This window comes from uncultured Enorma sp. (assembly GCA_905210055.1).
GTDB lineage: Bacteria > Actinomycetota > Coriobacteriia > Coriobacteriales > Coriobacteriaceae > Enorma.
The window spans coordinates 1-57671 of the sequence record CAJLVH010000001.1; the positions used below are offsets into that span (position 1 = coordinate 1).

Sequence of the window (57671 nt, forward strand, 5' to 3'; positions counted from 1 at the left end):
GGCAGCGGCTCCGGAACCCGCGGCAGAACCCTCGGTGGTGGTGCCACCGGAGCAGCCGGCGAGCGCAGCGACCAGCGCGGTCGCGCCCGTACCTGCCACAAACGAACGACGAGTAATGTTGCTCATAATGCGTTCCTTCCTTCCATAATCTGGCCGCATTACCTTGACTCGCCTGCCTTCCTCACAGACGAGGCGAAGTCCTAAATGATGAACTGATCCATGTAGCGCTTGGAAAGCTCAACAGCTTTGACAAGGCTCTCGCGCGTGCCGTCCTCGAAGAAGCGATCCTCGACCTCGAGGCAGCAATCGCCGTTGTAGCCGATCATCGAGAGCTGTGAGATGAAGTCGCTCCAATCCACATCGCCCCAGCCCGGGATCTTCGGATCCATGATGTCGAGCGGGTAGGCCATGGTGCCGCGCCACGCAAGCTCCTCGGGCTTGAACTTGATGTCCTTGAGGTGCACATGGTAGATGCGGTCGGCGAACTCGCGAACCGCCGAGGCGCAGTCGATCATCTGCCACACGAAGTGGCTCGGGTCGATGGCGATACCCAGGTTCTTACTCGGCAGCACCTCGAAGACGCGCTCCCAGTTGGCGGGCGAGGTCATGATGTTCTGGCCACCCGGCCAGTTCGAGGCATCGAAGAGCATCGGGCAGTTCTCGATGCACACGCGAATGCCCTCTTGTTCGGCCACATCAAGAATGGGTCCCCACACGCCGGGCAGAATCTCGAGATTCTCCTCGAGGGTCTTGTCCGTCACGCGGCCGATGAACGTCGTGACCTTCGGCACGCCGAGCTTCGCAGCAGCGCGGATGGTCGTGATGAGGTGATCGTTGAAGGTCTTCCGACGCTCGGGGTCGGGGTCGAGATTGTTCGGGTAATACGCGAGCGCGCAGATATCGACGCCCTTCTCCTTGGCGTAGTCGAGAATGTGCTGCGCATAGGCGTCATCCTCGAGCACGCGCTCGGTCTCGATATGCGTCACGCCGCCGTACTTGCGCTCGGCCTTGCCCTTCGGCCAGCACGCGACCTCGACGCACTCGATGCCAAGGCGCGCCACATCGTCCATCATCTCCTCGTAGGTCCACCCATCGAAGAGCGAGGTGATAAATCCCATTCTCATAGCGACCACTCCTTCCTATGTAAAATAACCCCAGGGTTTTTTACATTACGCGAGCGCGACGGCCTTGCCGGTCTTGCTCGATTCGATGCTGCCGAAGACCGCACGCATCGCGGGCAGGACGCTCGATGCCGGAATCGCGGGCTCGGTATCGTTCACCAGGCAGTCGACGAACGCGTCGATGATGCCGGATGCGGTCTGGTTGTCGTTCGTCTGGATGGCCTCGACGTCGTAAAGCTCGCGCTCGCCGTCGCGACGGTCGATCACGATGGAATGCGCCGGGTCGTCATAGATGCGCATGACGCCCTTCGTGCCGTAGATAACGGTCGAGTTATCCTCGGGGCCGTAATACGTCCAGCTCGCGGTCATGGTTCCCACGGCGCCGCCGCTCATCTGGTAGATGCAGACGGCGTTATCGTCCACGCCCACGAGGTTGCCCTCCGGGTCGCGCTTGTCGAGCGTGGTGACCTTCGCCGTGGTGGCGACGACCGTCTGGCCGATAAGCCACTGGATGAGATCCGTCTTGTGCACGCCAAGGTCCGCCATGGCACCCATCGCGGCGCGCTTGGGGTCGAAGAACCAGCTACCGGTGCCCGGATCGACGCTCCAGGTCTCGGGGCCGCCGTGGCCGAAGGTCGTGCGGAACGTGAGCACCTCGCCAATACGCCCGGCGTCGAGCAGCTCCTTGGCGCGGATGTGTGCCTTCGCGAAGCGCTGGTTCTGGTCAATCATGAGTTTGAGCCCGTGTTCTTCGGCACACGCCACCATCTGCTCGCACTCTTCGAGCGTGATGGCCATGGGCTTCTCGCACAGCACGTGCTTGCCGGCCTCGAGCGCCTTGATGGTACTCTCTGCGTGCGTGGCGTTGGAGGTGCACACGCTCACCGCGTCCACGTCGGGCGCCGCAAGCAGTTCGTCGAGTGAGGCATAGGCGGTCGCGCCGTAGCGTTCAGCCAGCTCCTGCGCGCGCTCCATATTTACATCGAAGAGAGCGACGATCTTCGCGTCGGGGTTCGCCTCGTACTCTGGCAGATGCCGTACCTGCGAGATCTTTCCGCATCCGATGACGCCAACGCGAATCATGGCACTCCCCTCTCATAGGCGCGGACGCACCGCGCATCGCCTCGCCACCGTGCATCGAGCACATCGAGCGGGCTGCAACCGTTCGGGCAGACAGCGTCCTGTAATGAAAGAAATTTTCAGTCACTACCGGCGCTTCTTTCATTTTTGATGATACCGACGCGTTTCTTTCGCTTTGATTTTGTTTCGCCGAACGGCTGCTTAACCGTGTTGGACGGTTGAAATTCATCGGTGAGCGTCATTATGAAAAGTTTTCATTACGCTGACGGAAATGCTGTGCGGCTGCGGTACGCGGGCACGTACAATAGAAGGCGGCGCGATGTTCGGCAGCTTGTGAGAGGAGACGCCCATGGCGAAGAAGATGACCGTTGAGCTCGTCGCCAAGCATGCCGGCGTGTCACCTGCCACCGTGTCGCGCGTCATAAACCACCCCGAGCTCGTGAGCGCCAAAACGATCGCCCGCGTCAACGCGAGCATCCGGGAACTTGGCTATGCGAGCCTGCTTGATCGCTACCGCTTGGCAAAGCCGTTCGACGAGCGCGGGCCTATCGTGGTGAACATCCCCTGGCTCGACAACCCGTTCTACAGCGAGATCGTCCACGGCATTCGCGATTCCGCGCGCGCCGCCGGCTACGATGTCCTCATCTTGTGGGACACGCCCCGGCAAAGCACGGTCGACTCGTTCTGCGAAAGCCTTCGGCGCTGCGGGGCGAGCGGCCTCATCACGATGTGCTCGCTTTCCACCGAGACCATTGAGCGCATCGATTCGGAGCTGCCTACCATCCAGTGCGCGGAGAACAACCCGGAGACAAACGTTCCCTACGTGACGATCGATGACCGCGCTGCCGCCCGCACCGCCGTCGAGCACCTCATCGCCTGCGGCTGCAAGCGCCTCTCCATCATCAGCGGACCCGAGTCGTATAAATACTCACGCGGGCGCATGGAGGGCTTCCTTTCTGTCGCGCGCGAGCACGAGCTCTCGCTCGATCCCAGCTGGATCTTGCAGGTTCCCGATAACAACTATGAACTTGCCTGCTCCGCCGCCACGCACATGCTTGAATCCGACAACCCGCCCGACGGCGTCTTCGCCTGCTCCGATACCTACGCCGCGGCTGTAATTCGCGCAGCGCGCAAGGCCGGGCTCTCCGTCCCCGGCGACCTCATGGTTGTGGGCTTCGACAATATCGACATCGCAACCATGACGACCCCTACGCTCACCACGGTAAACCAGCCGCGCTACCGTATGGGGTACGGTGCCTGCAACCTTTTGCTCGAGCGTATGAGCGGAAACGGGTCCGCGCACTCCATGGTCATGGAGACCGAGCTCATCGTGCGCGAATCCACCGCGCGCCGCCCGTAGCGCCGCGGCCGGGCGTAAAAACACCCCAGGGGTTATTATACATCTGCGGTACCATGCGCTGCCCGGACAGCATAACGACAGATGTAAAATAACCCCTGGGGTGTTTTTACATCCTTCCGCGCCCGCCTTTGTGACGAAACGACTAAGAATGCCCTCTCACGCGGCGCCCCGCTGCGGGAGGTACTATGCTGTTCTCGCACGCTGGTCCATAAGTCCGCGATGAAAGAAGGCAATCATGGAAAACAAAATCAATAGCATCGCCATGCCTCTATACCAGCGCAAAGGGGCATACATCCCGCGCGTGGCAGCCGTCCACGACCTCTGCGGCTACGGCAAGTGTTCGCTCGGCATCGCCATCCCCGTACTCTCCGCCGCCGGATGCGACGTCTGCCCGGTTCCCACGGGCGTCTTCTCGAGCCATACGGCGTTTCCCGGCTGGTATATGCACGATACGACCGATATCCTCCCTGACTACCTCGCCGCTTGGCAGAAGATCGGCGTGGAGGCCGATGCCGTGTACTCCGGCTTTCTTGGCGCACCCGAGCAAGTAGACCGCATCCGCGACATCTACGCGATGTTCCCCGAGGCGCTTCGCGTCGTCGACCCGGTCATGGCGGATCACGGCAAGGTCTATCCCACCTATACGCCCGAGCTCTGCGACGCCATGGCCGAACTCGCCGAAGGAGCCGACGTCCTCACCCCGAACCTCACCGAGGCCGCGATTATCTTGGGTGAACCCATCGGCGACGCTTGGGCGGGCGAGAACATCGACGACACCGAGGCGCATCGCCTCGTGGACGCGCTCATCGAGAAGGGCACGAAGGCGGTCGTGCTCAAGGGCATCCAGCGCGGCGACGGACTCATTAGGAACTTCGTGGGCACGCGCGACGGAGCCTTCCTCGAGGTGCATAATGAGCTCCTGCCCTACATGCTCCACGGCACCGGCGACCTGTACTGCTCGTGCCTGCTCGCTGCGATCATGGCGGGTCGCACGCTCGAGGAGGCGGTGCGCTTCGCCGGCGACCTCGTGCACGACGCGATGACAGTCTCTTCGCAACAGCCCCACTTCCAAGAGCGTGGCGTGAGCTTTGAGCCGCTTCTGGGCAAGGTGGCAGCACTGCTCGGATAGCCGCTGCGCACTACCAGGCTATCGGCGAACGAAATCGACCCGGCGGGACTCCGTTTCCCGCCGGGTCGTTCTGTGTATCGGGAGTAACCTACCCGGAAAATTCAGCGGGAAGGTACCTGTCGAAAACCCTGGGGTATGGGATTTTGACACCAGGTCTCTGAGTCCCACCTGCTCATGTAGAAACCCCCTGGGGTGTTTTTTACGACGTCAGTGCGAGGTGCTCGCATCCTCTTGCGCGCGCTCCCGTGCGGCATCGAGCGTGGCACCGCCATCGTCGCCCAGGTAGAGCTCCTCGCCCTTCTGCTCCTGGGCACTCAGGAGCTCCCGCTCGTGCGCGTCGATATCGGCGTCGTCCACACTCGGCGTCTCGATGAGCGAGGAAACCGAGTTCACCTGCGTCTGGATCCTGCCGGCGATCTCCTCGTCCATGCCCACGATGCGCAGTTCCCAGTCGATGTTGCTCGACGCCTCAGACTTATTCTTCGTCCAAATGAAGGTGAAGACGAGGCGCGCCTCCCGATCCTCGCCGTTGCCGGCGACGATGTTCCCGCCCTCGTCGACATACGCCGAGACGTTGTAGACCACGCGGTTGATGTTGTCGTTGAGCAGAGTGTTCGTTGCGAGCGCCGCCGCCTCGATCTGGCTGTTGGAGAAGAGCTCGAGCTCGTTTTCCGCCTCGGCGGACACAACGCTCACCTCCACGACGCCGGTGAGCTCCTCCGCCTCATCCACCGTGAAATCGGCGGGAAACTGCGTGAAGCCGTTGCCCCACTCAACGCCGCCCTCGAGCGCGCGCGAGACGGTCTCCGTCGTCACGGTATCGGACAGGTTCGCGGTATTGAGGCGGCGCATCACGCCGTAGCCTACCTGCATGCCCACCACGAAGATGATAATGCCCGCAATGAACGCGATGCCCATGCGCGAGATGGAGCTCGCCACCTTCGAACCCGAGGGGTCCTCGTCGGGAAGCGGGTCGACAGCAGGCTCGCTGCGCTTGGAGCGCACGACACCCGATGCATCGATTTTTGAGAAAAGCTCCTCTACCTCTTCGGGCGCGAGCTTGGATCCCTTCGCCATCGTGTTCCCGTCGAACCCGGTTACTGCGCGCGAGCGCCTTCGAACTGCATTCGATAGTAGCGAGCATACGTGCCGTTGCGGGCGAGAAGCTCGTCGTGCGTGCCCCGCTCCACAACACGACCACGCTCGACAGTCGCGATCTCGTCCGCGTTCTTGATGGTAGAGAGTCGGTGCGCAATGATGATCGTCGTACGGTCGCGCGCAAGCCGCTCGAGCGATTCTTGCACCGCCTCCTCGCTCTCGTTGTCGAGGGCAGACGTCGCTTCGTCGAGGATGAGGATGGCGGGGTTCTTCAAGAACACGCGCGCGATGGCCACGCGCTGCTTCTGTCCGCCGGAAAGACGGCTGCCGCGCTCGCCCACCACGGTATCGTAGCCGGCGGGAAGCGTCTCGATGAACTCGTGGATGTTCGCACGACGCGCGGCTTCGACGATCTCCTCCTGCGTGGCGCCGGGGCGTCCGTAGGCGATGTTCTCGCCGATCGTCCCGTCGAAGAGGTACACGTCCTGTTGCACGAGGCCGATAGCCTGGCGCAGGCTCTGCTGCGTGACCGAGCGCACGTCCTGCCCGTCGATGGTAATCGAGCCGCTCGTCACGTCGTAGAAGCGCGGCAGCAGCGAGCAGGTCGTGGTCTTGCCACCGCCCGACGGTCCCACGAGCGCGATGGTCTCGCCCGGGCGGATGGAGAGATCCATATGGTCGATAACCGGACGTCCGGCGCGGTCGCTTCCCAGCTCCTCGTCTTCATAGCTGAAGCACACGTCGCGATACTCGATGGCGCCCGCGCTCACGGTGAGCTCGCGGGCGTCGGGCGCATCCTCGATGTCGGGCATGGTGAGGATGACCTCGTCCATGCGCTTGAAGCCGGCGATGGCCTTCTGGATGTTCTCGGTGGAGTTCACGAGCGTCTCGATAGGCGTGGTAAACAGGCTGATGTACAGGGCGAACGTCGCCATGTCTACCGCGGTCATGTGGCCTTCAGCCACAAGCAGGCCGCCCACCACGATGATGACCGTGAAGAGCACTCCGGTGAGGGCGGCGCTCGTCGCCTGGTAGGCGCCCATGGCGTGGTACTGCGCGACCTTCGAATCGAGGTAGCGCGCGTTGGAGCGGCGGAACTTCGCGCGCTCAGTGTCCTCGTTGGCGAACGACTTCACCACGCGCATGCCCGCGAGCGAGTCTTGCAGCTGCGAGTTGACCTCAGAGATCTTGCGACGGTTGTCGGCGAACACCTCGCGCATGCGCAGGTTCTGGCGCACCATGATGACAACGAAGACCGCCGTCACCGCCGCCATGACGCCCGTAAGCACGGGCGATATGGTTGCGAGGATGATGAACGCCCCCACAATCTCCACGCCGCAGATGATGATCCACTCTGGCACGTGGTGCGCCGCCTCGCAGATGTCGAAGAGGTCGTTCACCACGCGACTCATCATGTCGCCCGAGTTCACACGGTCGAAGTATGTGAAGCAGAAGCGCTCGTATTGGTCGAAGAGGTCCTGGCGCATCCGCGACTCCATGCGCGCGCCCATGATGTGGCCTTGCGCGGAAACGAAGTAGCGGCAGCCCATGCGCACGAGGTACATCGCCACGAGCCCGAGGGCGATCATGCCGAGCGCGGCCATGATCGCATCCGCGCCCTCGAGGAAGAGCCCGCCGGTAAGCGAGCGCAGGATCACGGGAAACGCGAGGTCGATACCGGCGATGACGAGCGCGCACACCGTGTCTGCGATGAAGAGGCCACGCTCCGGGCGGTAATACGCCAGGAAGCGGCGAAACATGGTGGGGCGGAGATTCTGAGAGGTGCGCATAAAAACGCCTTTCACATGGTTGAGGGTTGCAGCGCACCAGTATATACCACCCGCCGCACCCGCTCGAGAATGGGACTTTGACACCAGGTCTCAGAGTCCCACTTTTGAGACTCTCGCACCGGGTCTCAAAGTCCCGCCCTCACGCCTGCGATCGCAACCATAACACGACGGGCGCGTGAGACCAATTATCGAGGCTCACGCGCCCGCAGTGTTACGGCCCAACGATGGTGGGACTCTGAGACCCGGTGTCAAAGTCCCACTTCGTCGGCGGGTATTTAGTATTTTGGGGACGGGGTCAAAGGTGTTGTTTTCAACACCTTTGACCCCGTCCCCAAAGTGTTAGGTGGCTTTAGGCGCAGAGGCGGCGCATGGTGGCGACCATGCCTTCGGGCGTGGTCTGGGCGCGGATGTCTTCTACTGCGCCCGCATCCAAAAAGACGCCCATGAGCGCCTGGAGCACCGCGACCTGCCCCTCGGCGTGCTCGGTGAGACCAAGGTTCACGATGAGTTCCGCCGGGATCTCGCCGCCAATGCCGGCCATCCCCTCGAACACAACGGGATCCTTCGGGCGAATCACGGCAATATAGGGCTTGACGAGATGCTCGGGATCCACATGCGGCAGCGCGACGGAGATGGTCTCGAACTGGAGCCCCGTCGGGAAGTTCTTCTCGCGCGTCGTGATCGCGTCGTACCACGTGTCCTTGATGTAGCCGCCCTCCAGAAGCACGGCCTCCATCTTCTTGAAGAAATCAAAGCGGTCGGCAGCCTCGAAATCGAAGAACACGAGCTCAGGCTTGAACAGGTCGATGTCAACGTTTCCCATGAAACCCTCCTTATGCAAGCGGCGCCGCGCCGTTGGCGAACACCTTGATGACCGAAGAGAAGTCCTCTACCAGACGCTCGTACGCCGCTACCGTCAAATCGTGCCAGTAGACCGGCTTACCCGATGCGGACGCGCGCACGCCGTCGACGACAGACACGGCGGCATCGCCAGCATACTTCGCCCCATAGGTATAGTAGTTAATCTTGCGGATGCCCGCGTCGATCGCACGCGCGTAATCCTCGTCGGAGACACCCGAACCGCCGTGCATCACGAGCGGCACCTTCACCCGCGAGCGGATCTTAGTAAGCACATCGAACTGCAGATGCGGCTCGCCCTTGTACAGGCCGTGGACGGTACCGAACGAGCATGCGAGGATATCGAGGTCGGTCGCCTTCACGAACGCGCGCGCCTGATCGGAGTCGGTATAGACGGCTCCAGCCTCTTCGGCGGTACCTCCCTCGACAGATTCGCCGCCCTCGCGCGATCCCATGGAGCCGAGCTCGCACTCGAGGCCGCAATCGAAGCTATGGCACATAGCGGCAGCGCGAGCGGAGTTCTCAAGGTTTACCTCATAGGGTTCCATGGACCCGTCGTACATGGCTCCGGTGAAGCCCATCTCGAGCGCGCGACGCATGTACGACAGGTGCTCGCAGTGATCGAGGTGGACGCACACCATGGCGGTCGAGCGCTCGGCAAGCGCCACCATGGCGGGACCCATGGCGTCAAGCGGCATGACGCTTTCGTGCGCTTCGGCATGGGAGAGGATGACGGGGTAGCCCGTTTGCTCCGCCGCATCGATCGTCGCGCGCAGAGCCTCCATGCTCGGCGCGTTGAACGAGGCGATCGCCATGTTGTTCTGCTCGGCGATAGCGCAGATATCCCGAAGGTTTACCAGCATATCCAATCCTTTCTATAAGGAACACACCAGGGTGGCAGGCGTTCGGTGGCGGGCGTTCGGTGGCGGGCGTTCGATGCCGCAGGCGCGCTACGTACGGCGCTTCTTGCGGTTATGCCTGCGCGAGACAGGTCTGGGCTCGGCGTCTTCCGCCTCCGCGCGTGCAGCGGCGCGCATCGCCTGCTTGCGGGCGATGACGCGGATGTTCTCGGGGTCGAGGCGCGCCTGCAGGTCGAGGAGGGCGTCATAGAGCGCCTGCGCTCGCTGCCCGTTTTCGTCGTACATATCGCCGCACCCGATGAAATAGCGTCCGCGCAACACGCCGCCACCGTTGAAGCGCACGTAGATGGAACGGGACTTGCCGTTCTCGCGCAGCTGGATGCGGTGTATGTCCGCGATGCGATACACGTCGCGCCGGCCGAACGACTCGAGCACAAGGTACTCCTCATCCAAAGACGCTACGCGCGGATAGCATTTCGCGATGAACGTGTTGAACGCCGTGTAGAGTCCTAGCACGAGCGCGATCGCGCCGAAGAACGCGAGGAAGCCGGTGGCGACCATCACCGCGCCCGCAACGGCCGCAAGCGCCCCTACCGCGCCAGTGATCTGCACGTCAAAGAGGTAGCGGCGCGGGTCGTACGTATAGGTGCGCGCCACACCCTCGCCCGAGCCACGCTCTTCTACCGCGACCTCGCCGTGCACGACATCGCCGGCCAGAGCGTCCCCGTCTCCATCATGTCGAGAAGCCATCATCGCACCCCGCTTTCGACCCGTTACGCCACTCGTTCGAAAAAAGCCCGCGACCGCAGCTCGGAGCCTGCGGCCGCGGGCATCTACCCTACCTTGATCCCCTGGGCAACGGCTCCTGCCGCCAGGGGGTCATCATGGATGGCTTACGCCTCCTCGTGAAGCTCCTTGGCCTCCTTGAGGATGCGCATGCGGTTCCAGATGGCGAACACGATGGCAGCCACACCGGTAACGCCGATGCAGACCCAGCCGTTGATGTTCGACAGGAACACGAAGATGAAGGTCAGCGGGTTCGCGCCGTCGCAGAGCGACGAGATGAGCGCGTCGGCGCTGCCGGCGTACGAGGCGACGTCGAAACCGGCCTGCAGGGCAGCGGCGGTCTGGAACGGAGCCATGTACGTGGAGATGAGCAGGCCGATGGCGAGCACGACGATACCCACGATGAGGCCGCGGAAGCCGTTGTTGTTCACGATCGGGGTGATGAGCACGAGCATGTAGGTCGCGGTCGAGAGGTCGCCGAACGGGATGACCTGGTTGCCGAGCGGCTGCAGCGCCACGGCGAGCAGCAGCATAACGGGGATGAGGATGAGCGCGAGCGACAGGGTCACGGGGTGGCCGACGCCCACGGCGGAGTCGAGACCGATGTAGATCTTGCCGCGCTTGGCAAAGTGCTTCTGCATGAACGCGGAGGCGGCATCGGAGATGGGAAGCAGGCCCTCCATGAGGAGCGACGCCATGCGCGGGATGAGCACGAGCACGGCACCGAGGGAGACGCCGAGGCCGAGGATGACCGTCACGGAGCCGGCGATGTCGGCGACGTCGAAGTAGGCGATGCAGCCGATGATGAGGCCGATGACCGTACCCACCATGAGCGGCTCACCGAAGACGCCGAACTTCTTCTGCATGGACTCGACGTCGAGGTTGATGTCGCGCACGCCGGGGATCTTGTCAATGACCCAGTTGATGAACATGGCGATGGGCGCGAATGCGGCGGTGAAGCCGTGGGGCAGCGACACGCCGGGCATGCCGAGCGACTTCTCGACCTGCGGTGCGGTGATGTCGCCCAGGATGAGCACGACGACCATGTTGATGACGGCAGCGGCGAAGCCGAGCATGACGTCGCCGGTGATGATCGCGACGATGGAACCGGTAAAGGCGAAGTGCCAGTAGTTCCAGATGTCGACGTCGATCGTCTGCGTGGTGTTCGTGATAAGCATGAGAATGTTCACGAGCAGGCCGAGCGGGATGATGAACATGCCGATGGTCGTGCCCATGGCGATGGCCGAAGACGCAGGCCAGCCCACATCGATGATGTTCAGGGCGAGGCCGAAGCGGGTGGTCATCTCCTGGACGGCGGGCGCGAGGCTCGTGCCGAGCACGTTGTTGATGATCAGGTTCAGGCCGATGAAGCCCACGCCGACGGTGAGGCCGGCCTTGAGGCTCTTACCAAAGCCGGCGCCCAGAATGGTGCCGAAGATGGTGAGCAGGATCGGCATCATGACGTTGACGCCTAGCCCTTGGATGAAGCTGAAAAACGCGGTAATAGCTTCCATCTTTCCTCCTTCTTCCTATGTCTACATTCAACGGGAAAGGCGTTCTCCCAAAGCCTCCCCCGCATACCGCACCCTACTGCTTGAGAATGTCGAGGATCTGCTGCTGGGTCTGGGCAACGCCCATGTTCGTAAGGAACGAGACGCCGTTCACGTACGGGCAGGTGATGCCCGCCGGCGGCACGGTCGTGGAGATGAGCATGACGGCATCGGCGCACTGGCTCGGGGCCTCGGCGATGGCGCACTGCACGATGGTGTACTGACCGGCCATGCCGTTCTCGTTCAGAAACGCCGCAACCTTGTTGGCGACGGCCGTGGACGTGGCGATACCGGATCCGCAGGCGAGTACGATCTTCTTCATTGCTACTCCCTTCCTTCGAGGGCTATGCCCTCGCTACTGCTAAGACGAATGCCGTAGGGTTGCCCTATTCACCGATGACGATGACCTTCACCTTGCGCGTGCGCTCGCGCGTGCGGTCGAAGTCAACGAAGTAGATGCTCGCGAGGCCGTTCATCTGGAGCTCGCCATTCTCGACCTCGAACGTCTGGTTGCTGCCAATGAGCGTGGAGCGCAGGTGGGCGTCGCCGTTCCAGAGCATCGTGCGGTCGCCGCCGGGCAGCCACGAATCGAGGTTCGGCCAGGACTCGACCTCCTCGAAATGCTGGATACCGGGATAGCGATACGTCTTCCAGTCATGCTGCTCGGGGAAGATCTTGTCGAGGCCATCGGAGAGATCGGCCTGCAGGTACGTATCGCCCGCCGGTGTGTGATCGTGGTCGTATTCCTCGGAGAACACCGCGCAGGTCGTGTGGCACGAGATAACGACGGCGATCCCCTCCTTGACGCCGGACTCCGCAATCACGCCGCGTACGCCCTCCGTGATATCCACGTAGGTCGGCTTTCCCGCGAGCGTCTCCATCTGGAGCTTGCCTTTATAGACGGTCACGGCTCACGCCTCCTTGCAGAAATCGGTGCGCGCCTGGTCGAGCGCCGCGAACATCTCATCGAGGGTTGCGAACGGGTCGGCTGCCGCGACGATACCGGACGTGCCGCCCGTGCCGTCGGCGCCGTACTTGATTGCGTCGTAAACGTTCTGGCCGGTAGAAATGCCGGCGGCCTGGAGCACGAGCGTCTCGGGCGAGACCGCCTTCACGGCCTCGGTCGAGCCGCGCATGTAGTCCTCGCCGGCAACCTGACCGGTGCCGATGAGGCTCGTGAGCTCGCAGACCATGACGTCCGGCTTGAGCGAGGCGATCATCTCGCCCTCTTCGACCGAGTCTGCGCACACAACCGTGAGGATGCCGACTTCGTTGGCGCGCGCGATCGTCGCGGCGAGCTCATGAACGGTGCAGGGATTCTCCGCGTGGTTCAGGAACGTCGCCTTCACACCTGCGGCGGCAAGCGCCTCGGGCAGAATATGACCCATTCCGCGGCCGGGCTTCAGACTCTCCATGGCCTGAGCGCACGGCACGAGGTGCGGGCACTCCGCGATGATGCGCGGCAAATCGATGAGCTGTGCGGTGAAGAGGCAGTCGATGTCATACCGCTCTGCCAGCTCGTCTGCCTTCCGTGCCAACGCGAGGGCATCGTCTCCATAGAGATACGATTTGGGGTTGACCACGAAAAACGGCTTTCTAAGACGTACCTTCTCCATAGGCAGCATCCCTTCCATCGACTCCCAACCAGAGTGCGCCTATGTTGGCGCAAACTTGTACATCTTTTTATATACAAGTTTCAACACATGTATATAGTTTTTGAACAAGTTTGCAAGGTAAAAATGCACAAATCTCCGTGAGCGGTCGATGGATTTCGTTAATCGGGCTGTACGGCGTTACTTACGATCGACTGCCCGGGGCGGAACCAGGTGGTGCCCCATTCGACAGGGCGATGGTCAGCGAGGCTGATAGTCTGCTCGAGCAAAAGGATGGCGGCAGTCTCCTCGCAGGCGAGCAGATCTCCGTGCTCTTTGCCTGCGATGCGTGCAGCATAGCGCATCTTCGAATATTTGATCTTGCGCCCTGCACAGCGCTCGACGGCGTCGAATAGCGATTCATTCCGATAGTCGATATCGCAAAGGCCGGGGCACTCCTGCAGGCTGAGCCAGCTCTCCTGGCACATGATGGGCACACCGTCGACGTAACGCACGCGGCGCAGGAACATCACGTCGCTATGGGGCGGGACGTCGAGCTCGATCGCCACATCGGAAGGCGCGGGCGTCACCCATTCGTCGACGACGACCGTTTTGAACGCCTTCCCTTGGTTGTGTAGAGCCTCAGCGAACGAGAACGGGCGGGACTCCAGGGCATGGGAGAGGCCGGGCTCGGCGACAAAGGTGCCGCGTCCGTGCTCGCGCACGAGTAGTCCTTCGTCCACGAGCGCGCTGATGGCACGGCGAACAGTTCCACGCGCCAGACGGTACTGCGCCATAAGTTCATGTTCCGAGGGAATCTTGCTCTTCACCGCCCACTCACGAGAATAGATCTTCTCGCGGATGATGTCGCTGAGCTGGGTATAGAGCGCGGGTGCCGCTTTTTCCGCATGGCTTTGCAGGGCTGAACCCTTCAGGGCTTCTCCGAATCCTATAGTATCGTCCTCCTCGGGTACGAACGGACCCGATGCGCTCAGCTGCCTGTTTGCCATGACGTCTCGTTACCAACCTGCTCGACGGGATGTTGCATCTACCATCTTATCGCGACCGACTCTGCCCCCGCAAATAATGCAGACGAGCGCTTGAGCGCCCGCCGGGGCTGCGCGCGGCGGGTTCGAATTGTCCTGTCCCCGGATACGAAAAGACCCCGCGGCAGCGGGGCCGATGTGGTCTCTGGTGGAGGTAAGGGGGTTCGCCGCTCGCTGCGCTCGCTCCCTCCGCTGCGGCGGCTGCGCCGCCTTGCGCGCTCCGCGGCAAACGCTCGCGCGTTTGCGCCGCTTCGCGCCCTACGGGTTCGAATCCCTGCTTTCGCTAGCAAAAGGCCCGGCACCACAAGGACGCCGGGCGTGCAAGTCGCATGGCGGAGAGAGAGGGATTCGAACCCTCGAGACGCTCGCGCGCCCAACGGTTTTCAAGACCGCCGCATTCAACCGCTCTGCCATCTCTCCGTGACAGGTAATGATAGCATCGTTCAAAAGGATTTGCGGCGGAAGGGCGAATATGGATATGCACGAGCAGGACGAGCGCTTCATGCGCGAGGCGCTTGCCGAGGCGCAGGCCGCCGCCGAGTTGGGCGAGGTGCCCATCGGCGCCGTCGTGGTGTATAAAGGCGAGATCATTGCGCGCGCACACAACCGGCGCGAGCTGGACGAAGATCCTTCCGCGCACGCGGAATTCCTGGCGATGCTCGAGGCTGCTCGCTCGCTCGGTCGCTGGCGGCTTACAGGTTGCACGGTGTACGTGACGCTCGAGCCGTGCCTCATGTGCGCGGGCCTTATGGTGAACGCGCGCGTGGATCGCTGTGTATATGGTGCGGCCGACCCCAAGGGAGGCGCGACGGGCACGCTTTTCCGTGTGAACGAGGACGCGCGGCTGAACCACCATTTCAACGTGACCGCCGGCGTGCTGGAGGGCGAATGCGCTGAGGCGCTGCGCTCGTTCTTCGCGCGGGTGCGTGCAGGTGAGCGCGTGCAGGGCGATGCGCATGAAGATGCTCGCATGCGGGCATTCGAGGAGATGCACGCTACGGACGCGAACGATTTCGTTGCGCAGGCGCACGTCGCCACCCCGTCTCCGCGCGTGCTCCTTGCAATTGACTCCTTCAAGGGGTGCGCGGGCAGCGCGGAGGTCGAGGCGTGGACGGCGGAGGGCATCCGTCATGCATGCCCGGGCGCGCAGGTGACTATGCTTCCCATGGCGGACGGCGGGGAGGGCACTGTCGAGGCGCTCCATGTTGCCTTGGGAGGGGAGCTTGTGACGCGTCGCGTCTCGGGCCCGCTTGGCGAGCCGGTGGAGGCGTCGTATCTCTTATCGCAAAGCTCCGAGGGCATCTTCGCGGCGATTGAGATGGCCGAGGCTGCGGGTATCGAGTATTCGCCATGCACGCATGAGGCGGCGCTGCGGGCTTCGACGTTCGGCGTGGGCGAGCTGCTGCTCGACGCTGTGGCGCGGGGCGCGCAGACGGTGTATTTCGCTATCGGCGGCAGCGCGACGAATGATGGTGGTGCAGGCTTTTTACAGGCGTTGGGCGGCCAGCTGCTCGATGCCCAGGGCAGGGAGATCGCGTGCGGTCTCGCTGGTTTGGTGAGCCTGTCCTGTGTGGACCTCGCCCCGGCAGTCAACGCGCTTGGCTCCTGCAAGCTCGTGGTGCTTTCCGACGTGGACAACCCGCTCGTGGGAAAGCGTGGCGCGCTGCGCATGTATGGTGCCCAGAAGGGGCTGCTCTCTGGCGACGACTATGTGGGCGATGAGGCGGAGACCGAGCGTCTTTTGGCTGTGTACGATAGTTGGATGGTGGCATACGGGCGTGCGCTCGACGAGGCAAGAACAAAGCTCGATTGTTCAGATAAGGCCGAAACATCTCCTCGTTTCCATTCTGTCTTGGGCGTTCCCGGCGGTGGTGCGGCGGGCGGTCTCGGTGCAGCGCTGCTTGCCCTCGGCGCGCGTATGACCTCGGGAACGAATGCGGTGCTCGATCTTATTGGATTTGACGAGGCACTTGCTGACGCCGACCTGCTCATTACGGGCGAGGGCTTTATGGATGAGCAGACGGCGCACGGTAAGGCTCCGGCGGGCGCGGCAGCCCGTGCGAAGAAGCGGGGAGTGCCCACTATAGCGCTGGTAGGTGGGCGCGCAGACGACATTGACGACGTCTATGCCGCCGGCATTGACCTTGTGCTACCCATCGTGCGAAAGCCCATGTCGCTTGCGGAGGCGCTCGATCCTCACGAGGCGCAGGCAAACCTCCGTGCCGCCGGTGAGGCTGCCATGCACGCATATCTTCTGATGTAAGGCGTCACATTACCCCAGGGGTTTTTCGACATCTGCCAATTGGCCAATGTCGAAAACCCCTGGAGTAATTTGATGCCGCCCGCACCGAGTCTCATGTAAAAAAGTCGCTGGGGTTATTTTACATTCGAGAGGGAAACCGATAAGATAACAGGACGCCCTGCGCGTTCGATGGGTTCGGGTGACGATATGTTCCGAACCTGGTCAGGTCCGGGAGGAAGCAGCCATAAGGAGCCTCTGCCGGGCACCCGGATCCATCGAGCGCACGGGGCGTTTTGTTTTGGCGAGTTGCCGCGTGGGGCGGCTTGCCGCAATCCTCCGAAGGCCACGCGGGACGTCGGCCGCACTACGGATGTCGTGTCTTCCCTGCAATCCATGGTTTATGTCGCATTTTTTACCGCCTGATTATGGAAGCGTGGCAGTGCCCGGCGTATCATTTCGAGGATTGACGAATTGATCTCGATATCGAAGGAGCCCATGCTTACCCTTCTTCGCCGATTCGCCGGCGCATACCGCCGCTATTTCATCGCAGGGCCCGCCTGCAAACTGCTTGAAGTGTTCTTCGACCTGCTCACGCCACTCGTCATTGCGCGCATGATCGACGAGGGCGTCGGCGCGCGCGACCTTCCCGTCGTACTGCGCTACGGCTTGCTCTTGCTCATCATGGCCTCGATTGGCATGGCGTTCACGCTCGTGTGCCAGAAGATGGCCGCGCTCGCCTCGCAGGGCATGGGGACGGACATCCGCCGTGACCTCTACCGCTCCATCAACCGGCTCTCGTACGCCGAGCTCGACCGTTTCGGCACGCCATCGCTTATCACACGCATCACCAACGACGTGAACCAGGTGCAGCTCGCCGTGGCGCTCGGTATTCGCCAGCTCATCCGTTGGCCGTTCCTTGCCGTGGGTTCCATGGTGGCGGCGCTCGCCATCGACGTGAAGCTCGGTCTCATCTTCCTTATCTCGACGCCGCTCATCGGGCTCGTGTTCTGGGTCGTTATGGCGCGCTGCGTGCCGTATTACCAGAGCATGCAGAAAAAGCTCGACCGCATTGCGCTCATCTGCCGCGAGGGGCTTTCCGGTGCGCGCGTGGTGCGGGCGTTCGTGCGCGAAGACCACGAGCGCGATCGCTTCCGCGATGCGGCGGCGGACCAAGCGGCGACCGCCATCGCGGTGGGCAAGCTCTCGAGCGTGCTGAACCCGGTGACGTTTCTCGTTATGAACCTCGGCGTGTGCGCGATCCTCTGGGCGGGCGGCATCCAGGTGAACGTGGGCGCGCTCACACAGGGCGAGGTCATGGCATTCGTGAACTACATGACGCAGACGCTGCTTTCCATCGTGTACGTGGCGAATCTCGTGGTGGTGTTCACGCGAGCGAGTGCTTCAGCCGCTCGTGTGAACGAGGTGCTTGAGTGTGAGCCGAGCATTTCGGATGAGGGCGCCGCGCCTGTCGATGTAGAGGCTGCGCTCGCGGCGGGTGCTCCGGCGCTTCGCATGGACGATGCGTGTTATGCGTTCGCCGGGTCTGCCGTGAACGCCGTCGACCGCGCGACGTTCGCGCTGCGCCCGGGGCAGACGCTCGGCGTCATCGGCGGTACCGGTTCGGGCAAGTCGACGCTTGTCTCGCTCATCCCGCGCCTGTACGACACGACGTCAGGTTCGGTCGAGGTGTTCGGCTGCGACGTGCGCACGTGGCCGCTCAAGCAGCTGCGCCACGCGGTGGGTATCGTTCCGCAGAAGGCATCGCTCGTTTCCGGCACGATTCGCTCGAACCTGTGCTGGCGCGATGCCAACGCTTCGGACGATGAGCTGTGGGGCGCGCTCGAGTGCGCCCAGGCGGCGGAGTTCGTGCGCAAGCTCCCGGAAGGCCTGGATAGCCCGGTCGAGGCGGGCGGCAAGAACTTCTCGGGCGGCCAGCGCCAGCGCCTTACGATCGCCCGCGCGCTCGTGGGGGAGCCGCTCGTGCTCATTCTGGACGATTCCGCCTCTGCCCTCGACTTCAAAACGGATGCTGCGCTGCGCCATGCGATCCGCTCCCGCTCGCAAGCCAGCAATGAACCACCCATTGGGGACGGGGGTTATTGGCTGGCCGGCAAGAACGTAGCGGACGCGGCCGATGCGCCTGCAAACGAAGCGGTGAATCCTGCGGCGCCGCTTACCACGGTGATCGTTTCGCAACGCGTCTCATCTGTGCGCGACGCGGATCTCATCTGCGTCATGCGGCGCGGAAAGGTCGTGGGACTCGGCACGCACGACGAGCTTTTGCATTCGTGCGAGGTCTACCAGGAGATCTGCCTCTCGCAGCTCAAGCGCGAGGAGCTGGGACTCAATAAACCGGCGCCTGGTGAAGGTCTGGACTCTGGACTGGAATTATCGCGTTCGTCGCATGCAGAGGGGGTGGCGTAGATGGCAAACCCGTACGCTTCGGTTGGCTCGGTCGCTACGGTGACGTCGAACATCTCCGGTCAGGACTCCAACATGAACGATCTCGGCGGTCCCGGCGCCGGCGGCAGCGGTTCCGGCTCCGCGCAGCGTTATAGCACCGGTGAGGTTACGCGGCGCTTGCTTTCCTACGTGCGCCCGCATGCCGTGACGTTCGGCATCTCGTTCATCTCTGCCGCCCTCTCCGTGGTGCTCCAGCTCTATGTGCCCATCCTCATCGGCCGCGGCATCGACCTCATTATCTCTGCCGGTGCGGTGGACTTCGACGCGCTGCTCCCGCTCATCCAGCAACTCGCGCTCGTGATCGTGGGCGCGGCCGCCTTCCAATGGTTGCAGGGCTACTGTGTGAACCGCCTCTCATACGAGACGGTGCGTGATATGCGCGTGGAGGCGAATAACAAGCTCTTCCGCATGCCGCTTTCGTTCATCGATAGCCACGCGCACGGCGACCTCATCAGCCGCGTGGTGAACGACGTCGACCAGGTGGGCGACGGCCTGCTGCAGGGCTTCACCCAGCTCTTCACCGGTGTGGTGACCATCGTGGGCACGCTTGTGTTCATGCTCTCCATCTCGGTGCCCATGGCGGTGGTCGTGGTGCTCGTGACCCCGCTTTCCGTGCTCGTGGCGTCGCTTATCGCGAAGTTCTCCAACAAGAGCTTTACCGCGCAGCAGCGCACGCAAGGTCAGCTTGGCGGGTATGTCGAGGAGCTCGTGGGCAACCAGAAGCTCGTCGATGCATTCGCGTACGGTGACGAGGCCCAGGCGGGTTTCGACGCCATCAATGCCGAGCTGTACACCGCGGGCGAGCGCGCGCAGTTCCTGAGCTCGCTTTCGAACCCCGGGACGCGCTTCGTGAACAATATCATCTACGCCGTGGTGGCGATCATCGGGTGCGCGTGCGTGATCACGGGCATCCCCGCCGCGCTCACCGTGGGCGAGGTGCAGACGTTCCTTTCCTACGCGAACCAGTACACCAAGCCGTTCAACGAGATCACGAGCGTCATCACGCAGATTCAGACGGCCTATGCTTCGGCGCGGCGTCTGTTCGCCCTGCTTGACGCCACAGAGGAAGATCCCGATGCCGCCGATGCCCGCGAGCTTGCGGCACCCGCCGGCGAGGTTGAAATCGACCATGTGGACTTCTCCTATGTGCCCGAGCGTCCGCTGCTGCGCGATATCTGCGTGCATGCGCGCCCCGGCATGCGCTTCGCGCTGGTGGGTCCCACGGGATGCGGCAAGACGACCCTCATCAACCTGCTGCTTCGCTTCTACGACGTGGATGCGGGTGAGGTGCGGATCGATGGCGAGCCAGTACGCAGCCTCACGCGGGCGAGCCTGCGGCGCGCGTTCGGCATGGTGCTGCAGGATACCTGGCTGTTCGAGGGCACGGTGCACGACAACATTGCATATGGCATGCCGAGCGCGACGCGCGAGCAGGTCATCGCGGCGGCCAAGCGCGCGCATGCGGACTCGTTCATCCGCGCGCTGCCGCAGGGCTACGATACGGTGATTCCCGAGGATGGCGGTACGTTCAGTCAGGGTCAGAAGCAGCTGCTGTGCATCGCGCGCGTCATGCTCACCGATCCGGCCATTCTTCTGCTTGACGAGGCGACATCGTCGATCGATACGCGCACCGAGCTGCAGGTTCAAGCGGCGTTCGACGAGATGGTCGCAGGACGCACGAGCTTCATCGTGGCGCACCGCTTGAGTACGATTCGCAACGCCGATTGCATCCTATACATGCGTGACGGCCAGATTCTGGAGCGCGGTACGCACGATGAGCTGCTCGCTCGCGGCGGTGCTTACGCAGAGCTCTACAACTCGCAGTTCGCCGAAGCGTAAGCGACGTAAAACTACCCTTACCCTAGGGGTTTTCTAACGCCACATCTCTGGGGTGTTTCGTGCCCCGCGGCGGCAAGCTCTGCGGCGGCAAGTCCCCCGGCGGCAAGCTCTGCGGCGGCAAGTCCCCCGGCGGCAAGCTCTGCGACGACAAAAGATTCGGATATCAACGGTTGTTTTCAAAGTCGTCGAGTAGACGCGCAACATTGTCGACGTTTCCCCAGGTAACAGATATCTGAAAACACTCGCTACTCGGCGCTAGGCAAAACAACCGTTGATATCCGAAAGTTTTGTGCGAGACGCGAGCGGTTTTGCTCGAGGCGCGGAATGTCCTTGCGAAAGACGTCGATTTTTCCAAAAAACCTCTTGCGCTGTGTATAACTGTGTATATACTGTAGCTATCGAGTATATACACTATACTCGGTTGGCGGGGCGTTGGGACGTCAAGCGATTCCGTCGGCCGTTTGAGGGACGCCTCGACGGCGATACGAAAGGAAGTCGTGTGGAGATCATCATCTCAAATGCAAGCAATCGACCGATTTACGAGCAGATCGCGAATCAAGTGAAGGCAGCGATTCTCTCGGGCGAGCTCACGGAGGGAGAGCAGCTTCCCAGCATCCGCGCCCTTGCGAACAGCCTGCGTGTAAGCGTCATCACCACGAAACGTGCCTACACCGACCTCGAAGCAGCTGGTTTCATCGAGACGGTGCAAGGCAAGGGCTGCTTCGTAGCCGGCGGAAACGCCGAGCTTATCCGCGAAGAGCAGCTGCGCGGTATCGAGGAGCTGTTCGGCAAAGCAGTGTCGGAAGGTCGCACTATCGGTCTTTCGGATGGCGAGCTCCAGGAGATGTTCGCGCTTGCGCTCGAGGTGTAGAGGCAGAGGCTCGTGCGTCTAGACCTGTCACCAATGACTTAAGGAGTTGAAGGATATGAAACCGCTTATCGAAGCACACGGTATCACGAAGCATTACGATGGGTTCTCGCTTCAGGATGTGAGCTTCACGGTGGACGAAGGCGAGGTTGTAGGCTTTGTAGGAAAGAATGGCGCCGGTAAGTCGACCACCATTAAAGCGCTCCTGGGGCTTATCGAGCTCGACGAGGGAGAGGGAAGCGTGCTGGGTACGCCGAGCGCGCAGCTTTCCCGCTCGGAAGGTGCGCAGGTTAAGGAACGCATCGGTGTGGTGTTCGACGCCATTTCGCTGCCCGATCACCTCAAGGTGGCGGATGTTGGTCGCATCTATTCGCGCACGTATACTAGTTGGGATCCTCGCCTTTTTGCTCAGCTTACCGGCGAACTCGACCTTGATCCTAAAAAGACCGTCAAGGCGCTTTCGCGCGGCATGGGCATGAAGCTCTCGCTTGCGTGTGCCCTTTCCCACGGCGCAGATCTGCTCATTCTTGATGAAGCCACGGCCGGCCTCGACCCCATGGCACGCGACGAGATCCTCGATACCCTGCGCGTATTCGTCGAGCAACCGGGGCACGCTATCTTCATGAGTAGCCACATTACGAGCGACCTCGAGCGCATCGCGGATCGTGTGCTCTGCATCGATAATGGTCGCATCACGTTCGACCTTGTTAAAGACGCCATCACGGACGATATGGGCATCGCGCGCTGCCGCGTGGCGGACTTCGAGCGCATCGCGGCGAGCGGCTTCATCCCCGAGAACGAGCTGCGCTACCGCAAGCACGAGTACGGCATCGACCTGCTCGTTCCCGACCGCTTCGCGTTCAACGAGAAGTTCCCGCAGGTGCCGGTCGACCGCATGACCATCGACGACTACCTCACCCTCACCTTGAAAGGTGGTGTGCGATAAATGAAGCGCGCATATCTCATAGAGCTGACCATCTTCCGTGATTACGCTCGGCAGCTCATCGGCCTTGGAATTGTCGTCTCGCTGTGCATCGGGTTCGGCATGCAGACGCCGCTTGCGATGCCTGCAACACTCACCTGCATGTTCTTCATGATGGCTTCGATGGGTCTTGCCGCCTATGATGAGCTCAATCATTGGGGTCTTTTCCGCCTTACGCTGCCGCTTTCTCGACGCGACGTGGTGTGTGGCCGTTACGCCGCCATCGTGACGTTGGGCAGCATAGGGATGGTCGTGGGGTTTGTGTCCGCATGCGTGACGACAGCGATCGCCTCGTTCATTCCGCTGCCGAGCGATATCGCCGAGGCGTTCGCGTTTGATGCGGATATGCTGGGAGTCATGCTGTTCGTCACGGCGTTCACGCTGCTCATCGGCGCAACGGTTGCCTCGGTGGTAACGCCGATCTATTTCCGTCTGGGTCAGACGCGCGCGACGCAGATTCTTCCGACCGTGATCGTGCTCCTTTTTGTTGTACCGGTGGTGGTTTTGGGTAATAGCGGCATGCTTGATGGCGGGATTCCAGGCATGGAGCTCCTGTCCAATGTTCTCGTTGCGCTTGAGACGCCAGCGGGCATGGTGGTCGGTGTCGCCGCTTGTGTGGTTGCCTCCGCGGTGCTGCTCACCATCTCCGCTGCTATCTCGCTCAAGCTCTACGAGCATCGCGAGCTGTAACGATTGCGCACCAGCCAATAACCCCCGTCCCCATTGGCTGGTGGTTGGGGCTCGCATGTAAAAGCACCTCTGGGGTAATTTGACGCTCGTTTTGGGTACGGTGTGGACGAGTCGATTGGAGGCACTATGCAGTACGCGATTCTCTATAACAGTGCCAGTGGAAATACCCAGCTGGTGGCGGAGGCGCTCGAGCGGGCGCTCACAAACGAGGGCGCCGAGGTAGCGCTTGCGAAAATCGCCCACGGCGGTGCGGCGGACGCGCTTGCGGCATCTAACGCCGCAACGGCCGATGCCGTGCTCGTAGGATTCTGGTGCGACAAGGGTTCCTGCACGCAGGATGTGGCAGATGTGCTTGCACAGCTTGGCGGCAAGCGCGTGTTCCTCTTCGGCACCGCGGGCTTCGGCGGCGCACCCGAGTACTTCGAGCGCATCCTTGCCGGCGTGCGCGAGAAGCTGCCCGAAGATGCCGAATACCTCGGCGGTGCCATGTGCCAGGGCAAAATGGGCGCGGGTATTCGCCACCGCTACGAGGGCATGCTTGCCGAACATCCTGGTGACGAGCGCATCCAGGCGATGATCGACAATTTCGACGCCGCCCTTGCGCACCCGAACGATGACGACCTCTCCCGTATTGCCGACGCAGCAAAGGCGGCGCTTGGTCTGTAGGGTTGTAGGGCGAGATGCCCGACCTATTCGTCGCCGAAGCTGATGCCGAGCGCCTTTGCTTCGCGCACGAGGTCGCTTTCCGGGTCGACGTACTTGAGCTTGCCGGCGACCTCTTCGAGCGGGATGCGCGTCATCTTGCGATCTACCTGGGCGATCATATAGCCATACTCGCCCGCCAGACATCCGAGCGCCGCCTCGACGCCGCACTGCGTGGCGAAGATGCGATCCTGTGCATCGGGGATGCCGCCGCGCTGCGTGTGCCCCGGGATGGCAACGCGCGTCTCGCGACCCGTGCGGTCTTCGATCTCGCGCGCGATGTCATACACGATTGACGGACTTGTGCGCGCCGCGACCTTCTTCTTGTACTCCTTCTTGGAAAGGGCGGCGTCCTCTTTGGAGATGGCTCCCTCCGCGACGGCGAGGATGGCAAACCTGCCGCCTGCGGCGTCACGCTCTTCGATCGTTCGAATCACGTTGTCCATGTTGTAGGGGATCTCGGGGATGAGGATGACGTCCGCGCCGCCGGCGACGCCCGCGTACAACGGGATCCAGCCCACCTTATGTCCCATAATCTCGACGACGAACACGCGGCCGTGGCTCGACGCGGTGGTGTGGATGTCGTCGATGCACTTCGTGGCGATCTCGACGGCGCTCGTGAAGCCGAAGGTCATCTCGGTTCCCCACGTGTCGTTGTCGATCGTCTTGGGCAGCGCGATGACGTTGAGACCCTCCTGCGAGAGACGGTTTGCGGTCTTCGTGGAGCCGTTGCCACCCAACATGAAGAGGCAGTCAAGATGCAGCTGCTTGTACGTTTTGATCATGGCGGGAACCTTCTCCACGCCATCGGCCTCGGGAGTGTCGAGCAGCTTGAACGGGGTGCGGCTTGTGCCTAGGATGGTGCCGCCGCGCGTGAGGATGCCGCTGAAATCGTGGGGCTCCATCTTGCGATAGCGTCCGTAGATAAGACCCTGGTAGCCGTCTTCGAAGCCATAGATCTCCACGGACTCCTTGCTCTTATTGATGAGCGTCTTCACGATGCCGCGCATAGTGGCGTTGAGCGCCTGGCAATCGCCGCCGCTCGTGAGCAATCCGATTCGAAGCATGTGTCCCCCTCGTTTTCGTGCTGAGGTATTCCTAACATATTAGTGTACTACGGCATGGAGAACCCACGTGGCAGACTCGTGTCGAACTGTGGGGTTTAACCTCCGCAGGATGCGCTTTCCTCTCGACATGGGCGCTCCCTGCGAGTAGTCTGGGCATAACCGCTGTCGTTAGGAGGTCTTACCATGAAGATCAAGACCATCGGCGTCGAGGACTGGCTCAACGTGCACGAGAAGAGTGCGACGGTGGATATCGCGCAGTCTACGATTGCCTCGCTCACCATGGATGAGATTCTGAAGCTCGATGGCTCGGATGGCCAGGGTTTCTACGAGCAACTCGGGCGCGAGAAAATGAATTACGGTTGGATTGAGGGATCGCCGGACTTCAAGCAGGAGGTCGCTAGCCTGTATCAAAACGTGGATCCAGAAAACGTACTCCAAGCGAACGGTGCCACCGGCGCGAACTTGCTCGCCCTCATGACCCTTGTGGAGCCCGGCGACCACGTGATCGCAGAGTATCCCACGTACCAGTCGCTGTATGAGATCCCCCGCACGCTCGGCGCGGAGGTGGAGTACTGGCACATCAAGGAGGAGCTGGGCTGGCAGCCCGACATCGCCGAGCTCGAGCGGCTCGTGCGGCCGAACACGAAGCTCATCTGCATCAACAACGCGTCGAACCCGCTCGGCACGGTGCTTTCGCGCGAGATGCTCGAGCAGATCGTCGAGATCGCGCAGTCGGTAGGGGCGTACGTGCTTTCCGACGAAGTCTATCTGCCGCTCGAAGATACCGAGAGTTTCGTGTCGATGGCAGACCTGTACGACCGCGCTGTCGTGACGAACAGCATCTCGAAAACGTATTCGGTCCCCGCAGCGCGCATCGGCTGGACGGTGTCGAATGCAGAGGTGGCCAACCGCATCCGCACGTACCGCGACTACACGCTCATCTGCGGCGGCATCTTCAACGACGCGCTTGCCGTGCATGTGCTCCGCAACCGCGAGTGCATTCTGGAACGGAACCGCGCCATCGTCTTCGGGAACCGCGCTATCGCACAGGCGTGGGTGGACGAGGAGCCGCGCGTGCGCTGGGTGGCGCCGAAGGGCGTGTCGACCTCGTACATCCAGTTCGACATTCCTATGAACGACGAGGAGTTCTGCCTGAAGCTTTTGCACGAGCGCGGTGTGCTGCTCGTGCCGGGCAGCCGTTTCGAGCTGCCGTGCGGCGCGCGTCTGGGTTATTGCGCGCCCAAGGAGACGCTCCGCGAGGGGCTCACGCTGCTCTCGCAGGCGCTGCACGAGTTCGATTAGGGTCGAAGGCTACGCGCGAAGCAGCTTCAGGGTATCGTTCGCGATGCCCTCGACGGTGATGCTGCAACTCGCAAGGAGTTCCTGCGGGTCGAAGCGGTCGGGGAAGCCCTTGGGGATGCCGTAGCAGCGCGTGCGTATGCCGCTTGCGCCCAGGAAGCGCGCGACCTTCTCACCCCAGCCACCCTCGAGCACACCGTCCTCGAGGGTGATGATCGTGTGGTGCCGCTCGGGTAACGCGCGCAGGAGCGCCTCGTCGAGCTCCGTGGCGTAGCGCGGGTTCACGAGCGTCGCCTGCACGCCGTGTTCAGCGAGGTCGTCCGCCACGCGCTCGCCCAAGCCAAAGAATCCGCCGAGTGCGAGGATCGCAACGTCCTCGCCTTTGCGAACAACCTGGTAAGAGGGCGTATCGAATACCGCGTTGTTTGCGGGCGCGAGCTCCGGGCGCGACGCGGGCGCACCGACGGGCATGCGAATCACGACGGGGCGCTCGCGCTGGTCGAGCGACCAATCGAGCATCGCGAGGTATTCCTCCAGGCAGACGGGCGCGAGCACGCGGAGGTTCGGCAGGCTGCCGAGCATCGAGAGGTCAAAGTAATTGAGGTGCGTCTCGGCGTTCGCTCCGAAGACGGAAGCGCCGATGTCGATGATGGTCGCCGGCGCGCTGTTGAGGCAGAGGTCGTGCCACAGTTCATCGTACGCGCGCTGTAGGAAGGCTCCGTATACGCCGAAGACTGGCTTCGCGCCGCTCGCGGCAAGCGCCGCAGAGCAGGTGACCGCATGCTCCTCCGCGATGCCGACGTCCACGAACTGCGACCCGGCCTGCGCGCGGCGTTCGGGCGTGAAGCCGAGCACATAGGGCATGCCGGCGGTGATGGCAACGACGCGCTGGTCGCGCGCCATGCGCTCGAGGAGGTGGCGCGCGGTGAGGTCCGCATAACCGCCGGCCGGCACGTCGCCGCCGATAAGCTTGCGCTTCTCGCCGGTCTCAAGATCGAAGGGACCCACATGGTGCCAGAGCTCAGGTGCGCGCTCGGCGGGCGCGTAGCCAGCGCCCTTTTTGGTATGGATGTGCAGCACCACGGGTCGATCCGTTCCGCGCAAGGATTCGAGCGCATCCACGAGTGCCTGTACGTCGTTTCCCGCTTCGACGTAGGTATAGCCGAAGCCCAGGGCTCGGAAGATATTCGATTCCGCGGCGCCGTGCGTGGCGCGTAGCTCGGCGAGGGTGCCATAGATGCCGCCGTGGTTTTCGGCGATGGACTGGTCGTTATCGTTCACGACGATGATAATGCCGCTGCCCAGTACCGCAGCGTTGTCGAGGCCCTCGAATGCGAGGCCGCCGGAAAGCGAGCCGTCGCCGATGACCGCGACGACGTCGTAGTGCTCGCCGGCGAGGTCGCGGGCTTTCGCGAGGCCGCAGGCAAGGCTCACCGAGGTCGAGGTGTGGCCGATAGAGAAGAGGTCGTGTTCAGATTCGCGCGGGCTCAAGAAGCCAGAGACCGTGCCGAACGCTTTGGGGTCGAGGTAGGCCGCGGCGCGTCCGGTGAGTGCCTTATGCGCATAGCATTGGTGCGAGACGTCGAAGACGATCTTGTCGTGTGGGGAGTCGAACACGCGGTGCAGCGCGACGGTAAGCTCGATGACGCCGAGGTTGGGTGCGAGGTGCCCGCCGATGGCGGAGGCGTTCGCAAGGATCGCGTCGCGCAGTTCGGCGCAGAGCTTCGGCAAGTCCTCCGCGGGAAGAGCGTGCACGTCATGCGGCGACGAGATATGTTCGAGAACCTTGCTACGCACTTCGCACCTATCGTTATCGTCCGGGCGTTCTAAGCACCCCGGAGTGAATATACAGTGTCTCACATTCGCGTGGGCGAAATGTGGATGCTCTGCGATGCTGGACGAATGGCTCCGCGAATGGCGTGGGTCGCGCGATAGGCTACCGTGCCCAAGCTGCTTTTCAACGCAGTCTGATGCGCTGCTTGCAAAAGCCACCGCACGGCCGACGTCAAAACCCTGGGGTGCTGCAACCTGTCTGCTGGGACGGATGATTTACCTGTTGCGACTGACGAGGGCGATGACCAGGCTATCGGGCGCACCGCCGTCGCCTTTTTCAACATGTGCAGAAAGTTCCATGCCCATGGCGCGCGCGAGGTTTGCGGCAATGGCGAGTCCAAGGCCGCTGCCCGAGGAGTTGCGCGCGGAATCTGCCTGGTAGAATCGGTCAAAGAGCCGATCGGCATCGATGTGCGCTCCTGGGACGACGGCGTTGGCGAATTCGATGCGGGTGGTTTTGTTTTCGCTGCGCACGGAGACGCGGGGCGCGTCTGCGCCATGGCGGAGGGCGTTTACGATGAGGTTGTCGAAGATGCGTGCCAGCGCGTCGCGGTCGGCGAGGATGGTCGTGCCTTCGGCGCACGAGATGCGGGGTTCCCAACCTCGAGCTTCAAATTCGGGGTAGTGCGCAAGCAGCGCCCGCTCGATTGCCGCCTCGACTTCAACCACCTCGGGCGTGAGCAAAAGGTCTGGATCGGTCGATTTCGTATAGGCGAAGAGCGCGTCGAGAAGCTCGGTCGTGCTGTCGATGCGTGCGGCGGCGGCATCGAGGTGGTGCGTGCGAACGTCGTCATCTGTTTCATCGAGTGCAAGCTGGAGATATCCTTTGGCACCTGTGAGCGGCGTGCGGATGTCGTGCGAGAGGGCGGAGAGGTCGCGTTGGAACTCCTCTTGGCTGCGCAGCGCCTCGATGCGCTCGCGTGAGGTCTCCTCGAGGCCGTCGTTGATCACCGAGGCAAGCTCGTGTATGCCGGGTGCGGGGGTTCCCGCGGTCACGCGGGCGTTGCTGTGCTTGTTGCGCGTGCGCAGGAACGTTGCGATGCGCTTGAGCTCGGTCGCGTAGAGGGCGGCGGCGATGAGGACACCGAGACCCATTCCGAGCGCGAGCATGGCGACAGCGAGCATGCGCGCCTCCTTTGCGAACGACGGGAAGCCATCCGTGCATGGACGGCGAGGGTGGGTGTTTGGGAAAGGGCGCCGGAATGAAGGTGATACCCCGGATCTGGTATCAGGGTATCACCTTCTCATAGGGTTACACGTCGCGCTTGCGGCAGATGACGAGGACGAGGGCGCTCGCTGCGGCGAGCCAGGGTAGGGGAGCCACGAGCGCCTGCGTGAAGCCGCCGCCGGGTAGCGCAGCACCGAGCGAGCCCCAGCCCTCAGCCATGCCCTGCGAACCGCCTGCGCTCAGCCACGACACGAGGTTCGAGGGCATCCAGCACACGAGCTCGCTCAGCGCGTCGGCGATGCCGATAAAGCCGGGCGCAAATGCTTGGATGAGGCCGGAAGTGAGCATGAGGCTCTCGGGCACGAGCGAACTGCACAGGCAGAACGCGGCGATGTAGCTCACGTGGGTGATGCGTGTCCCGTAGGCGATGATGAGCGAGAGCACGGAGAGAGCCCACGTGTTCAAACAGGTCGCGACCGCCCAGCTCGCAAACGCGAGCGGTGTGTCCATCATCTCAAAGCGTCCGCCGATAGCCATGCACAGGATGAATAGCATGAGTGAGATCGCTACGAAGAAGACAATGGTGACGATGCCCGCGAACACGATTCGCTCAGCGAAGTACGAGAGCTTGCCCGTGCGCGACGATACAATGTTCCGCACGAAGCCCTCTTTGAAGTCGCTGAGTACGTGTTCGACCATGAAGAAGCTGGCAATAAGCGGGAAGAGGTCGCCCAGCGCGCTGCCGAGCATGGCGCTGGGTGAGGCGAACGTCGTGACGCTCGTGACCACGCCTGTGGAGAAGTCGAAACCGCCGGCAATCATCCACAGGACGATGTAGACGAGGAAGAACAGGACAGCGCACACGGCGAGGTACTGCCAGAACGCGCCGCGCAGGCCGCGAGGCCGAGTGATGCGATAGAGGTCGGCTTTCAGAAGATTCAACATGGTAGCTCCATTCATGTCCCAAAAAGGGACAGGTGCATTTTGGGACATTAGCGACGACGACCCGTTGAGAGCAGGTACGCGATGGCGCCGATGAGCACGGCGTCGAGGATGAGACTCTCCATGGTCATCGCCTCGATTCGGCATGCGTGGACGAGGGTTCAGCATCCGCCCCCATGAGCTCGACGAAGTACTCTTCGAAGTCGCGCTCGAGCACGCTCAACTCAATGATGGTCTGGTTCGCCGCCGCGAGCACGCGGGAGACGTCCTCTGCCGCGGGTGCGCCCGTCGCTGCGGCATCGCTCGCTGCACCGCCGAAGGACGCTGCCGCGTGACGCGCCCCGGCCATTCCGGTGATAACGATGCCGCCGTCCGGTTCCGCACGGAAGGCTGCGCCGGGCAGATGCTCCTCGAGAATGGCGAGGCTGCGCGCGGGATCGGTCGTCTTCACGCGCACGGAGCTCCCGCATGCGGCGTGTAGCTCATCCTCGGTAAACTCCTTGACCATATGCCCCGCGCGGATGACGCCGAAGCGCGTCGCCATGCGATTGAGCTGGTCGAGCACATGACTCGAGATAACCATCGTCACGCCGCGCTCGTGGTTGAGCCGCATGAGTGCACCGCGCAGCGCACGCGTCTCCTCGGGGTCGATGCCGTTGAAGGGCTCGTCGAGCAGGAGCAGATCGGGCGAGCCCACGAGCGCGAGCGCGAGTCCCAGCCGCTGCTTCATGCCGAGGGAGAACTTCTTGGTCTTTCGCGGGTTCACGGGGTCGAGGCCGACGAGCTCCAGGAGCTCAATGCATTGTACGCGGGGGTTTACGACGCCGATGGAGAGTGCCTTCATCATGAGATTTTCGAATGCCGAGAAGTTCGGCAGCAGGCCGGGGTTTTCGATGAGGGCGCCGATGCGCGAGAATGTGCTGGAAAACGCAGGCGTGTTCTCGGCCTCGGTACCGAAGAGCTTCATCGAGCCCGCAGTGGGTGTGCTCAGGCCGGCGAGCATCTTCATGGTCGTGGATTTGCCGGCGCCGTTCTTGCCTACGAAGCCGTAGATATCGCCGCGGGCGACGCGCATGTCGAGACTGTCGACGGCACGCGTGGCGCCATACGACTTCGTGAGTCCGTGCGTCTCGATGACGTTCATGGCGAGTTCCTTTCTCGCAGGGGGTTCGTTCGTTGACTCACGAGTATGGAGCCCGATGTTTCAGCAACCATTGAGCAACATTAAAGAAAGTCTAAAGATGGGGGAGGTTGGTCTGCCGGAACCCCTGGAAAGACTTGACGTTTGGCTGTCCTGCTGGGAGTCTCCGATCCTTATTCTACGAGCTTGAAACCCATGCCCCAGACGGTCTTGATATAGTCGCTCGTACCAGAGGGCTTGAGTTTGGCGCGGATGTTTGAGACATGCACATTCACGGTATTATCGTCTGCTGCATAGGCCTCGCCCCATGCGCCCTCGAAGAGCTCTTGCTTGCTGAATACGCGTTTGGGGTGACGCATGAGCATCTCGACGATGTTGAATTCCGTGCGGGTGAGGTCGACGGGCGCGCCTGCGGCGGTGAACGTGCGCGCCTCGGCATCGAGCGTCCACGAGCGGAAGCGCAAAGACGGCGTTGCGCCCGCCGTGTTTGCCGCGCCCTCGCGCGCGATTTCCAGGCTTGCGCCATGACCTCGATGCCGCAGCTGCACCGCGACGCGCGCGGCAAGTTCATCGAGGTCAAACGGTTTCGTGAGGTAGTCGTCTGCACCGAGCTTCAAAAGGTCGATCTTGTCGGCGGTGTCGGTACGGGCAGAGATCACGACGATGGGCGTCTCGGCCGTGCGCTCGCGCACGAGTGCGGTGAGCTCCTCGCCGGTGAGACCGGGAAGCATGAGGTCGCAGATCACGAGGTCGAAGGGGAAGGCGGACGCGGGGGCGTCGTTCGTGGCCCCTGGTGTGCCGCCTATCAGCAGCCGCGCCTCCGATCCGGAATATGCCTGCATGCACGCGTAGCCCTCGCGAGTGAGTCGCATGGCGACGATGGTGTTGATATCGGCATCGTCCTCGACGATGAGGATGCGGGGTTCGTTCATGCGGGCGCTCTCTTCGAATGATGAAAAACAGCCTGTTTGGATTTTATCATTCAGTATACTGGTGGAATCGGTTCCGGCGGGATGTCGGACGCAGGCTACGAGCAAAGGGATGCACACGATGGAAGAGCTCAAACAGCGTATCGTCCAAGAAGGCACCGTGAAGGAGGGGAACGTCCTCAAAGTCGACGCGTTCCTCAACCACCAGTGCGACGTGGAGCTATTCGACCATATGGGCGCCGAATGGGCGCGCCTGTTCGCCGACAAGCAGGTCGACAAGATCTTGACCATCGAGGCTTCGGGCATCGGCATCGCGTGTGTGGCGGCGCAGCACTTCGGAAACGTCCCCGTGGTATTCGCGAAGAAATATCAGTCCATCAACCTCGACGGCGAGCAGTACGCCACGTCGATCCATTCCTTCACCAAGCAGAAGGATTTTCACGTGATCGTAGGCAAGCGCTTTTTGAACGAGGGGGAGCACGTACTCATCATCGATGACTTCTTGGCGAACGGCTGCGCGCTGAACGGCCTCATCGAGCTCTGCGAAGCGGCGGGCGTCATCGTGGAGGGTATCGGCATCGCCATCGAGAAGGGCTTCCAGGGTGGCGGCGATAGTCTGCGCGAGCGCGGCTACGACCTCCAGTCGCTCGCTATCGTTGAATCCATGGATCCCGAGACTGGTGAGGTGCAGTTCCGATAATGTCTGCTCGCAAAGACGAACGCTCGAATCTAAAGAGCGAGCAGGCAAAAAACGAGACTGTTTCCACCGAGCACCAGAAGACGCCGGACACCGCGCACGCGCTGTGCGACTTCTACGCGAAGATTCCCATCGCGCACGGCCTGCCCTATGGCATCCAGCACGTGCTGGCGATGTTCGTGGCGAATCTCGCACCCATCTTTATCGTGGCGGCCGCTGCCGGCATGGATCCCGCGCAATCTGCGGTGCTCATCCAAAACGCTCTGCTTATGGCGGGGCTCGGCACGCTCATCCAGCTCTTTCCCCTGTGGCGCGTGGGCGGTGCCCTGCCCATTGTCACGGGTATCAGCTTCACGTACGTTTCAGCGGTGGTCGCAATCGTCGCGGCGAGTGGCTACAACGTTGCGGTGGGTGCCATCATCGTGGGCGGCCTCGTGGAGGGCGTGCTCGGTCTCACGGTGCGTTTCTGGCGACGCTTCGTACCGCCCGTCGTCTCTGCCATCGTGGTGACGACGATCGGCTTCTCCCTGCTTTCGGTAGGTGCGGAGTCGTTTGGCGGAGGAAGCGGCGCCAAAGATTTCGGCAGCTGGCAAAACCTTCTGCTTGCGTGCATCTCGCTCGTGAGCTGCCTTGCGTTCCAAGTTCTCGCCAAGGGAACGAAGAAGCAGCTCTCGGTGCTGTTCGGCTTGGTTGTGGGGTACGCGTTCGCCGTTGTGATCGGCAAGGTCGATTTCAGCGCGTTCGCGGGGCTCGCGCCGATTTCCGTTCCACACGTTCTGCCCTTTGCGCCGGAGTTCGATCTCGGCGCCATCATCTCGATTGCCCTGCTCTACCTGGTGAGTTCTGTCGAGGTCATGGGCAATACCACCGCGCTCACGAAGGTGGGCTTCGACCGCGTGCCCACCGATCGCGAGCTGTCGGGCGCCATCACGGCCGATGGCTTGGTGTCCTCGGTCGCTGGTGTGTTCGGCTGTCTGCCCATCACGTCGTTCGCGCAGAATGTGGGGCTTGTCGCCATGACACGCGTGGTGAATCGCCGCGTCATCGCTTGCGGCGGCGTGCTTCTTATCCTTGCGGCATTCGCGCCGGCGGTCGCCGCGGTCTTCAACTCGCTGCCCGAAGCGGTGCTCGGCGGATGCACCATCATCATGTTCGGCAACATCGCTCTTTCGGGTTTCCAGATGCTCGCCGAGGCAGGGTTCACCCAGCGCAATGTGACCATTGCGGCGCTCGCTATCGCCGTGGGCGTGGGCTTCACGCAGGTGCCGCAGATCTTCGCGGCGTTCCCGCCCATCGTGCAGTCCATCTTCGCGTCGAACAGCATCGCGGTCGCGTTCGTGGTGGCGTGCGTGGCGAACTTCCTGTTGCCACAAGACGCGGGAGACGAGGCCGAGTAGCATGCCCGAGACGGAGCGTTACAAGTTCTTCAGCCACACCGCCTGCGAGTTCTACCCTTGCCACGATATGCCGGAAGGGGAACTCAACTGCCTCTTTTGCTTCTGCCCGCTGTATTGCTTGGGCAGCGAATGCGGGGGCAACTTCCGCTACGTGGGCGAGCGGGGTGACATCAAGGATTGCAGCGCCTGCACCGTGCCGCACCGGCGCGAGAACTACGATTACATCATGGCTCAATTCGAGCGCGTGAAGGCGATCGCCTCGGAGCAGAGGGGATAATGGCGTGAAGTGCCCGAGCACCATCTACAACGGTCGGGCGCTCGAGGGAAAGGAATGAAGCGATGGATGTCACGACGGTGAACATTGGTTTTCTGGGTTTCGGAAACATGGCGAGCGCCATCGCGGACGGCTGGCTTGCGGCGGGCACGATGCCAGCAGAGCGCCTCTATGCCTGCGCCAAGCACTATGACGCCCTGTGCGAGCGCACCGCGGCGCGCGGCATGCATGCCTGCGAGACCGCCGAGGAGCTCGTTGACGCGGCGGACATCGTGGTCATCGCGATCAAGCCGTACCTGATCGAAGGCACGCTTCCCGCGCTGGCGCCGCGCCTGGCCGGCAAGGTCGTCGTCTCGGTGGCGGCTGGCTGGGCGAGCGAGGACTACGAGCGCGTCATCCCCGGCGTGCACCACATCTCGACGATGCCGAATACGCCTGTTGCCGTGTGCGAGGGGCTTGTCGCGCTCGAGACGGCGCATACGCTCACGCCCGAGGAGCACCGGCTCGTCGAGGCGCTCTTCAAGCCGCTGGGCACGGTCGTGGAGGTCGAGACGCGGTTGCTTTCCGTTGCGGGCGCCATCGGCGGCTGCACGCCGGCGTTCATCGCGATGATGATCGAGGCGCTGGCAGACGCGGCGGTGAAGTACGGTATCCCGCGCGCGACCGCGTACAAGATGGTGAGCCAGGCCGTTGCGGGCACCGGACGTCTGCAGCTTGCCACGGGTACGCATCCCGGTGCCATGAAGGACGCCGTGTGCTCGCCCGGTGGTACCACCATCCGCGGCGTTGCCGAACTCGAGCGCGCTGGCATGCGTTCGGCGTTCATCCGCGCTATCGATGCCATCGAGGGTAAGTGATTATTTCACTACCAGGTACTGAAGATATCAGCTTTGCTTGTCGAACGCTTACGTTCGCGTGGGTATTCAAGACGGCTCCTCGGGGTATACCTGCTGGAAGTATCGGCGGTACCCGAGGTGCCCTAAAGGAGGGTTTACCTATGTTTGACCTGCTTGGAGGCTTGCTCGGCCTCATCGTCCTCGCCCTGCTCATCATCGCGATTCTTGCGAACGCGCTCTTCGTGGTGAAGCAGCAACACGCGGTGATTATCGAGCGGCTCGGTCGCTTCAATCGCATCGTGGGCTCCGGCCTGCATGTGAAGATTCCCATCATCGACCGCAAGGCTGCGACGGTGAGCCTGCGTACCATGAAGAACGGCTTTGATATCGACGCGAAGACCGAGGACAACGTGACCATCGGCCTCGAGGTTTCCGTGCAGTACCACGTCTCGTACGAGATGGGTGCGGGTCCGGCGGATTCCGGCGTGTATAAGAGCTACTACATGCTGCAGCAGCCCGTGGCGCAAATGCGCGACTTCATCACGGACGCCCTGCGCTCGTCGATCCCCGTGTACACGCTCGACGAGGTCTTTGCCAAGAAGGACGACATCGCGCAGGACGTGAACGCCACCGTATCCGAGCAGATGGCCGCCTACGGCTTCACCCTCGTCTCGACGCTCATCACGCGCATCGCGCTGCCTGTCGAGGTCGAAGACTCCATGAACCAGATCAACGCCGCGCAGCGCACCAAGGCCGCGGCGCAGGATCTGGCCGAGGCAGATCGTATCCGTCGCGTTACCGAGGCGCGCGCCGAGGCCGAGGCCATGGAGAAGGCGGGCGAAGGTATCGCCAACCAGCGTAAGGCTATCGCTGTGGGTATCAAGGACTCGCTCGAGTCCATCCAAGAGACGGGCGTCTCGAACCAAGAGGCGAACCTGCTCTTCATGTACACGCAGTGGACCGAGATGATGACGGAGTTCGCGCGTACCGGCAAGAGCTCGACCGTGGTGCTCCCGGCGGATTTCAAGGAGAGTGCCTCGATGTTCGAGCAGATGCTCGCTGCCGGCGAGGCTAACGAGCAGGGCAACGTTCCGCCTGTGACGCCGAAGGTATAGGTTCAGCATTTCACTTGGCATATAAGGGTAGAAAAGGCGGCGGTGCCGGAGTCGGTGCCGCCGCTTTCGTTTTCAGGGGATGTAACATTACCCCAGGGGTTTTTCGACATTGGATCATAACCATCTGGGATGACCAATTGACCAATGTCGAAAAACCCTGGGGTAATGTTACATCCGCTGTGCGCGCAGCGCCCGGCGGACGGTGCGGCCGATCTGGATGCCGGCCGTCAGCTTGATGATGTCGGGAATCACGAACGGTGCCACCGCGAGGGCGAGCGCCGCGGGGAGCGTCATGCCCATCACGACCATAAGCTGCGCCGTTCCCCACGCATAGGAGATAAGGAGCATGCCCGCTGTGCCGAACGCCTCGCGCCATGGCTCAGGTACGGCTTCGAGACGCTGGATTCCCGCTGCAAACGCGGTGCCTGCCAAGAAGCCCCAGAGAAATCCACCCGTTGGACCCACGAGTGCGGCGATGCCTCCGGAAAACCCGGAGAACACGGGCAGTCCCAGCGCGCCAAGCAAGAGGTAGAGCGCAACGGTGACAACGGCGTCGCGCCCGCCGAGCGCCACGGGCAGCATCGCGATCACAAGCGTCTGCAACGTGAAGGGGACAGGTCCCAGCGGAATCGTGATGTATGATGCCACGGCAAGCAAGGCGATGCAGAGCCCGCAGCGAGCGATACGAAACGAGGACATGGGTCTCCTAGCGCGATTCTCGGGTACAACATGGCAATCAGCATACCAAAGAGCGCCGCGGGCAAACGGCGAATGCTGTTCTCTTGCTGTTCCCTGTGGACAGGACTGCCATCGCTACCAAATCTGGGCAAACCATTCGAGTTGTTCGATCCAAGTTCCCTCGTCGAGTTCGAGGTCGATGTTCGTCCCCTCCTCGTTGGCGGAGACATCGAACGTCATGGACGAGGAGAGGTCGCGATATTCCACGGAATAGCTCGACGTTCCGGAAAGAATGCCGGCGAGCAATTCCTGGACGAGTTCGTGGTCAAGGCCTGCCGCGTCAAAATTTGCTGCATACACGTAGATCTCGTGGTCAAGGAGCTCCAAGCTCATATTCGAGGCAATCGAGTTCACACTGGGAACGGTGATATCGAAGTACACGTTCGCGGTCCCGGCGTAGCCGTCGTCTTCACTGTAGAGGCTGCCGGAGGAGCTCGTCGTTTCATAGCTCGTGTTCTCAAGCACCCAAGCAGCGATTTCGCGCGCGTCGAGACCGAGCTCTTCGGGAGTCATGCCGAGATAGTCCACGAACGAATCGATGACGCCTTGCTCCATGACGTCGAGAGCCGTCTCGTCTACGGCGACCATTGCTTCAAGCACGGCTGTCGCCCGTATGACGGCATGGTTTTCAACATCCGAGGCAATATCGCTGTCGGCATACGAGGAGCTTGAGGAGTAGTTATCGTTGGTGTATTCGTCTGCGTCGGAGAAGAAGGTTTCGACGACGTCGCTCGTGCATGCGCTGCAGGAAAAGAAGAGGGATCCTGCAATCGTTGGTGCGGCGAACATGACGAAAATCAGGATGATGACCATGCGCCCGCAGCCGCCCTTGCGCCTTACGCGGATGCCTCCTGGCGCAGGTACCTGTTGAGACGTGCGGTGCCAGGTATGGGTGTCGCGGTGGGAAGAACCGACCGGGGAGGGCGCGGGGGAGTCGGATGCATCCGATACTTTGGAGCGCGACGCCTGGTCGTATCCTCCGTGGATGGGTTCTTCATTCGCTATGGGCGAGGTGGCCGCGACGGGATCCGCAGGGTCGGAGGAACCTTCCGGGGCAGCCACGGCAGGATGAGAGCTCGTGCTGGACGTGTCGTGATGCACGGGAGGCTGGTAGGCGCGCTTTGGCGTACGCGACGCGTCCTGGAAGCGCTTGCGCACGTTGCGTCGTGAAAGCCGTGCGACACCATCGTCGAGATCGAGCTCCTCGCGCACGGGTTCGTCGATGGGCATCACCGGATCGGGCGCGTTGAAGGGGTCGATGTTTTCATCTTCCGTGGGAAAGCGTTTCCATGCCATGATGCGTCCTTATAGCTGGGGTTTGGGGTGCAGCGTGCGATTGCGACCAATGGTGTGCTTCCCGTGCGTTCGAGTGTGCGCCATTGGTCGCGATCATCGCTTGACGGTGTTAGAACAATCCGCCGAACAGCCCATCGTCCTCGCCGTCTTTCTTAGGACCGCGATCGACATACATCTTGTTCGTACGCTTTTCGAGCACGAACGCGGCGAGGGCGGCGATCACGATGCCGCCGAAGAAGAGGACGGCGAGTCCGGTGCGCGTTTCGAACAGGAACGAGAAGATCTCTTGCATGGGTACTCTTTCGTGCGGTAGGTTAAAAAGCTGTGCAGCCATGCGTTTCGGACATGTGCCCAAAGCGTTTGGCGTGCATTAAGTATATACTTGCGAATGCATGCGCGCTGCGTTCACCCGAATTGCTTACGCGCCCGTTAAATATGCAAGCGCGGTATCGGCGCGGCAGGATCGACGCGCCCGTACGGGCGTGAAGAGCTCTCATTCGCCGCGCAGCGCCGCGAGATAAGGAAACCGGAGGAAGTATGCTCGACATCAAGTTCGTTCGCGAGAACCCCGATGCGGTCGATGCCGCGATGGCGAACCGCCAGACCACGTGGGATCGCGACCGCTTCTTTGCGCTCGATGAGGAGCGCCGCTCCGTGATCGCCGAGGTTGAGAAACTCCAGGCAACGCGCAACGCAGAGTCCAAGAACATCGGTGCGCTTATGCGTGAGGGCAAGCGCGAGGAGGCCGAGGCGGCGAAGGAAGCCGTTCGCCAAGTAAATGAGCAGATCGAGGGCCTCGCCGAGCGCCGGAGCGCTCTCGATGCCGAGCTCAACGACTTCATGGCGCACCTGCCGAACATTCCGTGCGATGCGACGCCGGTGGGCAAAGACGAGTCCGAGAACCCGGAGCGTCGCCGCTGGGGTACCCCGCGCGATTTCGAGGCCGAGGGCTTCGAGCCCAAGGCGCACTGGGATTTGGGCACCGACCTGGGCATCCTCGATTTCGATCGCGGCGCGAAGCTCTCGGGTGCGCGCTTCACGGTACTTGCGGGCGCTGGCGCTGCGCTCGACCGCGCGCTGCAGAACTTCTTCCTCAACACGCACACGGCGCGTGGGTTCAAGGAGTTCATTCCGCCCGTCATCGTGAACCGCGAGATCATGTACGGCACGGGCCAGCTGCCCAAGTTCGAGGACGATGCCTATCACACGGGCGAGGACCAGTTCCTCATTCCCACGGCCGAGGTTGCGCTCACGAACCTCCATGCTGGCGAGGTGATCGATGCGAGTGAGCTGCCGCTGCGCTACACCGCGGGCACGCCGTGCTTCCGTGAGGAAGCGGGTTCCGCCGGCCGCGACACGCGCGGCATCATTCGCCAGCATCAGTTCACCAAGGTCGAGATGGTGAAGTTCGCCACGCCCGAGCAGTCCGACGATGAGCTCGAGAGCATGGTTGCTGAAGCGGAGTACATCCTGCAGCAGCTTGGACTCCCGTACCGCGTGATCAGCCTGTGCACGGGCGATCTAGGCTTCTCCGCGCGTCAGACGTACGACATCGAGGTCTGGCTGCCGAGCTACAACGCCTACAAGGAGATTTCCTCCTGCTCGAACTGCGGCGATTTCCAGGCGCGCCGCGCGAACATCAAGTACCGCGATCCCGAGAACTTCAAGGGCGTGCGCCTGGTGCACACGCTGAACGGCTCTGGCTTGCCTACCGGTCGCACCATGGCGGCGATCATGGAGAATTATCAGAACGCCGACGGCTCCATCACGGTGCCCGAGGTGCTGCGTCCCTACATGGGCGGTATGGAGCGCATCGGGTAGCATTTTTCGAACTATTGGACGACGGGGGCGGTGCGCTGAGCGTGCCGCCTCTTTTCCTTTTCGATTACGTGGCTCCGGCATCCCTTACCACATCGTGCGGACAAGCGGGGCGGGCCTCTATAAACAATACACGAACATATGTTCTTATTTTGCCGTACAATGAATGCAAGAAGGCGGTGAGAGGAGGACACGTTGGCGGCGTTCGAGTATGGCGAGACCGTGCTTTTCGAGGGTTACGACGGAGTGGAGTGCGTGCGGGTGACGTGTTGGCAAGCCGAGCGCGGCGGGCTCGTGGTCACGCGGCGTAGTGCGGGCGAGTTATCGCAGTGGTGTTTCGGGGAGTCACCGCATGTGGCGGAGCTGAGCTTTGACGAGGCACAAACGAGCGCGCTTGCGCGGTATCTCAATGTAGAGCGCGAGGAGGAGCTTGCTGCCGAGCTTGCGATTGAGTTTTCCGGAACGGACGGATGGACGAGAATCGCCAGCGTAATGAGGAAGTTGCCGCTTTGGGAAAACTATTTTGAAAAAATCGCTTGACTCCACCTAGGGAGAGTGCCATTATATCTCTTGCGTTGCGGCGTTACCTCAGCTGGATAGAGGGTCTGACTACGAATCAGAACGTCACAGGTTCGAATCCTGTACGCCGCACCAGTCGAGATGTACGGGCGCTCTTTGGAGCGCCCGTTTTTTTGTTTTCGCGCCGATTTTCAAGCGCAATCGTTTTCCAGGGTACGTTCGACGGTGCAAATCTACCTGATACGAAAATTCTCAGATTACGAAAGCGGCCGAAGGACACAATACAAGCAGCATTTGTTTTGTGCTCTCGGCATGCTTGGGGCGTCGACGTTATAGAAGGAGGGCTGGCAGTAGTGGCAGATGCTACACCGCATAAGCGCTCTGCGCATGAGCGCGAACACGCCGATGTGCGTGAAGCGGGGATTGCCGGGGCCTCTTCTTCGGCGCTCTCCTCTGGAGTGAACGCCGCGCGTCCGAGTGAGAGGCGGGCCGATGCCCCGTTTCGCGAGCGCGATGCCGGCGCATCCATTGACTTTTCCCAAACGCCGCTCGAAAAGGAACTTCAACCGCTCGAGCCGCTCTCACGCCTTCCCCTGCCCGATGCCATCGAGGCGGTGCGCCTTTCCTGTGAGGCGGCTGAGCACCCGTCTGGCATCGAGCGCTACATCGTTCGCGTCCTTTCTGAGGTGGATGACGCGCGTCTTCGCGCCATAGCTATGTCGCACCGCATGGCGCTCGCGTTCATAACGCGTATGGACGCGTTCTATCTCAACTTCGATCCGACTGGTGTGTCGGAGCGGGACAGGAGCTTTCTGTATGCCGTCGAGGCGGCGCTCAACCGAATCTATCGCGTACTGGTCGCGTTGGGATTCGGGATGCGGCCGGTGACCTCATCGCCGTCCGAAGAGGCCTGCTCAGTCTATGAGCAGGCAGCATATGCCAATGTGACGTCGTGGGTGGAACGGATCCTTGCCGACGCGGGGGAGGAGAACCCATGGGCACGTCTGGCAACCGTCTCCTGTGCGCCCGGTGGTGTATGGGATGTGCTCACGCGTTTCGCCACCTTGAGCGAGCAGCTTGGGCTCATCGTGCGTCTCGACTACAACGTACAGCTCGAACAGGAGGGTCGTGAGCTGTGCATACGATTTGACGCGCCAACCTGGCCGAGCATGCCGGCAACCTATTTTGATCTTGAAGAGGGCGCATGGCATGCGTGCGTGGAGGACGAGCGCACGTCGCAGGCTCTCGAGTACGCAGCGCGCATAACCCTTGTGCTTGCCGCCGCGGGATTCGCCTCGGGCCTCGCAATCGAGCGGTGCGTCGTCGAGGCGCGCGACCTTGAATCGGGTAGCGTGCATACTGTCTTGCTCGAGCGCGAGCGATTTATGGCAGAGCTTTCCACCTTTGCGTCCGAGCTCGAGGGACGCTCGCTCTCGGAACCTTTGGCGCGCAGAGCGCTCACGGCGTTTCGTGCAGCGGACGAAGCTGACAGGGGAGCGCTGCGTACCGACGATACGCACGATGCCGCGGAAGGCGAGCGGCGCGTGGACGAAGCGGAGCGCGTGCGTCATCGCGCGCCGGAGGATGACCGCCGGGCGCTTTCGCCCATGCTGCGCGATCTGCTCCTTGCAGATACTGCGCACGACCTTGCCGTCATGGAGCCCGAAGACGACCCGTACATGCAGCGTCTCAACGCGTTGCATGCCCAGGAAGATGTCGATTTCGCGGATGCAGAGCGTGGCTACATCGCGTTGCTGGACGAGCTCGAGGCTCAGTGCGCCACACGCGAGCTACTCAGCGAGGGACCGGTCATCACCAGGTTTTGCGAGAGCTATGTCGGTCGCATCGAGCTGCCGGTGTTCGAGGAAGATCCGACGGTTCGCATCCTGCGCGCGCCGGACGCGCTCTTCTTCGCGCGGCTCGCGCTCGGCCGCATGTACGCCGACGCCGGAGCGTATGAACGCGCGCTGGATGAAGCGCGGAAGCTGCTCGACAGCGCGCCGACCTCCATGCAGGCGCATGCGACACTCGTGAACATCCTTGCTCATCTTGAGCGCTATGACGAGGTCGTAGAGGCCGCGCGGCACGGCCTGCGCGTGGCGTTCGAGCGTGAATCGATCGCGTATCTTTTGTACCGCGCGGCATTCGCCCATTGGCGGCTCGGGGATTTCGAGGCCGCTGCGGCGTGCTATCGGCTTGTGCGCGGTGCCGGGAAAACGGATGCGCTGGCCGAACAGGAGCTTCGTATGCTGCTGGAAGAGGTGGGCAGGAATGAACCGCCTACGATCGAGGAGGCGCTGGCGTGCTTGCGAAGCCGGGGGATGGTATGCGCGCCGTGGAGCGACGGCTTCAGGCGTATCGTGGATGCTGCCGTCCTGCTCGCAGACAACGGGTTCTACTTCCTCGCGGGGCGCTGCGTCCATGCGATGTGGCACGTGCTTGGCAGGGACGAGCTCGGCGTGGTAAGCCGCGCGCTGCTTGGGTAGCAAAAAGCCCGCCGCCACAAGGGCAACGGGCTTAGAGCGTTCGGCTGGCGGAGAGCTGGGGATTCGAACCCCAGATTCCCTTGTGGGGAATACTCGCTTAGCAGGCGAGCACCTTCGGCCTCTCGGTCAGCTCTCCGTTAGCAGCTAACAATATTAGCGTACCCACCGGACGTGTTACAAGGGCGAACTAAAATTGCCGTAATTTTATTCAGTCTTCGTTCTCGGGAGGAATTCAGCTCGGGACTCAGATTCTCACTCTAAGTGTTTGCGATGCAAATTTTTCCGTTAAAGCGCTCCTAAACGGATACATCTGCATTCCAATCCAAAACGAGTGAGAATTCCTGTCCGGTACTCAGATTCTCACCTTGTCGTCGAAGTGATAATTACGCCTGGTGTCAAATGCTCATGTCAGCAGTGATGATCATGTTCTCCCGGTGCTTGCGCATGGTCTCCCAAGAGAACGTCTCGGCAAGCTGCTCGGCGGTACGCGGCGCGGTATCGGGCGCGAGGCCGGCGATTCCGGCGAGCCAACCCAGGAGCGCCGCCGGCGTACTGAAGCGTGTCCTGAGCTCGCCCATATCCAGGTCGCGATCGCGCTTGGCAAGACGCCGCCCGTCGGGCGCGAGGAGCAGCGGGATGTGGGCGTAGGCGGGCTCCGGCAGGCCGAGCAGCCGCTCAAGGTAGATCTGCCGCGGCGTCGACGACATGAGGTCGCACCCGCGCACGACCTCCGTGACGCCCATAGCGGCATCGTCGACCACCACTGCTAGCTGGTACGCGAACACCCCGTCGCTTCGCCGCACGAGGAAGTCGCCGCACTCCTGTGCAAGCACCTGATGCTGCGGTCCGTATACGCGGTCTTCGAACGCGATGGTTCCGCGGGGATCGTCGCTGTCGGGCACGCGCAGTCGAAGCGCGGGCGGGCGCGTCGCGCGGCGCTCGGCAATCTCTTCGGGTGTGAGACCGCGGCATGTGCCGGCATAGACGGGCGTCCCGTCGGTTGCATGCGGTGCGCTTGCGGCATGAAGTTCGGCGCGCGTGCAGAAGCATGGGTAAGTGAGCCCGGCTGCCTCGAGCCTCTCGACGGCAGCTCGGTAGAGATCGACGCGCTCGTGCTGGTAGACAGGGTCTCCGTCCCACTCGAGTCCAAGCCAGCGCAGGTCGTCGAACAAGAGCTCCGTCCACGGGCCGGACTGGGTGCGCGGATCGAGGTCTTCGACGCGCAGCGTCACGCTCCCGCCCTGGTTTCGCGCGGAGAGCCATGCCACGAGTGAGGCGTACACGTTGCCGAGGTGCATGCGGCCCGACGGCGTGGGAGCGAAGCGCCCCACGACGCGTGGAGCTTCGCCTGCACGAGCGCTTTGAAGTGTGTCCTGGGTGGTGTTCATGTCCGAAAGTATAGTTGAACCGCAACGGAACCTAAAACACGCCCTGGTGCGTTGCCCCGCGGCTTCAGACGGAAAACGAAGGAGCCCCCAGGTTCGCGCCTGGGGGCTCCTCGGAAAAGGGGGGCGATGTAGGCGGGCGGTCGGCGAGTCGCTTCCAACCGCCCGCAAGGGTTGGTAGTTCAGAGCGGAATCCATTCGCACGCAGATTATCCGTGCTCTCTGCACGAGCCGAGAAGGTTTCGATGCGAATGGGCTCCGGCATCTTCACTCATTGCGTTCTATACCCAAGCGGGCGCAGGTAAACGGGCGAACATGCTCCCTCGCAACTCCCACACAAAGATGGATAAATCGCGTAGACTTTTGGGCAAGGCAATTGTCTGCGCGAGGGAGGGGAGCGATGATGCGAAGCATTCGGAAGGTACTGGTGCTGTGCACATTATTTCTGATGTCTGCGCTCGCTGCGCCCGTGCCTGCGCATGCCGACTCCTACCTGAACGTGCGCATTGAGGCATCGGTTCTGGGAAATGGCAGCCTTCGCGTGGTCGAGACGCGGGCGTTCAGATTCGACGACGATGGCAACGGCGTGTACTGGACGATCCCTTTGGCGAGCAACGAACAGGGCGCGGCGTCGAGCGTAGCCATCGACGGCGTCATGGTGGATGACGGGGAAGCGCGTGTTTACCCAGGTACCATCTGCCGAGCTGGGGAACGATGGGGTCTACACCGTGGAACAGGCGAGAGGCACATGCCGGCTCATGGTGTACGCCCCGCATGCCGAGGACGACGTCCAGCTCGTCTCGGTGGGATACACGATCACCGGTGCCGTGATGGCCTGGGAAGATACCGCGGAGCTCTATTGGCAGTTCGTGGGTGCCGACTGGCAGGATGATTCCGAAGATGTCGAGCTCGTGGTTCGCTTTCCCGACGCTGAATCTGGTTCCGCCACCGTGGGCGAGGACTTCCGCGCCTGGGGGCATGGCCCGCTCGACGGCGCGGTAGCGCTCGATGCCGATATCCCTCAGGTGACGTACCGCGTCCCCCGCGTGTCGACCGGTGAGTTCGCCGAGGCGCGCGTGGCGTTTCCCCTCGCATGGGTTCCCCAGCTTGCCGCGAGTAGCGAGGCGTCCTCCGTGGAGCGTTTGCCGACGATTTTGGAGGAAGAGCGGGCGTGGGCAGCTGAGGCGAATGCGCTTCGCCAGCGTGCGCGCGAGCAGCGAACGTTTTTAGGTGCCGGCATGGTTGCCGTTCCGGCGCTCTTCACGATGGTGCTCGTTGCACTCAGGTGCTTGCGGCGCGAGTCCAAGCCGCAGTTTGCCGAAACGTACTGTGACGACGTCCCATCACACGACCACCCTGCCGTTTTGGCAGCGTTCACCGAAAACGGCGCGGTGACGGAGCGCGCGCTCGTCTCGACGCTCATGAAGCTTACCGCCGAGGGCGTGGTAGGCATCCAGGATATGGAAGAACAGCGGCGCGCGTATCTCAAACGCACCTTGGGCGCTGCCTACGCAGATGATCCGTTTGCAGATGAAGACGCGGCGTGGGAAGACGAGACGCAGATAGAACGCAGGCAGTACCGCCTCGAGCTGCTTCAGCCCGCGCGCAAGGACGCGGATGATATCAACGGTGCGGCACTCAGGCTCTTCTTCCGCACGAGCAAGACGACGGCGAGCTTCTCGTCCCTCGGTTCCTATAAAAACGATAACCCCGAGCGCTACGAGGAGCTGCGCGTCGACTTCGTCCACAAGGTCTCCGATGCGCTCGAGGCACGCCAGCTCATCGCATCGAAGGGCACGGCTGCCGCGGTCGCATCCATTGCGATAGGAGGCGTGCTCGCAGCGTTCTCGTTCATCATAGGAATCATCGAGGAGCTCTGGATTCCCATGGTCGCCGCGATAGTGCTCGCGATTGTGGGCATGGTAATCGGGACGAGGTTCAAGCGTCTGACGCCCGAGGGCGTTGAGCTCCGTGCGCGCTGCGACGCCTTCACGCGCTGGTTGGAAGATTTCACGACGCTCCGTGCCGCGGTTCCCGATGATCTGGGCAGATGGAATAACGTGCTCGTGTGCGCCGTCGCGCTCGGCGTCTCCACCGAGCTCGTGCGCGATCTGGCGCTCCTCGCGCCCATCGAGGGCATCGCCGCTGCCGAGTGGTACCCGTCCTACTGGTGGTACCTGCCGGGCGACGGCCGCCGTGTGACGCCGGTTCAGCATGCCTCGAATGTGTGCGTACTGCCGAGCGCTGCCGCCGCGGCGAGCGGGTTCAGCTCGGGCGGCGGCGGAGGCGGCGGATTCTCCGGAGGCGGAGGCGGCGGCGTCGGTGGCGGCGGGGGAGGTTCGTTCTAACCGCGTGCCGCTGGAACCGTTCTTGTTTTCGGCGTAAGCGCGCCACTCGGAGGATTCTTTGCACCGTGTATCGCCGCTCCGCCTATTTCCCTTGCAGATGCGCTACATTAGAGAGCGTATCGGATTTCGTCGCCCGTGCACGGTGGCGACGTTGCGGGCAAGGAGGGGCTGCATGGGATCTGAGCGGAAAGTCGAACGCGCGCTCATATCGGTGACCGACAAGACGGGCATCGTTGAGTTCGCACAGGCGCTCGTCGAGAAGTTCGGTGTCGAGATCATCTCGACGGGCGGAACGGCGAGGGCGCTCGAGGAGGCGGGCGTGCCCGTTACCCCCATCGAGGCGTTTACCGGGTATCCGGAGATGATGGACGGTCGTGTGAAGACGCTCCATCCCAAGGTCCACGGCGCACTGCTTGCCCGTCGCGATTCCGACCAGCACATGGCCGAGGCTGCCGAGCACGATATCAAGCTCATCGACCTCGTGTGCGTGAACCTGTATGAGTTCGAGAAGACGGTTGCCGATCCGAACGTGACGTTCGAAGACGCCATCGAGCACATCGATATCGGTGGCCCCTCCATGCTTCGTTCGGCCGCGAAGAACAACGATGCGGTGACGGTGATCTGCGACCCAGACGATTACGCATCCGTCCTGGAAGAGATGGGCGTACACGGTGGCGCCACCACGAAGGTCACGCGTCGCCGCCTCGCTGCGAAGGTATATGCGCGCACCGCTGCCTACGACACGGCGATTTCCACGTGGTTCAGCGCGTATCTTGAGCTGCAGAATCGCGAGATCGATCCGGATGATCCCTTCGAGCCGCCCGCGCTGCTCGACCTTCACCTCACCAAGGCGCAGGATCTTCGCTACGGCGAGAACCCGCACCAGGCTGCGGCGGTCTACAAGCTCACCGGAGAGCTTGCGAACCTCGTGAGCTCGCCGAACCCGCTGGTGGGAGCCGAACAGCTTCAGGGCAAGCCGCTTTCGTACAACAACCTGCTCGATGCCGACGCCGCGTGGAATGCGGTGCGCGAGTTCGACGAGCCAGCGTGCGTGATTCTGAAGCATCAGAACCCGTGCGGCTCCGCCGTGGCGAAGGATGTCACGACGGCGTACGACCGCGCCTTCGCCTGCGATCCCAAGAGCGCCTTCGGCGGCATCATCGCGGTGAACCGCGAGGTTCCGCTGGCGCTCGTCGAGCATTTCGCAGACCAGAACAAGCAGTTCGTTGAGGTGCTCATTGCGCCGAGCTATACGCCCGAGGCGCTCGAGCGCTTGAGCAAGCGCGCCAACCTCCGCGTGCTCGCCACGGGCGGCGCCGAGGGTCACGCCACGCTCGAGGTGCGTTCCGTCGATGGCGGCATGCTCGTGCAGTGCGTCGACACGGTGGACGAGGATCCCACCGAGTTCACGTGCCCCACGAGCCGCAAGCCCACGGACAAGGAGATGCGTGACCTCGTGTTCGCATGGAACGTCGTGAAGACGGTGAAGTCGAACGCTATCTTGATCGCCAAGGATCAGGCGGGTATCGGCATGGGCCCGGGCCAGCCCAACCGCGTGGACTCGGCGCTTCTGGCCTGCGAGCGCGCGGAAGACGCTTGCGAGCGCATGGGGCTCGCGGCGGGCGGATTCGTCGCGGCGAGCGACGCGTTCTTCCCGTTCCGCGATAACGTGGACGTGCTCGCCGAGCACGGCGTCACCGCGATCATCCAGCCGGGCGGATCGGTGCGCGACGACGAGTCCATCAAAGCGTGCGACGACCACGATATCGCGATGATCTTCACCGGCACGCGCCACTTCCGCCACTAAGGCGGCGCGCGGCAACGGAGCGCTGCTTGGCGGTAGATGAGCCGCAACGGCCGCTGAGGGATACCTTGGCGGCCGTTTTTTCTACGTGCATCGTGCCTTATTGATTAAAAAGCGTAGAAAGCTTCAATAAGAGTCGTTCGAAAAGGTTCTTACTGAGGCTTTTTACGCTTTTTGCACAGAGCGATGTGATTGCGGTCGACGGAGCTCTGCCACGCGAAGCGCCGAGAGGTTGACATCTGGCGCAAGGGGTACAATTGATGAAATTCCGAAAGGTTCGGCATGTAACATTACCCCAGGGGTTTTCGACATACCCGGTGAGTTTACTCATGTCGAAAAACCCCTGGGGTAATGTTACATGCCAGAAAAGGAGCTGCTGTGACAGACACCGCATTTCAGCTGGGCAAACCGGCGCTTGTGTGCCGTTGGCGCCTCGCGGGGCGACATGTGCCGCTCCTCAACCGGCATATGCGCGCGCTCTCGCAGCGGCGCGTGAACGGTGAGGCGCTCTCGACGAACCTGCTTGGCTGGGTAAAGCAGCATATCGAATGGTCTCTGGCAGAAGACCCCGCTGCGGTAGCGGATGGTGTCCTCATGATCGTGGTGGACGAGGCGGGGCAAGCAGCGATGAGCACGGGCGCTTATGAGCCTCTGGCCGACGCATCGCTCGAAGATCTTGCCCTGCGCGCGCAGACGGCTCAAGTCGAAGCATTCGAGCTCGGCGTCGCCCCCGAGGTGCTGTGCACGGCGGAAGACGGCGGAATCACCATCGGGCTGTCGACGGATGTTCCGGCGGCGGGTGCGACGAGCTTGGTCGAACATCTTGCACAGACACGCGGCATCGCGCTCAAGCGCGATCCGGCACTGCCGTTCCGTGCGGTATCCGGCCTCGTGGGCGGTGAGGCGTTCCTTGTGTCCGACGAGTACGGCATCGTTGCTGTAACGAATGCGGGGTGCGCACAGGAAGATGCGGGTACCGTCGCGTTCCTTTCAGCTGCCTTTGAAAAGCTCTACGATGCTGTCCGCTAGGTAGCCCCCGTTGATTCATATCGGGTAAAGGAGCCACGCATGTCCCTCATCTATGTAGTCGAAGACGATGCTGCGATTCGCGGCGAGCTCGTGCAGGCGCTCGAGCGCAACGGGTTCGAAGCTGTGTGGTGCGAGGCGTTCGATCACGTGGTCGAGGACGTACAGGAGCGCCATCCCGACCTCGTGCTGCTCGATCTCACGCTACCGGGCACCGACGGCCAGTTCCTCTGCCGTGAGCTGCGAGCCGCCTCCGAGGTGCCCATCATCGTGCTTACCTCGCGCGTGACCGAGATCGACGAGGTCATGAGCATGACCATGGGCGCCGACGACTTCATCCCCAAGCCGTATAGCACGCGGGTGCTCGTGGCACGCATTCAGGCGCTGCTGCGACGCGCGGCAGGGGGAGCAGAGCGCACTGTGCTGGAACACAAGGGTGTGACACTCGATGTATCGCGCTCCGTCGCGCAGGCGGCGGGAGGCCAGATCGAGCTTACGAAGAACGAGATGCGCATCTTAAGCCTGCTCATGGCGCATGCGGGGACGATCGTCTCGCGCGAGGAGATCATGCGCGACCTGTGGGATTCCGATGCATTCGTGGACGACAACACACTCACCGTGAACATCAACCGCCTGCGCGCGACGCTCGCGAAGATCGGGGTGAGCGATTACCTCACCACGCATCGCGGGCGCGGATACTCGGTCTAGGAGGGGTTCATGAAGTTCGTCTCCTTCGTGCTCTCGCACGCCTCAACGTGCTTCATACTTGCCATCGTGGTGTTAATCTCGTCTTTCGTGCTGTTCGTAGCCGGCGTGTCGGTGAACATCATCGTGTTCACGGCGATTATCGAGGTGCTCGGCACGCTGGCAGCACTTGCGATCGATTGGACGCGCAAGAAGCGTTTCTTCGGGGATTTGGAGGCGTGTACGAGCGAGGTCGATCACCCGCTGTGGATGACGGAGATGGTCGAGCGGCCGGAGTATCTCGAGGGTGCGATCATCTACGACGCGCTGGGTGCGATCGCGCACGCGGCAAACGACGATGTCGCCGAATACCGTCGTCAGGTTGCCGATTACCGCGAGTATATCGAGACGTGGGTTCACGAAGCGAAGTCCCCGCTCGCTGCAGCGCATCTCATGGTCGACAACCTGCGGGCAGAACCTCTTGCCGACGCAGCCGCCGAGAAGGTCGAGTCGATCGATGAAGAGCTCAAGCGCGTGAAGGGCTACATCGATCAGGTGCTGTTCTATGCCCGTTCGGAGGCGTTCGACCGCGATTACCTCATTCGCGCGTATTCGCTCGCAGACCTGGTGGCGGCCGCGTTGCGCGCGAACGCCTCCACGCTTATCGGAGCGCACGTCGCGCCCGTGCTCGGCGATCTCGATCTCGAGGTGTTCACCGATGAGAAGTGGGTCGAATTCATTCTGGGGCAGATTATCCAGAACTCAGTGAAGTATGCCCGTTCCGAGGAGCCACGCATCGAGTTTTCGGCGAGGCTCGTGGATGTGGGGAGCGCCGATGAGCGCGCGGAGCTCACCGTGAGCGACAACGGCTGCGGCGTGAGTGCCGCCGACCTGCCGCGCGTGTTCGACAAGGGCTTCACCGGGGACAACGGTCGCACTGGCAAGCGCTCGACGGGTATCGGCCTGTATTTGGTGAAGCGCCTCTGCGACAAGATGGGTGTGGGCGTTGCCGCATCCTCGCAACCGGGCGAGGGCTTCGTGATCACCCTCACCTTCTCCCGCAACAAGTTCCGGTTCGTCGACCGGGGGGGGGCACTCCTCTGAGGTGACCCAATAAGGGACAGGTGCATTTTGGGACATCCCGCACGCGGCGAGCGAAGCGATGCCGCCCAACCCCGCATCCGACCCTTTGAGTGGGCGAATCGCGGCAACCCGAGGTACCCCCCTCGCCCCCTCCGCCCGCTCGTGCAAGTAGGTAAGCGCAGGGCTGAGGGCATTCCCGTCGTACGAGTTCCGCACGCAAAGGAGGCGCCAGTGGCGCCTCCGTCTTGCGCAGAACTGTTTGAAGTACGACGGGAATGCCCTCAGCCCGGATGGAGCGACCCTACTTCACAACTAATATGTCGCAGTCCGTGCTGCGCAGCAGGAACGTGGAGATCGACCCGAGCAGCGCATACTTAATGGAAGAGAGCCCGCGAGCTCCGCACATCACCAGATCGGGCTGAATGACATCGAGCATCTCATCCTTGAGCGTCTCACGGATGCGGCCGGCGCGGATGATGATCTCCACATCGGCGATGTCGGGGTTCGCCTTGGCCTCTTCGACCGCTGGGGCGATGGAGTCGCGGAACGCCGTCTCGAGCCCGTTGATGAGGTCGACGGGGTACGCACCGGCGGATTCGAGCGCCGTCGAGTCGATGACGTGCCCGATGTAGAGCTTCGCCCCGTTGTTCGCGGCGACCTTGATGGCGCGCGCAAGCACAAAGTCCTGCTGATCGGTGCCGTCGAGCGCAACGAATACCTTGGAATAACCCTCTTGAATCATCGTATGCCTCCTTGCGTTGGATGCAACTGTGGTGGGCGCTAACCGTGCGGAACGCCCTTGGTTGCGTCGGTTATACCCCGTTGTGCACGAAGAGGTTGAAGTATTCTGTGAACGATACGGCTTTCTCCGTGTGCGTACGTTTTTCTGGCCGATAATGGCATCTGCAAAACGTACAGGGAGGCGCCATGGATTTCATCGAGCTGCTCAAATCGGCGTTCCTCGGCCTCGTCGAGGGCATCACCGAGTGGCTACCTATCTCCTCGACCGGCCATATGATCCTCGTTGACGAGTTCATCAGTCTGAACGTCACGCGTGAGTTCTGGAACATGTTCCAGGTTGTGATCCAGCTCGGCGCGATCCTCGCGGTGTGCGTGTACTTCTTCCACCAACTCAATCCGTTCTCGCCGCGCAAGGACGCCGAGGAGCGCCGCGGAACCTGGGTGCTTTGGGGCAAGATCGTAGTCGCATGCATTCCGGCGGCGATCATTGGCATCCTCTTCGACGACTTCATGGAGGAGCATCTCTACAATGCTACGGTGGTTGCTCTGGCGCTCATCGTGTATGGCGTGGCGTTCATCGTGATTGAGCGGTGGCGTGCGCATCGGTTTGAAGCGCGCGTAGCTGCCGAGGGTCTTCAGGCCGGGAGCCGTCCCGCAGGCGCTCATTTCGCCCGCCCCGCTGAAGACGTCGAACCCACAGAAGGTGGCGACTTCGGCTCCATCACGCGGCTCGAGGATCTGCCGTGGTCCACGGCGTTCGGCATCGGCGTGTTCCAGGTGCTCTCGCTCATTCCGGGCACCTCGCGCTCGGGTTCCACGATCATCGGTGGCTTGCTGCTGGGTACGACGCGCTCTGTCGCAGCTGAGTTTACGTTCTTCTTGGCGATTCCCGTCATGTTCGGTGCGAGCGCGCTCAAGCTCGCGAAGTACGTATTCCTCGACGGCGGCACCTTCGGCATGAACGAGGTCTCCATCATGGTGGTGGGCTGCGTCGTGGCGTTCGCGGTCTCGCTCGCCGCCATCAAGTGGCTCATGGGCTTCGTGCGTCGTCACACGTTCACGGTGTTCGGCGTCTATCGCATCGTGCTCGGCGTGCTGGTGCTGGGATACTTCTTCCTCATTGCATAACGGCCTCGTTGCATGCCGCGCTACGACGACATGAGTGCAGCGAGGGCAGGTTGGTTTCCACTGGTTTGCTGTGCCGCATCGCGGCAGCATGCTTCCAGCTATAGGACTACAATACATAGCATTGCATAGGTGAAGCGATTTATGCCAGATAAGGAGGCCGCTCTATGCATGCTAAGACGATCTGCAAGGTATTAGGCGGCGCTGCGGCACTTGCTGCCGGGTCTGCGCTTGGGGCGGTGGGAGCGGTCTGCGCTGTGCGCGCCGCGAAGATGAAGCCCTCGCGGCCAGATGGTGCGCCGCTTGGGGCAAATGGCTACCACGCTGGTGACGACGCGGTGGGGCGGTTCCAGGAGCTCCTGCGCATCCCCACTGTTTCGCGCGACGATCCGGCGCTGGTCGATCGCAGGCACTTCGCGCGCTGGGTTCCCACGCTCCGGCGTTTGTACCCGCTTACCTTCGCGGCGTGCGAACTCCACATGATCGATGAATTCGGCATTCTACTGCGCTGGCCGGGCGAGAACGCTGCGCTCGACCCCATTGTCATGATGGCGCATCACGATGTCGTGCCGGTCGAAGGGCAGGTGTGGGAGCACGATCCATTCGACGCGGAGATCGTCGACGGAGAGATCTGGGCACGCGGATCGCTCGATACGAAGTGCATCATCGGCGCGTTCTTCGAGGCTGCCGAACATCTCATCCGCTCCGGGTACACGCCGCCACGCGATGTGTGGTACTTCTCGTCGAATGCCGAGGAGACGAGCGGGCCTGCTGCGCGCGACGCCGTTGCCTGGCTGCGTGACCACGATATCCATCCGTACCTGGTGCTCGATGAGGGCGGTGCCGTTGCCGGCGATACCCCGCTCGGCGTGAAGGTGCCGGTTGCTATGGTAGGCGTCTCGGAGAAGGGGCATGTGGACCTTACCGTCACGGCGCACGCCGACGGTGGCCACGCCTCCACTCCCACGGATATCGACGCCCCGCGGCTGCTCGCCCGTGTGTGCGAGCACATCGCTGCGCATCCAGGCATACCATGTTTTACGGAGGCGCTCGACGCCACGCTTGCCGAGCTGGCGAGTCGCAGCAGCCTGCTCTACCGTCTGGTGTTCTCGAACCTATGGCTCACCCGTCCGGTGGTCGCGAAGATCATGGCCGCCGACGGCGAGACGGCGGCGATGCTGCTCACCACGTACGCGCTCACGCAGCTCGAGGGTTCGAATGCGCACAACGTGTTGCCGCCGGTGGCGAGTGCGAACTTCAACGTGCGCGTCGCACCCTTCGAGACCGTTGCAGACGCCGTGCAGCGTGCCCGCGTCCTGGCGGCAGAGGAGTGCGTCGCGAGCGGCGTCTCGCCCGACCATGTGACAGTCGAGATCAACGACGCCGTGCCCTATACCGAGCCGGCGCCCATAAGCCCGTTCGAGAACGATGCCGCCTTCGATTACCTGCATCGTTGCGTCGCCGGCGTGTATCCCGAGGCAGGATTCGCTCCGTACGTGCAGAATTCCTGCACCGATTCACGTGAGTTCAACGAGATTTGCGAGCGCGTGTACCGTTTCTGCGGCTTCGAGTACTCGGGTGAGGCGCGCGGGCTCATCCATGCGGAAAACGAGCGCATCGGCGTCGACGTCTACAAGCGCGGCATCAAGTTCTACGTGGCGTTTTTGGCAAACCTCGACCAGCTCGCAGAGTAGGGAAATAGGTTGGTCGGGTGGGTTGGTTGGGGACGGGTTCATTCCAACCCATTTTGGGACCGCGAACGAACGTAACGTTCTCTAAAAATGGGTTGAAACGAACCCGTCCCCAACCAACCCACCCCATCCATTCCAAGCAGAAAGGAATGATATGGCTACCAGCAAACAGGCGGTGAAGGCGGCGAGCCGGCTCGATTACGCGAGCGTGGCGTTCGCGGCGCTGCCCTTCATGGGCATGATCAGCTTCTGGCAGGTATTCGACGGCATCGTGCCGCTCATGCTCACCGATACCTTCGGCCTGGATAACGCCACGACGGGTGTGGTCATGGCGCTCGACAACGTTTTCGGCCTGTTCCTGCTGCCGCTCTTCGGCATTTTGAGCGACCGTTGCGCGAGCAAGCTCGGGCGCCGTACGCCGTTCATCATGGCGGGCTCCGTGGTGGCTGCCATCGCGGTGCCGCTCATCGCCGTGGCGAACAACCTGCGCAGCTTCCCACTGCTCATCGCCATGATCTTGCTCACACTCGTGGCGATCTGCGCGTATCGCACCATGACCGTGGCCATCGTGGCCGATATCACACCGCGCCCTCTGCGTACCAAGGCGGATTCTATCGAGAAGATCGTGGGCTACGCGGGCACGGGTGTGATGCTCGTGGCGATCACACTGCTGGTTCCCGATGTCGAGCATCCAGATTACCTGCCGCTTTTCGGTCTTCAGGCAGCGTTCATCTTAGGCTCTGCGATTCTCTACTTCTGGCGCGTTCGCGAGCCTAAGCTTGTGGAGCGCATGCACGAGAAGAGCCTCGAGATGGGCATCGAAGAGGCGGAGATCGACACCGACGACTCGCCCGAGGCCGGCGGCAAGCAGCGCGTCGCCGACCCGTCGGTGCGCATGTCCATCATCATGATTCTCGCCGCGACGTTCTTCTATTACATGAGCTACAACGCGATGACGACGAACATCTCGCGCTATGCGGACGCATTCTTCGGCATGGCGGGTGGCAGCTACGCGATCATCAATATCGTGACCATCGCGGGCGGTTTGCTCTCGTATGTGCCCATCGCGAACCTTTCGCTCAAGTATGGGCGCAAGGCCATGGCCGTCATCACCTCTGCCGTGGTGGTCATCGGCTCGGCGATCATCTGGCTCGTGCCGGGCTTCAACCCGCTCTTCTACGTGGTGTTCCTGTTCATGGGCGCGGCGCTCGGCGGCGTCGATCTGTGCGTGTACCCCATGCTGCTCGAGCTCTGCGATTCGAACAGCGTCGGCCGCTACTCCGGCTATTACTACACCGTCTCCATGGCGGCGCAGGTGGTCACGCCCATCCTGTCCGGCATGGTGATGGACGCCGCTCCGACGATGCTCTTCGGCTACATCACGCTCATGGGCGCGTTCATGCTCGTCACGGTGCTCGCCGCCAAGCATGGCGACACGATCCTCATCGACGAGGTGGCTCGCCGTGAGGAGGCGTATAAGCAAAAATAGCCGTCGCGAGCCTGGTTGCCGACGCACATCGCCTGAATCGCGTGCGTGCCGAGGTTCTTGCGCGTCAAGATTTCTTGTGTGCAAAAAATTGGAGAAACCGTCACGAAGGAGGTGTTGAAAGCCTCTTCGTGACGGTTTCGGCATTTTTTAGCACGTAAAGCTTGCGGGCGGGTGGAAGTTCGGTGCGCAAGCGGCGGCGCTATGCTTCTAGCGGATGGTGGCAGGCGCAGAATCGGCCCTCGCCGAAATCGCGCATCGCGGGTTTCTGCGTGCGGCACAGCTCGTCGGCGTACGGGCAGCGCGTGCAGAAGCGGCAGCCCGCAGGCGGGTTGATAGGCGAGGGAATCTCGCCCTCGAGCAGCTGGCGCTTGCGATCCGCCTGCGACGGGTCCGGGATGGGCACGGAGTCGATGAGGAGCTTCGTGTAGGGATGGAGCGGCCGGGTGTAGGCGTCCGGCGTCGGGCATACCTCGCAGAGCTGGCCCAGGAACATGACGCAGATGCGCGTGGAGATGTAGCGCACTACGGCGAGGTCGTGTGAGATGAACAGGAACGAGATGCTCGTCTCGCGCTGAAGCTTGCGCAGGAGGTTCAGGATCTGCGCCTGGATGGACACGTCGAGGGCGGAGACGGGCTCGTCGCACACGATGACCTCGGGGTTCGGCGCCAAAGCACGTGCGATGC

At 62.2% G+C, this 57671-nt stretch carries 50 protein-coding genes, 3 tRNA genes, 1 other RNA gene and 1 pseudogene (1 of these 55 running past the window's edge); 29 read left to right on the plus strand and 26 right to left on the minus strand.

Features of this window, described 5'->3' with window-relative positions:
• Positions 1–200 precede the first annotated feature (200 nt).
• Both QZ079_RS00005 and QZ079_RS00010 read right to left on the minus strand, forming a co-directional pair.
• Positions 201–1124 (minus strand): sugar phosphate isomerase/epimerase, encoded by a 924-nt coding sequence (locus QZ079_RS00005; RefSeq protein WP_297033374.1) that lies wholly within the window; start codon positions 1122–1124, stop codon positions 201–203.
• A gap of 45 nt (positions 1125–1169) precedes the next feature.
• Complete coding sequence (locus QZ079_RS00010; protein ID WP_297033377.1) at positions 1170–2204, minus strand: Gfo/Idh/MocA family protein; 1035 nt, start codon at positions 2202–2204, stop codon at positions 1170–1172.
• A gap of 346 nt (positions 2205–2550) precedes the next feature.
• Here QZ079_RS00010 and QZ079_RS00015 point away from each other — a divergent pair, with 346 nt between their 5' ends.
• Positions 2551–3561 carry a LacI family DNA-binding transcriptional regulator gene (locus QZ079_RS00015; RefSeq protein ID WP_297033380.1) on the plus strand — a complete coding sequence of 337 codons (1011 nt, stop codon included), beginning with the start codon at positions 2551–2553 and terminating at the stop codon, positions 3559–3561.
• Positions 3562–3796: 235 nt separating this feature from the next.
• On the plus strand, positions 3797–4690 hold the full coding sequence (locus tag QZ079_RS00020; protein ID WP_297033383.1) for a PfkB family carbohydrate kinase: 894 nt from the start codon (positions 3797–3799) through the stop codon (positions 4688–4690).
• A gap of 207 nt (positions 4691–4897) precedes the next feature.
• Here the strand turns inward: QZ079_RS00020 and QZ079_RS00025 are convergent, their stop codons facing one another.
• From QZ079_RS00025 to QZ079_RS00075, 11 genes are all read right to left on the minus strand, one after another.
• Positions 4898–5767 carry a hypothetical protein gene (locus QZ079_RS00025; protein ID WP_297033386.1) on the minus strand — a complete coding sequence of 290 codons (870 nt, stop codon included), beginning with the start codon at positions 5765–5767 and terminating at the stop codon, positions 4898–4900.
• Positions 5768–5787: 20 nt separating this feature from the next.
• Positions 5788–7548, minus strand: a complete 1761-nt coding sequence (locus tag QZ079_RS00030) for an ABC transporter ATP-binding protein (protein WP_297033552.1) — start codon at positions 7546–7548, stop codon at positions 5788–5790.
• 379 nt (positions 7549–7927) lie between these two features.
• A complete protein-coding gene (locus QZ079_RS00035; protein WP_297033389.1) occupies positions 7928–8401 on the minus strand; it encodes a PTS sugar transporter subunit IIA in 474 nt (157 codons plus the stop codon).
• 10 nt (positions 8402–8411) lie between these two features.
• Complete coding sequence (locus QZ079_RS00040; RefSeq protein WP_297033392.1) at positions 8412–9299, minus strand: class II fructose-bisphosphate aldolase; 888 nt, start codon at positions 9297–9299, stop codon at positions 8412–8414.
• Positions 9300–9386: 87 nt separating this feature from the next.
• Positions 9387–10049 carry a hypothetical protein gene (locus QZ079_RS00045; RefSeq protein ID WP_297033395.1) on the minus strand — a complete coding sequence of 221 codons (663 nt, stop codon included), beginning with the start codon at positions 10047–10049 and terminating at the stop codon, positions 9387–9389.
• Between the two features lie 140 nt (positions 10050–10189).
• Positions 10190–11596 carry a PTS galactitol transporter subunit IIC gene (locus tag QZ079_RS00050; protein ID WP_297033397.1) on the minus strand — a complete coding sequence of 469 codons (1407 nt, stop codon included), beginning with the start codon at positions 11594–11596 and terminating at the stop codon, positions 10190–10192.
• A 73-nt stretch (positions 11597–11669) separates the two neighbouring features.
• Positions 11670–11954, minus strand: coding sequence for a PTS sugar transporter subunit IIB (locus tag QZ079_RS00055; RefSeq protein WP_291288105.1), 285 nt, complete (start codon positions 11952–11954; stop codon positions 11670–11672).
• 64 nt (positions 11955–12018) lie between these two features.
• Positions 12019–12540: a YjbQ family protein gene (locus QZ079_RS00060; protein WP_291288106.1), complete on the minus strand. Its 522-nt coding sequence runs from the start codon at positions 12538–12540 to the stop codon at positions 12019–12021.
• Positions 12541–12543: 3 nt separating this feature from the next.
• Entirely contained in the window at positions 12544–13248 is a 705-nt protein-coding gene (locus tag QZ079_RS00065; protein ID WP_291288107.1) for a triose-phosphate isomerase, read from the minus strand.
• 158 nt (positions 13249–13406) lie between these two features.
• Positions 13407–14234 (minus strand): GntR family transcriptional regulator, encoded by an 828-nt coding sequence (locus QZ079_RS00070; protein ID WP_297033403.1) that lies wholly within the window; start codon positions 14232–14234, stop codon positions 13407–13409.
• A 366-nt stretch (positions 14235–14600) separates the two neighbouring features.
• Positions 14601–14690: transfer RNA gene (locus QZ079_RS00075), tRNA-Ser, on the minus strand.
• Between the two features lie 52 nt (positions 14691–14742).
• On the opposite strand from QZ079_RS00075, the gene tadA reads away from it, so the two are divergent.
• From tadA to bilS, 8 genes are all read left to right on the plus strand, one after another.
• Entirely contained in the window at positions 14743–16533 is a 1791-nt protein-coding gene (gene tadA / locus QZ079_RS00080; RefSeq protein WP_297033406.1) for a tRNA adenosine(34) deaminase TadA, read from the plus strand.
• Positions 16534–16698: 165 nt separating this feature from the next.
• Positions 16699–16794: signal recognition particle sRNA small type (gene ffs / locus QZ079_RS00085), an RNA gene on the plus strand.
• 213 nt (positions 16795–17007) lie between these two features.
• Complete coding sequence (locus tag QZ079_RS00090; protein WP_297033408.1) at positions 17008–18936, plus strand: ABC transporter ATP-binding protein; 1929 nt, start codon at positions 17008–17010, stop codon at positions 18934–18936.
• Entirely contained in the window at positions 18937–20814 is a 1878-nt protein-coding gene (locus QZ079_RS00095; protein ID WP_297033412.1) for an ABC transporter ATP-binding protein, read from the plus strand.
• Positions 20815–21313: 499 nt separating this feature from the next.
• Complete coding sequence (locus QZ079_RS00100; RefSeq protein ID WP_291289210.1) at positions 21314–21685, plus strand: GntR family transcriptional regulator; 372 nt, start codon at positions 21314–21316, stop codon at positions 21683–21685.
• 55 nt (positions 21686–21740) lie between these two features.
• Positions 21741–22628, plus strand: coding sequence for an ABC transporter ATP-binding protein (locus QZ079_RS00105; RefSeq protein ID WP_297033421.1), 888 nt, complete (start codon positions 21741–21743; stop codon positions 22626–22628).
• Positions 22629–23354: an ABC-2 transporter permease gene (locus QZ079_RS00110; protein WP_291289212.1), complete on the plus strand. Its 726-nt coding sequence runs from the start codon at positions 22629–22631 to the stop codon at positions 23352–23354.
• Positions 23355–23480: 126 nt separating this feature from the next.
• Positions 23481–24020, plus strand: a complete 540-nt coding sequence (bilS, locus tag QZ079_RS00115) for a flavodoxin family protein BilS (RefSeq protein WP_297033426.1) — start codon at positions 23481–23483, stop codon at positions 24018–24020.
• Between the two features lie 23 nt (positions 24021–24043).
• On the opposite strand, the gene QZ079_RS00120 is transcribed toward bilS, so the two are convergent.
• Entirely contained in the window at positions 24044–25123 is a 1080-nt protein-coding gene (locus tag QZ079_RS00120) for a 6-phosphofructokinase (protein ID WP_297033430.1), read from the minus strand.
• 183 nt (positions 25124–25306) lie between these two features.
• Between QZ079_RS00120 and QZ079_RS00125 the strand changes: the two genes are divergently transcribed.
• Positions 25307–26425 carry an aminotransferase gene (locus QZ079_RS00125; RefSeq protein WP_297033433.1) on the plus strand — a complete coding sequence of 373 codons (1119 nt, stop codon included), beginning with the start codon at positions 25307–25309 and terminating at the stop codon, positions 26423–26425.
• Positions 26426–26434: 9 nt separating this feature from the next.
• Here the strand turns inward: QZ079_RS00125 and QZ079_RS00130 are convergent, their stop codons facing one another.
• The 5 genes from QZ079_RS00130 to QZ079_RS00150 form a co-directional block, all read right to left on the minus strand.
• Positions 26435–28219: a 1-deoxy-D-xylulose-5-phosphate synthase gene (locus QZ079_RS00130; protein WP_297033436.1), complete on the minus strand. Its 1785-nt coding sequence runs from the start codon at positions 28217–28219 to the stop codon at positions 26435–26437.
• Positions 28220–28471: 252 nt separating this feature from the next.
• Complete coding sequence (locus QZ079_RS00135; protein ID WP_297033439.1) at positions 28472–29380, minus strand: HAMP domain-containing sensor histidine kinase; 909 nt, start codon at positions 29378–29380, stop codon at positions 28472–28474.
• A gap of 127 nt (positions 29381–29507) precedes the next feature.
• On the minus strand, positions 29508–30368 hold the full coding sequence (locus QZ079_RS00140) for a hypothetical protein (protein WP_297033445.1): 861 nt from the start codon (positions 30366–30368) through the stop codon (positions 29508–29510).
• A gap of 124 nt (positions 30369–30492) precedes the next feature.
• Complete coding sequence (locus tag QZ079_RS00145) at positions 30493–31509, minus strand: ABC transporter ATP-binding protein (RefSeq protein WP_297033447.1); 1017 nt, start codon at positions 31507–31509, stop codon at positions 30493–30495.
• Positions 31510–31679: 170 nt separating this feature from the next.
• Positions 31680–32438 (minus strand): response regulator transcription factor, encoded by a 759-nt coding sequence (locus tag QZ079_RS00150; RefSeq protein ID WP_297033451.1) that lies wholly within the window; start codon positions 32436–32438, stop codon positions 31680–31682.
• Between the two features lie 118 nt (positions 32439–32556).
• On the opposite strand from QZ079_RS00150, the gene QZ079_RS00155 reads away from it, so the two are divergent.
• The 5 genes from QZ079_RS00155 (at position 32557) to QZ079_RS00175 (ending at position 36754) form a co-directional block, all read left to right on the plus strand.
• Positions 32557–33135: a xanthine phosphoribosyltransferase gene (locus QZ079_RS00155; protein WP_291289713.1), complete on the plus strand. Its 579-nt coding sequence runs from the start codon at positions 32557–32559 to the stop codon at positions 33133–33135.
• Positions 33135–34529, plus strand: coding sequence for a nucleobase:cation symporter-2 family protein (locus tag QZ079_RS00160; RefSeq protein ID WP_297033457.1), 1395 nt, complete (start codon positions 33135–33137; stop codon positions 34527–34529). Before QZ079_RS00155 ends, QZ079_RS00160 begins: the two co-directional genes overlap by 1 nt.
• Before the next feature lies 1 nt (position 34530).
• A complete protein-coding gene (locus tag QZ079_RS00165) occupies positions 34531–34806 on the plus strand; it encodes a cysteine-rich small domain-containing protein (protein WP_297033460.1) in 276 nt (91 codons plus the stop codon).
• A gap of 62 nt (positions 34807–34868) precedes the next feature.
• On the plus strand, positions 34869–35660 hold the full coding sequence (proC, locus tag QZ079_RS00170) for a pyrroline-5-carboxylate reductase (RefSeq protein ID WP_297033463.1): 792 nt from the start codon (positions 34869–34871) through the stop codon (positions 35658–35660).
• A 140-nt stretch (positions 35661–35800) separates the two neighbouring features.
• Complete coding sequence (locus tag QZ079_RS00175) at positions 35801–36754, plus strand: SPFH domain-containing protein (protein WP_297033466.1); 954 nt, start codon at positions 35801–35803, stop codon at positions 36752–36754.
• Between the two features lie 168 nt (positions 36755–36922).
• On the opposite strand, the gene QZ079_RS00180 is transcribed toward QZ079_RS00175, so the two are convergent.
• The 3 genes from QZ079_RS00180 to QZ079_RS00190 all read right to left on the minus strand — a co-directional run bounded on the left by QZ079_RS00180 (position 36923) and on the right by QZ079_RS00190 (position 39080).
• The gene (locus tag QZ079_RS00180) at positions 36923–37453 is read right to left on the minus strand and encodes a biotin transporter BioY (protein WP_297033469.1); all 531 of its coding nucleotides are present in this window, start codon (positions 37451–37453) and stop codon (positions 36923–36925) included.
• 114 nt (positions 37454–37567) lie between these two features.
• Complete coding sequence (locus tag QZ079_RS00185) at positions 37568–38788, minus strand: hypothetical protein (protein WP_297033473.1); 1221 nt, start codon at positions 38786–38788, stop codon at positions 37568–37570.
• A gap of 109 nt (positions 38789–38897) precedes the next feature.
• Positions 38898–39080, minus strand: a complete 183-nt coding sequence (locus QZ079_RS00190) for a DUF6724 family protein (protein ID WP_291289706.1) — start codon at positions 39078–39080, stop codon at positions 38898–38900.
• A 245-nt stretch (positions 39081–39325) separates the two neighbouring features.
• Between QZ079_RS00190 and serS the strand changes: the two genes are divergently transcribed.
• From serS to QZ079_RS00210, 4 genes are all read left to right on the plus strand, one after another.
• Entirely contained in the window at positions 39326–40609 is a 1284-nt protein-coding gene (serS, locus tag QZ079_RS00195) for a serine--tRNA ligase (protein ID WP_297033476.1), read from the plus strand.
• Positions 40610–40801: 192 nt separating this feature from the next.
• A complete protein-coding gene (locus QZ079_RS00200; RefSeq protein WP_297033479.1) occupies positions 40802–41146 on the plus strand; it encodes a hypothetical protein in 345 nt (114 codons plus the stop codon).
• A 37-nt stretch (positions 41147–41183) separates the two neighbouring features.
• Positions 41184–41260, plus strand: a tRNA-Arg gene (locus tag QZ079_RS00205).
• Between the two features lie 218 nt (positions 41261–41478).
• Positions 41479–43611 (plus strand): lipopolysaccharide assembly protein LapB, encoded by a 2133-nt coding sequence (locus QZ079_RS00210; RefSeq protein WP_297033482.1) that lies wholly within the window; start codon positions 41479–41481, stop codon positions 43609–43611.
• Between the two features lie 45 nt (positions 43612–43656).
• Here QZ079_RS00210 and QZ079_RS00215 read toward each other — a convergent pair.
• Together QZ079_RS00215 and gluQRS are read right to left on the minus strand one after the other, a co-directional pair.
• Positions 43657–43747, minus strand: a tRNA-Ser gene (locus tag QZ079_RS00215).
• A 259-nt stretch (positions 43748–44006) separates the two neighbouring features.
• Positions 44007–44999, minus strand: a complete 993-nt coding sequence (gluQRS, locus tag QZ079_RS00220; protein WP_297033485.1) for a tRNA glutamyl-Q(34) synthetase GluQRS — start codon at positions 44997–44999, stop codon at positions 44007–44009.
• 445 nt (positions 45000–45444) lie between these two features.
• Here gluQRS and QZ079_RS09445 point away from each other — a divergent pair.
• The 6 genes and pseudogenes from QZ079_RS09445 to QZ079_RS00245 form a co-directional block, all read left to right on the plus strand.
• Positions 45445–45597, plus strand: a pseudogene (locus QZ079_RS09445) (DUF2207 domain-containing protein); the annotation flags it as partial.
• Between the two features lie 127 nt (positions 45598–45724).
• Positions 45725–47344, plus strand: coding sequence for a DUF2207 domain-containing protein (locus QZ079_RS00225; protein ID WP_297033488.1), 1620 nt, complete (start codon positions 45725–45727; stop codon positions 47342–47344).
• A 172-nt stretch (positions 47345–47516) separates the two neighbouring features.
• A complete protein-coding gene (gene purH / locus QZ079_RS00230) occupies positions 47517–49151 on the plus strand; it encodes a bifunctional phosphoribosylaminoimidazolecarboxamide formyltransferase/IMP cyclohydrolase (protein WP_297033491.1) in 1635 nt (544 codons plus the stop codon).
• A gap of 375 nt (positions 49152–49526) precedes the next feature.
• Positions 49527–50177: a hypothetical protein gene (locus QZ079_RS00235; protein ID WP_297033494.1), complete on the plus strand. Its 651-nt coding sequence runs from the start codon at positions 49527–49529 to the stop codon at positions 50175–50177.
• Positions 50178–50216: 39 nt separating this feature from the next.
• The gene (locus QZ079_RS00240; protein ID WP_297033496.1) at positions 50217–50882 is read left to right on the plus strand and encodes a response regulator transcription factor; all 666 of its coding nucleotides are present in this window, start codon (positions 50217–50219) and stop codon (positions 50880–50882) included.
• 9 nt (positions 50883–50891) lie between these two features.
• Positions 50892–51962, plus strand: coding sequence for a sensor histidine kinase (locus QZ079_RS00245; protein ID WP_297033498.1), 1071 nt, complete (start codon positions 50892–50894; stop codon positions 51960–51962).
• Between the two features lie 280 nt (positions 51963–52242).
• Here QZ079_RS00245 and QZ079_RS00250 read toward each other — a convergent pair whose 3' ends face one another.
• On the minus strand, positions 52243–52683 hold the full coding sequence (locus tag QZ079_RS00250) for a universal stress protein (protein WP_366512016.1): 441 nt from the start codon (positions 52681–52683) through the stop codon (positions 52243–52245).
• A 185-nt stretch (positions 52684–52868) separates the two neighbouring features.
• Between QZ079_RS00250 and QZ079_RS00255 the strand changes: the two genes are divergently transcribed.
• The 3 genes from QZ079_RS00255 (at position 52869) to QZ079_RS00265 (ending at position 56987) form a co-directional block, all read left to right on the plus strand.
• Positions 52869–53810, plus strand: a complete 942-nt coding sequence (locus tag QZ079_RS00255) for an undecaprenyl-diphosphate phosphatase (protein WP_291289696.1) — start codon at positions 52869–52871, stop codon at positions 53808–53810.
• A 164-nt stretch (positions 53811–53974) separates the two neighbouring features.
• The gene (locus QZ079_RS00260) at positions 53975–55501 is read left to right on the plus strand and encodes a M20/M25/M40 family metallo-hydrolase (protein ID WP_297033504.1); all 1527 of its coding nucleotides are present in this window, start codon (positions 53975–53977) and stop codon (positions 55499–55501) included.
• A 151-nt stretch (positions 55502–55652) separates the two neighbouring features.
• Positions 55653–56987: an MFS transporter gene (locus QZ079_RS00265; protein WP_297033509.1), complete on the plus strand. Its 1335-nt coding sequence runs from the start codon at positions 55653–55655 to the stop codon at positions 56985–56987.
• A gap of 199 nt (positions 56988–57186) precedes the next feature.
• On the opposite strand, the gene QZ079_RS00270 is transcribed toward QZ079_RS00265, so the two are convergent.
• Positions 57187–57671, minus strand: the 3' portion of a protein-coding gene (locus tag QZ079_RS00270) for an ABC transporter ATP-binding protein (protein WP_297033512.1). It continues 559 nt past the right edge of the window; 485 of the gene's 1044 nt are visible here — the last part of the coding sequence; its start codon lies beyond the right edge, outside the window; its stop codon occupies positions 57187–57189.

Coding starts and splice junctions, on each gene's coding strand:
- QZ079_RS00040 (WP_297033392.1), bottom strand. CDS start 9,299: ATGCTGGTAAACCTTCGGGATATCTGCGCTATCGCCGAGCAGAACAAC.
- serS (WP_297033476.1), top strand. CDS start 39,326: ATGCTCGACATCAAGTTCGTTCGCGAGAACCCCGATGCGGTCGATGCC.
- QZ079_RS00010 (WP_297033377.1), bottom strand. CDS start 2,204: ATGATTCGCGTTGGCGTCATCGGATGCGGAAAGATCTCGCAGGTACGG.
- proC (WP_297033463.1), top strand. CDS start 34,869: ATGGATGTCACGACGGTGAACATTGGTTTTCTGGGTTTCGGAAACATG.
- QZ079_RS00240 (WP_297033496.1), top strand. CDS start 50,217: ATGTCCCTCATCTATGTAGTCGAAGACGATGCTGCGATTCGCGGCGAG.
- QZ079_RS00180 (WP_297033469.1), bottom strand. CDS start 37,453: ATGTCCTCGTTTCGTATCGCTCGCTGCGGGCTCTGCATCGCCTTGCTT.
- tadA (WP_297033406.1), top strand. CDS start 14,743: ATGGATATGCACGAGCAGGACGAGCGCTTCATGCGCGAGGCGCTTGCC.
- QZ079_RS00045 (WP_297033395.1), bottom strand. CDS start 10,049: ATGATGGCTTCTCGACATGATGGAGACGGGGACGCTCTGGCCGGCGAT.
- QZ079_RS00090 (WP_297033408.1), top strand. CDS start 17,008: ATGCTTACCCTTCTTCGCCGATTCGCCGGCGCATACCGCCGCTATTTC.
- QZ079_RS00105 (WP_297033421.1), top strand. CDS start 21,741: ATGAAACCGCTTATCGAAGCACACGGTATCACGAAGCATTACGATGGG.
- QZ079_RS00025 (WP_297033386.1), bottom strand. CDS start 5,767: ATGGCGAAGGGATCCAAGCTCGCGCCCGAAGAGGTAGAGGAGCTTTTC.
- QZ079_RS00095 (WP_297033412.1), top strand. CDS start 18,937: ATGGCAAACCCGTACGCTTCGGTTGGCTCGGTCGCTACGGTGACGTCG.
- QZ079_RS00125 (WP_297033433.1), top strand. CDS start 25,307: ATGAAGATCAAGACCATCGGCGTCGAGGACTGGCTCAACGTGCACGAG.
- QZ079_RS00185 (WP_297033473.1), bottom strand. CDS start 38,788: ATGGCATGGAAACGCTTTCCCACGGAAGATGAAAACATCGACCCCTTC.
- QZ079_RS00250 (WP_366512016.1), bottom strand. CDS start 52,683: ATGATTCAAGAGGGTTATTCCAAGGTATTCGTTGCGCTCGACGGCACC.
- purH (WP_297033491.1), top strand. CDS start 47,517: ATGGGATCTGAGCGGAAAGTCGAACGCGCGCTCATATCGGTGACCGAC.
- QZ079_RS00110 (WP_291289212.1), top strand. CDS start 22,629: ATGAAGCGCGCATATCTCATAGAGCTGACCATCTTCCGTGATTACGCT.
- QZ079_RS00165 (WP_297033460.1), top strand. CDS start 34,531: ATGCCCGAGACGGAGCGTTACAAGTTCTTCAGCCACACCGCCTGCGAG.
- gluQRS (WP_297033485.1), bottom strand. CDS start 44,999: ATGAACACCACCCAGGACACACTTCAAAGCGCTCGTGCAGGCGAAGCT.
- QZ079_RS00155 (WP_291289713.1), top strand. CDS start 32,557: ATGGAAGAGCTCAAACAGCGTATCGTCCAAGAAGGCACCGTGAAGGAG.
- QZ079_RS00160 (WP_297033457.1), top strand. CDS start 33,135: ATGTCTGCTCGCAAAGACGAACGCTCGAATCTAAAGAGCGAGCAGGCA.
- QZ079_RS00175 (WP_297033466.1), top strand. CDS start 35,801: ATGTTTGACCTGCTTGGAGGCTTGCTCGGCCTCATCGTCCTCGCCCTG.
- QZ079_RS00050 (WP_297033397.1), bottom strand. CDS start 11,596: ATGGAAGCTATTACCGCGTTTTTCAGCTTCATCCAAGGGCTAGGCGTC.
- QZ079_RS00260 (WP_297033504.1), top strand. CDS start 53,975: ATGCATGCTAAGACGATCTGCAAGGTATTAGGCGGCGCTGCGGCACTT.
- QZ079_RS00265 (WP_297033509.1), top strand. CDS start 55,653: ATGGCTACCAGCAAACAGGCGGTGAAGGCGGCGAGCCGGCTCGATTAC.
- QZ079_RS00190 (WP_291289706.1), bottom strand. CDS start 39,080: ATGCAAGAGATCTTCTCGTTCCTGTTCGAAACGCGCACCGGACTCGCC.
- QZ079_RS00020 (WP_297033383.1), top strand. CDS start 3,797: ATGGAAAACAAAATCAATAGCATCGCCATGCCTCTATACCAGCGCAAA.
- QZ079_RS00065 (WP_291288107.1), bottom strand. CDS start 13,248: ATGGAGAAGGTACGTCTTAGAAAGCCGTTTTTCGTGGTCAACCCCAAA.
- QZ079_RS00005 (WP_297033374.1), bottom strand. CDS start 1,124: ATGAGAATGGGATTTATCACCTCGCTCTTCGATGGGTGGACCTACGAG.
- QZ079_RS00255 (WP_291289696.1), top strand. CDS start 52,869: ATGGATTTCATCGAGCTGCTCAAATCGGCGTTCCTCGGCCTCGTCGAG.
- QZ079_RS00070 (WP_297033403.1), bottom strand. CDS start 14,234: ATGGCAAACAGGCAGCTGAGCGCATCGGGTCCGTTCGTACCCGAGGAG.
- QZ079_RS00030 (WP_297033552.1), bottom strand. CDS start 7,548: ATGTTTCGCCGCTTCCTGGCGTATTACCGCCCGGAGCGTGGCCTCTTC.
- QZ079_RS00150 (WP_297033451.1), bottom strand. CDS start 32,438: ATGAACGAACCCCGCATCCTCATCGTCGAGGACGATGCCGATATCAAC.
- QZ079_RS00055 (WP_291288105.1), bottom strand. CDS start 11,954: ATGAAGAAGATCGTACTCGCCTGCGGATCCGGTATCGCCACGTCCACG.
- QZ079_RS00145 (WP_297033447.1), bottom strand. CDS start 31,509: ATGAACGTCATCGAGACGCACGGACTCACGAAGTCGTATGGCGCCACG.
- QZ079_RS00015 (WP_297033380.1), top strand. CDS start 2,551: ATGGCGAAGAAGATGACCGTTGAGCTCGTCGCCAAGCATGCCGGCGTG.
- QZ079_RS00135 (WP_297033439.1), bottom strand. CDS start 29,380: ATGCTCGCTGTCGCCATGCTCGCGCTCGGAATGGGTCTCGGTGTCCTC.
- QZ079_RS00120 (WP_297033430.1), bottom strand. CDS start 25,123: ATGCTTCGAATCGGATTGCTCACGAGCGGCGGCGATTGCCAGGCGCTC.
- QZ079_RS00245 (WP_297033498.1), top strand. CDS start 50,892: ATGAAGTTCGTCTCCTTCGTGCTCTCGCACGCCTCAACGTGCTTCATA.
- bilS (WP_297033426.1), top strand. CDS start 23,481: ATGCAGTACGCGATTCTCTATAACAGTGCCAGTGGAAATACCCAGCTG.
- QZ079_RS00140 (WP_297033445.1), bottom strand. CDS start 30,368: ATGTTGAATCTTCTGAAAGCCGACCTCTATCGCATCACTCGGCCTCGC.
- QZ079_RS00035 (WP_297033389.1), bottom strand. CDS start 8,401: ATGGGAAACGTTGACATCGACCTGTTCAAGCCTGAGCTCGTGTTCTTC.